Origin of the sequence: Belliella kenyensis (assembly GCF_022549675.1) — a bacterium.
GTDB classification, from domain to species: Bacteria; Bacteroidota; Bacteroidia; order Cytophagales; family Cyclobacteriaceae; genus Belliella; species Belliella kenyensis.
In genome coordinates this window covers 57,672-115,342 of the sequence record NZ_JAKZGR010000009.1, presented here as the reverse complement: position 1 = coordinate 115,342, position 57,671 = coordinate 57,672, and the positions used below count along the sequence as shown (strand labels likewise).

Annotated in this window: 60 protein-coding genes and 4 tRNA genes (2 of these 64 cut by a window edge); 35 read left to right on the top strand and 29 right to left on the bottom strand. The window is 37.7% G+C overall.

Annotated elements, in window-relative coordinates:
• The 13 genes from rpoB to MM214_RS10980 all read right to left on the bottom strand — a co-directional run.
• Window positions 1-678, bottom strand: partial view of a DNA-directed RNA polymerase subunit beta gene (gene rpoB / locus MM214_RS11040; protein WP_241295413.1) — the start only. Its footprint begins 3,198 nt before the window's first position; only the first 678 of its 3,876 coding nucleotides appear in the window; it begins with the start codon at window positions 676-678; the stop codon falls past the left edge of the window.
• Window positions 679-832: 154 nt separating this feature from the next.
• On the bottom strand, window positions 833-1,213 hold the full coding sequence (gene rplL / locus MM214_RS11035; protein ID WP_241295412.1) for a 50S ribosomal protein L7/L12: 381 nt from the start codon (window positions 1,211-1,213) through the stop codon (window positions 833-835).
• A 51-nt stretch (window positions 1,214-1,264) separates the two neighbouring features.
• A complete protein-coding gene (gene rplJ / locus MM214_RS11030; RefSeq protein ID WP_241295411.1) occupies window positions 1,265-1,801 on the bottom strand; it encodes a 50S ribosomal protein L10 in 537 nt (178 codons plus the stop codon).
• A 2-nt stretch (window positions 1,802-1,803) separates the two neighbouring features.
• Window positions 1,804-2,502, bottom strand: coding sequence for a 50S ribosomal protein L1 (gene rplA / locus MM214_RS11025; protein WP_241295410.1), 699 nt, complete (start codon window positions 2,500-2,502; stop codon window positions 1,804-1,806).
• 10 nt (window positions 2,503-2,512) lie between these two features.
• Window positions 2,513-2,956 carry a 50S ribosomal protein L11 gene (rplK, locus tag MM214_RS11020; protein ID WP_241295409.1) on the bottom strand — a complete coding sequence of 148 codons (444 nt, stop codon included), beginning with the start codon at window positions 2,954-2,956 and terminating at the stop codon, window positions 2,513-2,515.
• A 3-nt stretch (window positions 2,957-2,959) separates the two neighbouring features.
• Window positions 2,960-3,517, bottom strand: coding sequence for a transcription termination/antitermination protein NusG (gene nusG / locus MM214_RS11015; protein ID WP_241295407.1), 558 nt, complete (start codon window positions 3,515-3,517; stop codon window positions 2,960-2,962).
• A gap of 17 nt (window positions 3,518-3,534) precedes the next feature.
• The gene (gene secE / locus MM214_RS11010; RefSeq protein ID WP_241295405.1) at window positions 3,535-3,723 is read right to left on the bottom strand and encodes a preprotein translocase subunit SecE; all 189 of its coding nucleotides are present in this window, start codon (window positions 3,721-3,723) and stop codon (window positions 3,535-3,537) included.
• Between the two features lie 18 nt (window positions 3,724-3,741).
• Window positions 3,742-3,812, bottom strand: a tRNA-Trp gene (locus tag MM214_RS11005).
• Between the two features lie 113 nt (window positions 3,813-3,925).
• Window positions 3,926-5,113, bottom strand: coding sequence for an elongation factor Tu (tuf, locus tag MM214_RS11000; protein WP_241295403.1), 1,188 nt, complete (start codon window positions 5,111-5,113; stop codon window positions 3,926-3,928).
• Window positions 5,114-5,174: 61 nt separating this feature from the next.
• Window positions 5,175-5,246: transfer RNA gene (locus MM214_RS10995), tRNA-Thr, on the bottom strand.
• 36 nt (window positions 5,247-5,282) lie between these two features.
• A tRNA-Gly gene (locus MM214_RS10990) sits at window positions 5,283-5,355 on the bottom strand.
• A gap of 64 nt (window positions 5,356-5,419) precedes the next feature.
• Window positions 5,420-5,502: transfer RNA gene (locus tag MM214_RS10985), tRNA-Tyr, on the bottom strand.
• A 155-nt stretch (window positions 5,503-5,657) separates the two neighbouring features.
• Window positions 5,658-8,252, bottom strand: a complete 2,595-nt coding sequence (locus tag MM214_RS10980) for a M1 family metallopeptidase (protein ID WP_241295401.1) — start codon at window positions 8,250-8,252, stop codon at window positions 5,658-5,660.
• 48 nt (window positions 8,253-8,300) lie between these two features.
• On the opposite strand from MM214_RS10980, the gene MM214_RS10975 reads away from it, so the two are divergent.
• From MM214_RS10975 to MM214_RS10950, 6 genes are all read left to right on the top strand, one after another.
• Entirely contained in the window at window positions 8,301-8,795 is a 495-nt protein-coding gene (locus MM214_RS10975; protein WP_241295399.1) for an acetyl-CoA carboxylase biotin carboxyl carrier protein subunit, read from the top strand.
• A 100-nt stretch (window positions 8,796-8,895) separates the two neighbouring features.
• Window positions 8,896-9,609, top strand: a complete 714-nt coding sequence (pyrH, locus tag MM214_RS10970) for a UMP kinase (RefSeq protein ID WP_241295397.1) — start codon at window positions 8,896-8,898, stop codon at window positions 9,607-9,609.
• A 23-nt stretch (window positions 9,610-9,632) separates the two neighbouring features.
• Window positions 9,633-10,193, top strand: a complete 561-nt coding sequence (frr, locus tag MM214_RS10965; RefSeq protein WP_241295395.1) for a ribosome recycling factor — start codon at window positions 9,633-9,635, stop codon at window positions 10,191-10,193.
• A gap of 158 nt (window positions 10,194-10,351) precedes the next feature.
• The gene (locus MM214_RS10960; RefSeq protein ID WP_241295393.1) at window positions 10,352-11,932 is read left to right on the top strand and encodes a peptide chain release factor 3; all 1,581 of its coding nucleotides are present in this window, start codon (window positions 10,352-10,354) and stop codon (window positions 11,930-11,932) included.
• A 137-nt stretch (window positions 11,933-12,069) separates the two neighbouring features.
• Window positions 12,070-12,804: an RluA family pseudouridine synthase gene (locus MM214_RS10955; RefSeq protein ID WP_241295391.1), complete on the top strand. Its 735-nt coding sequence runs from the start codon at window positions 12,070-12,072 to the stop codon at window positions 12,802-12,804.
• Window positions 12,805-12,827: 23 nt separating this feature from the next.
• Window positions 12,828-13,328 (top strand): SixA phosphatase family protein, encoded by a 501-nt coding sequence (locus MM214_RS10950; RefSeq protein ID WP_241295389.1) that lies wholly within the window; start codon window positions 12,828-12,830, stop codon window positions 13,326-13,328.
• A gap of 43 nt (window positions 13,329-13,371) precedes the next feature.
• On the opposite strand, the gene MM214_RS10945 is transcribed toward MM214_RS10950, so the two are convergent.
• From MM214_RS10945 to ade, 4 genes are all read right to left on the bottom strand, one after another.
• The gene (locus tag MM214_RS10945) at window positions 13,372-13,725 is read right to left on the bottom strand and encodes a hypothetical protein (protein ID WP_241295387.1); all 354 of its coding nucleotides are present in this window, start codon (window positions 13,723-13,725) and stop codon (window positions 13,372-13,374) included.
• Between the two features lie 109 nt (window positions 13,726-13,834).
• Window positions 13,835-15,013: a DUF4221 family protein gene (locus tag MM214_RS10940; RefSeq protein ID WP_241295385.1), complete on the bottom strand. Its 1,179-nt coding sequence runs from the start codon at window positions 15,011-15,013 to the stop codon at window positions 13,835-13,837.
• Window positions 15,014-15,952: 939 nt separating this feature from the next.
• On the bottom strand, window positions 15,953-17,092 hold the full coding sequence (locus MM214_RS10935) for an acyl-CoA dehydrogenase family protein (RefSeq protein WP_241295556.1): 1,140 nt from the start codon (window positions 17,090-17,092) through the stop codon (window positions 15,953-15,955).
• Window positions 17,093-17,428: 336 nt separating this feature from the next.
• Window positions 17,429-19,060, bottom strand: a complete 1,632-nt coding sequence (gene ade, locus MM214_RS10930; protein WP_241295383.1) for an adenine deaminase — start codon at window positions 19,058-19,060, stop codon at window positions 17,429-17,431.
• A gap of 151 nt (window positions 19,061-19,211) precedes the next feature.
• Here ade and cmk point away from each other — a divergent pair, with 151 nt between their 5' ends.
• The 7 genes from cmk (at window position 19,212) to nqrE (ending at window position 25,642) form a co-directional block, all read left to right on the top strand.
• A complete protein-coding gene (cmk, locus tag MM214_RS10925) occupies window positions 19,212-19,898 on the top strand; it encodes a (d)CMP kinase (protein WP_241295381.1) in 687 nt (228 codons plus the stop codon).
• Window positions 19,899-19,902: 4 nt separating this feature from the next.
• A complete protein-coding gene (locus MM214_RS10920; protein ID WP_241295379.1) occupies window positions 19,903-20,805 on the top strand; it encodes a 4-hydroxy-3-methylbut-2-enyl diphosphate reductase in 903 nt (300 codons plus the stop codon).
• Between the two features lie 137 nt (window positions 20,806-20,942).
• Window positions 20,943-22,328, top strand: a complete 1,386-nt coding sequence (locus MM214_RS10915; protein ID WP_241295377.1) for a Na(+)-translocating NADH-quinone reductase subunit A — start codon at window positions 20,943-20,945, stop codon at window positions 22,326-22,328.
• Window positions 22,329-22,333: 5 nt separating this feature from the next.
• Window positions 22,334-23,548 carry an NADH:ubiquinone reductase (Na(+)-transporting) subunit B gene (locus MM214_RS10910; RefSeq protein WP_241295375.1) on the top strand — a complete coding sequence of 405 codons (1,215 nt, stop codon included), beginning with the start codon at window positions 22,334-22,336 and terminating at the stop codon, window positions 23,546-23,548.
• Window positions 23,535-24,284: an NADH:ubiquinone reductase (Na(+)-transporting) subunit C gene (nqrC, locus tag MM214_RS10905; RefSeq protein WP_241295373.1), complete on the top strand. Its 750-nt coding sequence runs from the start codon at window positions 23,535-23,537 to the stop codon at window positions 24,282-24,284. Before MM214_RS10910 ends, nqrC begins: the two co-directional genes overlap by 14 nt.
• Before the next feature lie 51 nt (window positions 24,285-24,335).
• The gene (locus tag MM214_RS10900; RefSeq protein ID WP_241295371.1) at window positions 24,336-25,016 is read left to right on the top strand and encodes an NADH:ubiquinone reductase (Na(+)-transporting) subunit D; all 681 of its coding nucleotides are present in this window, start codon (window positions 24,336-24,338) and stop codon (window positions 25,014-25,016) included.
• Window positions 25,017-25,030: 14 nt separating this feature from the next.
• Complete coding sequence (gene nqrE, locus MM214_RS10895; RefSeq protein WP_241295368.1) at window positions 25,031-25,642, top strand: NADH:ubiquinone reductase (Na(+)-transporting) subunit E; 612 nt, start codon at window positions 25,031-25,033, stop codon at window positions 25,640-25,642.
• A gap of 149 nt (window positions 25,643-25,791) precedes the next feature.
• On the opposite strand, the gene MM214_RS10890 is transcribed toward nqrE, so the two are convergent.
• Genes MM214_RS10890 through MM214_RS10880 form a run of 3 tightly spaced genes read right to left on the bottom strand, consistent with a single transcriptional unit; the run spans window position 25,792 to window position 29,873 of the window.
• Window positions 25,792-27,693 (bottom strand): ABC-F family ATP-binding cassette domain-containing protein, encoded by a 1,902-nt coding sequence (locus tag MM214_RS10890; protein WP_241295365.1) that lies wholly within the window; start codon window positions 27,691-27,693, stop codon window positions 25,792-25,794.
• A gap of 49 nt (window positions 27,694-27,742) precedes the next feature.
• Window positions 27,743-28,054 (bottom strand): hypothetical protein, encoded by a 312-nt coding sequence (locus MM214_RS10885; RefSeq protein ID WP_241295361.1) that lies wholly within the window; start codon window positions 28,052-28,054, stop codon window positions 27,743-27,745.
• A gap of 28 nt (window positions 28,055-28,082) precedes the next feature.
• Window positions 28,083-29,873, bottom strand: coding sequence for an ABC transporter ATP-binding protein (locus MM214_RS10880; protein WP_241295359.1), 1,791 nt, complete (start codon window positions 29,871-29,873; stop codon window positions 28,083-28,085).
• A 147-nt stretch (window positions 29,874-30,020) separates the two neighbouring features.
• Between MM214_RS10880 and MM214_RS10875 the strand changes: the two genes are divergently transcribed.
• The 7 genes from MM214_RS10875 to coaE all read left to right on the top strand — a co-directional run bounded on the left by MM214_RS10875 (window position 30,021) and on the right by coaE (window position 35,234).
• Window positions 30,021-31,121 carry a Glu/Leu/Phe/Val family dehydrogenase gene (locus tag MM214_RS10875; protein WP_241295357.1) on the top strand — a complete coding sequence of 367 codons (1,101 nt, stop codon included), beginning with the start codon at window positions 30,021-30,023 and terminating at the stop codon, window positions 31,119-31,121.
• A gap of 147 nt (window positions 31,122-31,268) precedes the next feature.
• Entirely contained in the window at window positions 31,269-32,453 is a 1,185-nt protein-coding gene (gene nusB, locus MM214_RS10870; protein ID WP_241295354.1) for a transcription antitermination factor NusB, read from the top strand.
• A 12-nt stretch (window positions 32,454-32,465) separates the two neighbouring features.
• A complete protein-coding gene (locus MM214_RS10865) occupies window positions 32,466-32,768 on the top strand; it encodes a YtxH domain-containing protein (protein WP_241295350.1) in 303 nt (100 codons plus the stop codon).
• 13 nt (window positions 32,769-32,781) lie between these two features.
• On the top strand, window positions 32,782-33,330 hold the full coding sequence (locus tag MM214_RS10860; RefSeq protein ID WP_241295347.1) for a DUF1573 domain-containing protein: 549 nt from the start codon (window positions 32,782-32,784) through the stop codon (window positions 33,328-33,330).
• A gap of 2 nt (window positions 33,331-33,332) precedes the next feature.
• On the top strand, window positions 33,333-33,650 hold the full coding sequence (gene yajC / locus MM214_RS10855; protein WP_241295344.1) for a preprotein translocase subunit YajC: 318 nt from the start codon (window positions 33,333-33,335) through the stop codon (window positions 33,648-33,650).
• Window positions 33,651-33,712: 62 nt separating this feature from the next.
• On the top strand, window positions 33,713-34,624 hold the full coding sequence (locus MM214_RS10850; protein WP_241295341.1) for a YbbR-like domain-containing protein: 912 nt from the start codon (window positions 33,713-33,715) through the stop codon (window positions 34,622-34,624).
• Window positions 34,617-35,234, top strand: a complete 618-nt coding sequence (coaE, locus tag MM214_RS10845) for a dephospho-CoA kinase (RefSeq protein ID WP_241295339.1) — start codon at window positions 34,617-34,619, stop codon at window positions 35,232-35,234. The genes MM214_RS10850 and coaE overlap by 8 nt, the downstream gene beginning before the upstream one ends.
• A 9-nt stretch (window positions 35,235-35,243) precedes the next feature.
• Here the strand turns inward: coaE and MM214_RS10840 are convergent, their stop codons facing one another.
• Window positions 35,244-35,486, bottom strand: coding sequence for a hypothetical protein (locus tag MM214_RS10840; protein WP_241295336.1), 243 nt, complete (start codon window positions 35,484-35,486; stop codon window positions 35,244-35,246).
• Window positions 35,487-35,803: 317 nt separating this feature from the next.
• Here MM214_RS10840 and MM214_RS10835 point away from each other — a divergent pair, with 317 nt between their 5' ends.
• From MM214_RS10835 to MM214_RS10780, 12 genes are all read left to right on the top strand, one after another.
• Window positions 35,804-36,298: a C40 family peptidase gene (locus MM214_RS10835; RefSeq protein WP_241295334.1), complete on the top strand. Its 495-nt coding sequence runs from the start codon at window positions 35,804-35,806 to the stop codon at window positions 36,296-36,298.
• 172 nt (window positions 36,299-36,470) lie between these two features.
• The gene (atpD, locus tag MM214_RS10830; protein ID WP_241295553.1) at window positions 36,471-37,973 is read left to right on the top strand and encodes a F0F1 ATP synthase subunit beta; all 1,503 of its coding nucleotides are present in this window, start codon (window positions 36,471-36,473) and stop codon (window positions 37,971-37,973) included.
• Window positions 37,974-38,054: 81 nt separating this feature from the next.
• Entirely contained in the window at window positions 38,055-38,297 is a 243-nt protein-coding gene (gene atpC / locus MM214_RS10825; RefSeq protein WP_241295332.1) for an ATP synthase F1 subunit epsilon, read from the top strand.
• Window positions 38,298-38,563: 266 nt separating this feature from the next.
• Complete coding sequence (locus MM214_RS10820) at window positions 38,564-39,634, top strand: BF3164 family lipoprotein (RefSeq protein ID WP_241295330.1); 1,071 nt, start codon at window positions 38,564-38,566, stop codon at window positions 39,632-39,634.
• 192 nt (window positions 39,635-39,826) lie between these two features.
• On the top strand, window positions 39,827-40,021 hold the full coding sequence (rpsU, locus tag MM214_RS10815; protein WP_241295327.1) for a 30S ribosomal protein S21: 195 nt from the start codon (window positions 39,827-39,829) through the stop codon (window positions 40,019-40,021).
• A gap of 156 nt (window positions 40,022-40,177) precedes the next feature.
• Window positions 40,178-40,819: a DUF6624 domain-containing protein gene (locus tag MM214_RS10810; protein ID WP_241295315.1), complete on the top strand. Its 642-nt coding sequence runs from the start codon at window positions 40,178-40,180 to the stop codon at window positions 40,817-40,819.
• Window positions 40,820-41,243: 424 nt separating this feature from the next.
• The gene (locus tag MM214_RS10805; protein ID WP_241295312.1) at window positions 41,244-42,128 is read left to right on the top strand and encodes a tyrosine-type recombinase/integrase; all 885 of its coding nucleotides are present in this window, start codon (window positions 41,244-41,246) and stop codon (window positions 42,126-42,128) included.
• A 28-nt stretch (window positions 42,129-42,156) separates the two neighbouring features.
• Complete coding sequence (gene hpf, locus MM214_RS10800) at window positions 42,157-42,462, top strand: ribosome hibernation-promoting factor, HPF/YfiA family (RefSeq protein ID WP_241295309.1); 306 nt, start codon at window positions 42,157-42,159, stop codon at window positions 42,460-42,462.
• A 129-nt stretch (window positions 42,463-42,591) separates the two neighbouring features.
• The gene (locus MM214_RS10795; RefSeq protein WP_241295306.1) at window positions 42,592-44,274 is read left to right on the top strand and encodes an ArnT family glycosyltransferase; all 1,683 of its coding nucleotides are present in this window, start codon (window positions 42,592-42,594) and stop codon (window positions 44,272-44,274) included.
• Window positions 44,275-44,370: 96 nt separating this feature from the next.
• On the top strand, window positions 44,371-45,312 hold the full coding sequence (locus MM214_RS10790) for a glycosyltransferase family 2 protein (RefSeq protein WP_241295303.1): 942 nt from the start codon (window positions 44,371-44,373) through the stop codon (window positions 45,310-45,312).
• A complete protein-coding gene (locus MM214_RS10785) occupies window positions 45,305-46,174 on the top strand; it encodes a lysylphosphatidylglycerol synthase transmembrane domain-containing protein (protein WP_241295300.1) in 870 nt (289 codons plus the stop codon). Before MM214_RS10790 ends, MM214_RS10785 begins: the two co-directional genes overlap by 8 nt.
• A 138-nt stretch (window positions 46,175-46,312) precedes the next feature.
• A complete protein-coding gene (locus tag MM214_RS10780; protein WP_241295297.1) occupies window positions 46,313-47,485 on the top strand; it encodes an ATP-binding protein in 1,173 nt (390 codons plus the stop codon).
• A 24-nt stretch (window positions 47,486-47,509) separates the two neighbouring features.
• Here MM214_RS10780 and chrA read toward each other — a convergent pair whose 3' ends face one another.
• On the bottom strand, window positions 47,510-48,706 hold the full coding sequence (gene chrA, locus MM214_RS10775; protein ID WP_241295294.1) for a chromate efflux transporter: 1,197 nt from the start codon (window positions 48,704-48,706) through the stop codon (window positions 47,510-47,512).
• Between the two features lies 1 nt (window position 48,707).
• Complete coding sequence (locus MM214_RS10770) at window positions 48,708-49,688, bottom strand: isopenicillin N synthase family dioxygenase (RefSeq protein ID WP_241295291.1); 981 nt, start codon at window positions 49,686-49,688, stop codon at window positions 48,708-48,710.
• A gap of 75 nt (window positions 49,689-49,763) precedes the next feature.
• Between MM214_RS10770 and MM214_RS10765 the strand changes: the two genes are divergently transcribed.
• From MM214_RS10765 to MM214_RS10755, 3 genes are all read left to right on the top strand, one after another.
• Window positions 49,764-50,531, top strand: a complete 768-nt coding sequence (locus MM214_RS10765) for a hypothetical protein (protein ID WP_241295288.1) — start codon at window positions 49,764-49,766, stop codon at window positions 50,529-50,531.
• A 96-nt stretch (window positions 50,532-50,627) separates the two neighbouring features.
• The gene (serS, locus tag MM214_RS10760; RefSeq protein WP_241295285.1) at window positions 50,628-51,899 is read left to right on the top strand and encodes a serine--tRNA ligase; all 1,272 of its coding nucleotides are present in this window, start codon (window positions 50,628-50,630) and stop codon (window positions 51,897-51,899) included.
• Window positions 51,900-52,423: 524 nt separating this feature from the next.
• Window positions 52,424-53,008 (top strand): hypothetical protein, encoded by a 585-nt coding sequence (locus MM214_RS10755; protein ID WP_241295282.1) that lies wholly within the window; start codon window positions 52,424-52,426, stop codon window positions 53,006-53,008.
• A 79-nt stretch (window positions 53,009-53,087) separates the two neighbouring features.
• Here MM214_RS10755 and MM214_RS10750 read toward each other — a convergent pair whose 3' ends face one another.
• The 6 genes from MM214_RS10750 to nqrF all read right to left on the bottom strand — a co-directional run.
• On the bottom strand, window positions 53,088-54,326 hold the full coding sequence (locus MM214_RS10750; protein WP_241295280.1) for a pseudouridine synthase: 1,239 nt from the start codon (window positions 54,324-54,326) through the stop codon (window positions 53,088-53,090).
• Between the two features lie 93 nt (window positions 54,327-54,419).
• On the bottom strand, window positions 54,420-55,226 hold the full coding sequence (murQ, locus tag MM214_RS10745; protein ID WP_241295277.1) for an N-acetylmuramic acid 6-phosphate etherase: 807 nt from the start codon (window positions 55,224-55,226) through the stop codon (window positions 54,420-54,422).
• Complete coding sequence (locus tag MM214_RS10740) at window positions 55,223-56,068, bottom strand: N-acetylglucosamine kinase (protein ID WP_241295274.1); 846 nt, start codon at window positions 56,066-56,068, stop codon at window positions 55,223-55,225. Before MM214_RS10740 ends, murQ begins: the two co-directional genes overlap by 4 nt.
• A 2-nt stretch (window positions 56,069-56,070) precedes the next feature.
• Window positions 56,071-56,301 (bottom strand): cytochrome b5 domain-containing protein, encoded by a 231-nt coding sequence (locus MM214_RS10735; RefSeq protein WP_241295551.1) that lies wholly within the window; start codon window positions 56,299-56,301, stop codon window positions 56,071-56,073.
• A 2-nt stretch (window positions 56,302-56,303) separates the two neighbouring features.
• Window positions 56,304-57,455, bottom strand: a complete 1,152-nt coding sequence (locus MM214_RS10730) for a formimidoylglutamase (protein WP_241295271.1) — start codon at window positions 57,453-57,455, stop codon at window positions 56,304-56,306.
• 185 nt (window positions 57,456-57,640) lie between these two features.
• Window positions 57,641-57,671, bottom strand: the end of a protein-coding gene (gene nqrF, locus MM214_RS10725) for an NADH:ubiquinone reductase (Na(+)-transporting) subunit F (RefSeq protein WP_241295268.1). 1,274 nt of this gene lie beyond the right edge of the window; 31 of the gene's 1,305 nt are visible here — the last part of the coding sequence; its start codon lies beyond the right edge, outside the window; the stop codon is at window positions 57,641-57,643.

Here is a 57,671-nt window from a genome sequence, read left to right as displayed (position 1 = left end):
TACTTCCTCAGAAAGTCCAAAAAGATCTAAGATTTCTTTATCAGAACCAAAGCCTATTGCTCTAAGAAGTGTAGTAACGGGAAACTTCTTTTTTCTATCAATATAAGCGTACATCACATTATTGATGTCAGTAGCAAATTCTATCCAGCTACCTTTGAAAGGAATAATTCTGGCAGAATACAATTTGGTACCATTAGTATGCTTACTTTGAGCAAAGAAAACACCAGGAGACCTGTGGAGTTGAGATACTATAACTCTCTCTGCTCCATTGATCACAAATGAGCCCTTTTCAGTCATATAAGGAAGATTTCCAAGGAATACTTCCTGCTCTATTGTTTCAAAATCTTCATTGTCTTCATCAGAGCACAAAAGTCTTAATTTGGCTTTGAGTGGGACAGAATAAGTAAGACCTCTATCAATACACTCTTCAATGTTGTATTTAGGAGGATCTACAGCATAGTCAATAAATTCAAGAGTGAAGTTTTCTCTTGAGTCACTTATCGGGAAGTTCTCAGAGAACACTTTGAAAAGACCATCCTGTCTCCTTCTTTCAGCTGGAGTATCAAGCTGGAAAAAGTCTTTGAAGGATTGTAATTGGATATCTAAGAAATCCGGATAGTCTTTGACTACCTTAATAGATGAGAAACTTTTCCTTTCGGGTTGATTCTGGATAGCCAAGGCAGTATATATTTATAGTGATAATTAATAACCGAATGCGACAATTTTCGCTTGAAATAGTGCAATTGTTTACCTGTGCACAAACAGGAAAAGACCTGACTATTAAGTCAGGTCTAAATCTGTTTTCTTCACCTATTTGGCAAAGAAAGTCAAATTACTTGATCTCAACTTCAGCTCCAGCCTCTTCAAGAGACTTTTTCAAAGCTTCAGCTTCGTCTTTAGCGATTCCTTCTTTTACAGCTTTAGGAGCACTATCAACTAGTTCCTTAGCTTCTTTCAAGCCAAGACCAGTCAATTCTTTTACAAGCTTAACTACAGCTAATTTTTGACCACCAGCGGCCTTAAGGATTACATCGAAAGAAGTTTTTTCTTCTTCAGCAGCTCCACCGTCTCCAGCAGCACCACCAGCTACCATTACAGCACCAGCAGCAGCAGGCTCGATACCATAATCCTCTTTCAAAATATCAGCCAATTCTTTTACTTCTTTTACAGTCAAGTTTACCAACTGATCAGCAAGTTGTTTAAGATCTGCCATTGTATTAATATTTAAATTGTTGTGTTTACTAATTGATTTGATAAATTAAGATTATTCTTTTTCAGAAAGGGTTTTAACCACACCAGCGATAGTATTCTGACCATACTGAAGGGCAGAAATAAGATTTTTTGCTGGAGATTGAAGAAGACCGATAACATCTCCCAAAAGTTCATTTTTAGACTTCAATGTGGACAACATCTCGAGATTTTTCTCACCGATGAAGACATCTGAATCTATATAAGCACCTTTGAAAACTGGTCTAGTTTCCTTCTTACCTAATTTTTTTCTGAAATCAAGGATTAATTTCGCAGGAAGGTTTCCAACTTCTTTGGAGAAAACAATACCTGAGAATCCTTTTAGAGCTTCTTCCGAAAACTTTGTATAATCACCCTCAAGATTCTCGAGAGCTTTAGCAATAAGAGTATTCTTATATACTTTATATTCAACACCTTTTTCGAAACATACTCTTCTGAAAGCATTTACTTGAGCTACATCGAAGCCACCTGCATCAGTAATGTAGAAATACGGGGTTTCTTTGAATTTCTCGGTAAGACCTTCGATTATTACTTTTTTCTCGTCTCTAGTCATGATTAAATTCCTTGAATACTACCTTTATCTACAATAATTCCAGGAGACATTGTGCTAGACAAATGTATACTTCTGAAATAAGTTCCTTTAGAAGAAGCTGGCTTCAATTTAGAGATAGTAGCAATAAGCTCTTTTGCATTCTCCTGAATTTGTTCTGGGGTAAAAGATGCTTTACCTATACCCGCATGAATGATTCCAAACTTATCTACTTTGAAATCAATTTTACCTGCTTTCACTTCTTTTACAGCTTTTCCTACTTCTAGGGTAACTGTACCAGATTTTGGGTTAGGCATCAAGCCTCTTGGTCCCAAAACCCTACCTAATCTACCTACTTTAGCCATAACGTTAGGCATGGTGATGATCACATCGACATCAGTCCATCCACCTTCAATTTTAGCTATATAGTCGTCTAATCCAACATAATCAGCACCTGCTTCTTTGGCTTCAGCTTCTTTGTCAGGAGTACATAGTACTAATACCTTAACATCTTTACCTGTGCCGTGAGGAAGTGCGACTACTCCTCTTACCATTTGATCTGCTTTTCTAGGATCTACGCCCAAACGAACGTCGATATCTACAGAAGCATCAAATTTGGTGTTGGTGATTTGCTTCACAATTGAAGAAGCCTCCTCCAGAGAGTACTGTTGGCTTGGGTCGTACTTAGAAAGAGCTTCTTTTTGCTTTTTTGTTAACTTAGCCATAGTTTTTATTTTATTCCTCCCAAGGGGCTTTTCCAGATACTGTGATACCCATACTTCTTGCTGTACCTGCAATCATTTTCATAGCAGATTCAACTTTAAAAGCATTTAAGTCAGGCATTTTAACCTCAGCGATTTCTTTTACTTGATCCCAAGTAACAGAACCTACTTTTTTCCTGTTTGGCTCTGAAGAACCGCCTTTGATTTTTGCTGCCTCGATAAGCATATTAGCCGCAGGAGGAGTTTTTACAACAAAGTCAAAAGACTTATCAGAATAAACAGTAATCAAAACAGGCAATACTGCACCCATTTTATCTTGGGTTCTAGCATTGAATTGCTTACAGAACTCCATAATGTTCAGACCCTTTGATCCAAGGGCTGGACCTACTGGAGGCGATGGATTTGCCTGGCCACCTTTCACCTGTAATTTCACATAACCAGTGATTTCCTTAGCCATTTCCTAGTCTTGTTTTTCTACTTGTATAAAGTTTAATTCAACAGGAGTATTTCGTCCGAAGATTTTGACCATAACATTCAATTTCTTCTTATCTTCAAATACTTCCTCTATTGTTCCCGAGAATCCACTGAAAGGACCATCCATTACCTTTATGGTCTCTCCCACTATAAATGGAGTATCAAGCTTCTCTGCAAACTCATCAATCTCCTCAACACGACCTAAGATCCTGTTAACTTCTGATTGTCGTAATGGCTCAGGGGTTTTGGAAGCCCCCCCTTGGTTTGATCCTAAGAAACCGATAACACCCGGAATGCTTGTGATTACGTGATTAGCTTCACCGTGGGTCAGATCTGCATGCACCAAAACGTAGCCAGGGAAGAAATTTCTTTCCCTTACTCTTTTCTTGCCATTACGCATCTCGTAAACTTTCTCAGAAGGTATCAAAACCTCAGGAATAAATTCCTCAAGCTTTTGACGGAGAATCTCATTATCCAAATATGATTTGGTTTTCTTCTCCTGTCCTGCTACCACTCTAAGCACATACCACTTATGTTCAGCCATCAGTAATTTCTATTCAATTAAAATAAATCGTAAAACCAGGTCATCAAATTTTCGAAACCTAAATCTATAGCTCCTATTAATAAAGCGAAGATTAATGAGGCTACAATGACCAAAACTGCACTGTTTTGCAAAAATGAATAAGCAGGCCAAGTGACCTTATTTTTCATTTCATCAATGGATTCAATGACAAAGCTTTTGATATTCATGGTTTTACTTTAATGTTGCACGGGCAGAGAGATTCGAACTCCCATCAACGGTTTTGGAGACCGCTATTCTGCCATTGAACTATGCCCGTATATTATTTGCCTTTAAAAGGGAACGCAAAAGTAGCAAATTGCGCATTAAGAAACAAATGCGACCCCGAAAAATTTCAAGATCGCATTTGAAAATATTTTAATTACGATGTAATTAGTCTAGAATTTCAGTTACCTGACCAGCTCCTACAGTCCTACCACCCTCACGGATAGCGAATCTTAGACCTTTTTCAAGAGCAACAGCATTCAATAAATTAACTTCAATCGTAACGTTATCACCTGGCATAACCATCTCAACATTTTCAGGAAGTTTGATCTCACCTGTCACGTCTGTAGTTCTTAAGTAGAACTGAGGACGGTATTTGTTAAAGAATGGAGTATGACGACCACCTTCTTCTTTAGAAAGAACGTAAACCTCAGCTTTGAAGTGAGCGTGTGGCTTCACTGAACCTGGCTTACAGATGATCATACCTCTCTTGATTTGAGATTTTTCAATACCTCTTAGCAATAGACCTACGTTATCACCAGCTTCACCTCTGTCAAGGATCTTACGGAACATCTCAACACCAGTCACAGTAGACTTGAGGCCTTGAGCACCCATACCAATGATATCAACTGGATCACCAGAGTTGATTACACCTCTTTCAATTCTACCAGTAGCTACAGTACCACGACCAGTGATCGAGAATACATCTTCTACAGGCATCAAGAAATCTTTGTCAATAAGACGCTCAGGAAGTGGGATATGGTTATCCACAGCATCCATCAATTCCATGATTTTATCTTCCCACTTAGCTTCACCGTTAAGTCCACCAAGTGCAGATCCTGAAATTACAGGAATATTGTCGCCATCGAATTCATAGAAAGAAAGCAATTCTCTTACTTCCATTTCTACTAGCTCAAGAAGTTCAGGGTCATCTACCATGTCCACTTTGTTCAAGAATACTACAAGAGCCGGAACACCTACCTGACGAGCAAGAAGGATGTGCTCTCTAGTTTGAGGCATTGGACCATCTGTTGCAGCTACTACAAGAATAGCTCCATCCATTTGAGCAGCACCAGTAACCATGTTTTTCACATAGTCAGCGTGACCTGGACAGTCAACGTGAGCATAGTGTCTAGCTTCTGTTTGATACTCAACGTGAGATGTGTTGATAGTGATACCTCTTTCTTTTTCTTCTGGAGCGTTGTCGATAGAAGAGAAATCTCTTAATTCAGAAAGACCTTTTTTGGCCAATACTGTAGTAATGGCAGCAGTCAAAGTTGTCTTTCCATGGTCTACGTGACCAATCGTACCGATGTTAACGTGCGGTTTGGAACGGTCAAAGGTTGCTTTTGCCATGCGTGAAAATCCTCTGTTTTAGTTAAAGATATAATTTTAATTAAATTCTTCAATGTTTCTGAGCCAACGACGGGATTTGAACCCGTGACCCCTTCCTTACCAAGGAAGTACTCTACCCCTGAGCTACGTCGGCTGTTGACATTAATTACGTTTGCCTATAAAAGCATAGAGCGGGAGACGAGGCTCGAACCCGCGACCTGCAGCTTGGAAGGCTGCCGCTCTACCAACTGAGCTACTCCCGCTTTTAATACTATTCTCAAATACGTGATTGCAAAAGTAATATTTTTTTTTGACAAAAACGCAATGTGGGGGAAACAGGATTCGAACCTGTGAAGACATAAGTCAACGGATTTACAGTCCGTCCCAGTTGGCCGCTTTGGTATTCCCCCAACTGATATATTCCAATAAGATCTAAGTCTTTTCGACTTTTTCGTTCTCTTAACGGATGGCAAAATTATACCCTTTTCTGAAACATTCAAAATTCTGTCAAAAAAAATATCTGCTTTTTTTGACAGAATTAAATAAACATAAAGAAATCAAGGATTTAATTTTCGTTCAGGTAAGGTTCGAGATAGTAATTCATGTACATTTTTAGCTTTTCGTCTTCTTCTTTTTGATATAATTCTTTGATTTTGTCCAATACTCCTTCATCGTCCACAAATCCAAACATGGATTGGAAAGCTACTGCTCTTATGTAATTGGCCTGCTGATTCAATCCTATTTTGTAAAGATTATCTACAGCTCGCTTACTTTCTGATTCCTGCTGTAGCTTTGAAAAATAGTCTCCATAATAGCCTAGAAAGTAATATAACGACTGACCTGACAGCTTTTCTAACTTGCCATGAAACCACTCTGAATTATCATAAGACTCTTCTGATATCAGAAAATCTGCAATTGCTACAATTATTCTAACATTGTCTTCATCCATGTAGCGTTTAGCTATTGCCATTCTATTGGAATTTTCTTCATGGCTAAGGTAAGCTGATAGTGCTGCCGAAGCCACCAAATATGATGGATGATTCATCCACCTCAAAAGTGAAGGTGAATATTTATCTGGATCTAAGATCGCCAGCAACTCAATGGCTCCAGTTTGAACAGCATGGCCTGAACCATTTTCAGCAAGATCATACAAAACTTCCTCCAAACCTTTGATTTGCATAATCCATTCTGGATTTCTAGCTATTGCAAACATTGCCATTTCTTGAATTGCTCCAAATGGATCCTTTAATGCAAGTCCTACGGTGGACATGGTAATTGGCTCATCAGAGTAATTAGAAATCAAACTATCTAGTGCCTCATACCTGGCTACTCCATACCTTGATTGATTGTATTGCTTTACAAAGTGATCTAGACCTCTAATTGATTTCTTGACAGCTAGTAGTTCCGATTGCTCATCGAAATACAACTGATTCACATGAGCTTTATTTTGAATCGCAAATTGCTGATATGCTTTGTCTAAAATAAATTCTTTTTCGAAACGCTCTCCATCTAGATACCAGCTTACCTTGAACGGAATTTTATATAAAGGTGTGGTGGTCAGGTCTTGATTTTGAGTGATTGTTAAAAGTAAATTCTCTTTTTGAGTATAATCTACCTGGTAAGACAGCACTGGATGTCCTGAGTCTAAAAACCATTGGTTGAAAAACCAATTCAAGTCTTGACCAGTAATGTGCTCAAAGGCTAACCTCAAATCATGGATTTCCACGCTTGACCAAGCGTGTTTTGTTAAATAATAACTAAGTGAAGTGAAAAACGCATCATCGCCAAGATGTCTTCTCAGCATATGTAAGATTCTACCACCTTTCGCATAAGAATGACTGTCAAACATATCTTCTGAGTCTTCATGATAAAACCTAATCAAATCCACTTGCTTTTCCCTAGACTCATCAAAGTACTGCTCCATCTCTGAAATATGATGCAAATCAGCCACATCTCTTCCTTCTTTGTAATCATACCAGAGGTATTCAGAGTAATTCGCAAATGCTTCATTTAAAGTCAAGTTGGCCCATGACTCAGTAGTAACATAGTTGCCAAACCATTGATGAAACAATTCATGCGCTATGATCCCGTCCCATTCACTATCCAGGGCTTCACGCTCATTGAGGTTCAATGCTTCCATAAAAACCGAAATTGTCGTATTCTCCATAGCTCCTGACACGAAATCTCTTACAACTACTTGATCATATTTTTGCCAAGGGTATCTTACTCCAAGCAACTCTGAAAAAAAGCCAATCATTTCAGGGGTATTCTTGAAAACGGTCTTTGCTCCCTCTGCAAACTTTTCCTCTACATAGTAATTCACCTGTATGTCTTCCCATGAATCTTTGATTTCTACAAATTCACCAATCACCACAGCCGCTAGGTATGGCGCATGTGGCAGATCCATCTCCCAATGATCTGTGCGCATATTATTTGGCTGATCTATGGTAGAAATAAGCTTCCCATTGCTGATAGTTCTATATTTGGAAGGAATGGTGATTTTAATATCTTGTGTAGTCCTTTCGTTCGGTGTATCGAATGTAGGAAACCATTTTGAATTATGTTCCGTTTCTCCTTGGGTCCAAATCTGGATAGGTTTATCATCATTTCCTTCAGGATTGATAAAGTAAAGTCCCTTGGTGTCAGTAATGGCCTTACTCCCCTTTTCAGGGTTTTCATTAGGCATAGCAGTGTATTTAATGTAAAGCTGGAGTGTATCATTTCGAGAATAAGTTTTTGGAAGAAATACAGTCAACTTCTTACCATCATACATATAATTCAACTCATCCCTCTGCTCCTGACCAAGTCTGAGGGCATAGATATCAAAGTCTTTAGCATCAAGGATTATTTGATTCTGATCAAAAAAGTATGGCTTCATAGTCAAATTTGCCTCACCAAGCACATGCTGATGATCAAAATCAAAACTAAGGCTCAAAGATGTATGTAGTAAATCAAACGCTCTAGTTTTGGATCCTTTATAACCTTCAATTTGTGCCTCCTTGATATTTACTAAAGACTCACTTTCAAATTGCTTGCCTGTAGAAGCTATTTCTTCATCAGTTTCTAGCTGTTCTCGATTTGCAATGTTTTTATTACTTTTACACGCTAGAGCCAAAAATGGCAACACTAACAAAAGAAGCTTAAATCTCTGGATCTTCATATTCAGACTTTTTATAATTAAATTGTATCTTGGCGCAAAATAATAGAAATGTATTCAGTAAACATCGATAAGTCTGGACTAAATGTGGAAAAATCAGGCAGTGACTTGATTGTAAACGAAAATTTACTGACTTGGGACTTCCAAAAAGTAAGTGAAAAGAAATACCACATCATTCACAAAAATCAATCACACAATTTAGAATTGGTCGAAATTAACCCTCAAGGCAAAACACTTAAACTGAAGTTGAATAACAAATTAGCAGAAGTAAAAATCCAAGATAAGTTTGACGTTTTGTTAGAAAAGCTTGGTATGAATACAGCTTTGGGTAATCAAGCAAAAGACATCAAAGCCCCTATGCCTGGGTTAATTTTTGATATTAAAGTAAAAGACGGGGATGAAGTAAAAAAAGGGGATCCAGTACTGATACTTGAAGCTATGAAAATGGAAAATATAATCAAATCTCCTGGAGATGGAATAGTGAAATCCATAAAAATCAAAAAAGGAGATAGTGTAGAAAAAAATCAAGTGCTCATCCAATTTTAAAGAATCATTTTAGATTTCTGGCTTGAAACTTTATATTTGTAAAATTTATCAATCACACGAACGCTAATATCTAGCATAATTTTCCAAATCAACACCAACAATGAAGTACAAAAGAATCTTACTCAAACTAAGCGGAGAGTCTCTAATGGGGAAAAACAGTTACGGAATAGACCCAAATAGGCTTCAGCAATACGCAGAAGAAATTAAGAAAGTAAAAGAAAAAGGTGTTGAGATAGCAATCGTAATCGGGGGAGGAAATATTTTTAGAGGAGTACAAGCAGAAAAAACAGGCATAGACAGGGTTCAGGGAGACTACATGGGCATGTTGGCTACTTTGATCAATGCTATGGCACTTCAAAGTGCACTTGAACAAAACGGCATGTTCACAAGACTTATGTCTGGTATAAAAGTAGAAAGTGTATGTGAACCGTTCATTAGAAGGAGAGCAATCAGACATTTAGAAAAGGGCAGAATCGTGATTTTTGGAGCAGGTATAGGCAATCCGTATTTCACCACTGATTCTACTGCAAGTCTTAGAGCCATAGAAATCGAAGCAGAAGTGGTACTTAAAGGTACTAGAGTAGATGGTGTGTATACAGCTGATCCAGAGAAAGATCCATCTGCAACAAAATACAACACCTTATCATTCCAAGAGGCTTATGAGAAAAACTTGAACATCATGGATATGACTGCGTTTACATTATGCCAAGAAAACAATTTACCTATTGTTGTATTTGACATGAACAAGTCAGAAAACCTTATCAAGCTTGCTCAAGGTGAAGACATCGGAACATTAATAACTACTATTCAATAAATATAAGCCAGAATACATTTACTATGGAAGAGATACAAATGCACCTGGATGAAGCAAAAGAAATGATGCAAAAAGCGGTAGATCATACTGCCCAAGAACTAGTTAAAATCAGGGCTGGAAAGGCTATGCCTAACCTACTTGATGGCATCATGGTGTCTTACTATGGAGCACCTACTCCACTTCAACAGGTAGCTTCTGTCACTACACCCGACGCAAGAACTCTAGCTATAAAGCCATGGGAAAGAAACCTAATCAGTGAAATCGAAAGATCTATTATCAACTCAGATCTTGGGCTAGCTCCTCAAAATAATGGTGAAATAATCATTCTTACAATCCCTCCTTTGACCGAAGAGAGGAGAAAAGGGCTAGTGAAAATGGCTAAAGCTGAAACTGAATCAGGAAAAGTAAGTATCAGAACCATCCGAAAGGATACAAATGATAACTTGAAAAAACTTCAAAAAGATGGAGCTTCCGAAGATGACATCAAAAGGGCTGAAGATGTTGTTCAAAAGCTAACCGACCAATATTCAACAAAGGTGGATGAACTTCTTGCAAAAAAAGAGGTAGAGATCATGACTATATAAGTCAACACTCACACACACAAAAAAAGTCTGTACAGTCCACTGTTCAGACTTTTTTGTTATACCACAATTTCACATCAATCTTCCAATCATTAATTGAGATACTATTTTTCCATAAGAAAAATGTAACTTTGCGCCTTGCAATTCCAGAAATCATAAGCATGAACCTGTCAAAAGAAATATCAAAAAGAAGAACCTTCGCCATTATAGCTCACCCAGATGCAGGAAAAACGACACTTACAGAAAAGCTTTTACTCTTTGGAGGTGCTATACAAACAGCAGGTGCTGTCAAGTCAAACAAAATAGATACTGCCACCAAGTCTGACTGGATGGAGATCGAAAAACAGAGAGGTATCTCTGTGGCTACTTCAGTGATGGGCTTCGAATATAAAGATATTAAAATCAATCTTCTCGATACTCCTGGTCACCAAGACTTCGCAGAGGACACCTATAGAACACTTACTGCGGTAGATTCTGTTATCATGGTCATAGACTGTGTAAAAGGTGTGGAGATACAGACAGAAAAATTGATGGAAGTCTGTAGAATGCGAAACACACCTGTGATCTGTTTTATCAATAAACTTGACCGTGAAGGAAGAGATCCTTACGAGCTTTTGGATGAGGTAGAAAACAAACTTAACATCAAGGTACGTCCTCTCTCCTGGCCGATTGGTATGGGGAAAGGATTCAAAGGTGTATATAATCTTTATGAGAAAAAACTTAATCTCTTCACACCTAGTCAGAGGAAGCTAAATGATGACAGGGTCATCATCGAAAACCTTGACGATAGCCAATTGGACGATCTCATCGGAACTAATAATGCTAATCAATTGAGAGAAGATGTGGAGCTAATAGAGGGTGTATATCCAGACTTTGATACTACTGATTACTTAGAAGGAAAGGTAGCGCCGGTGTTCTTCGGTTCTGCTGTCAATAATTTCGGGGTAAATGAAATGCTTGACACATTTATACGTATAGCTCCAACCCCCAAAAGCAGAAATACAGAGGAAAGAGAAGTAATCCCAACAGAATCAAACTTTTCTGGCTTCGTATTTAAAATCCATGCTAACATGGATCCAAATCACAGGAATAGAATAGCATTTTTGAGGATTTGCTCTGGCCAATTCGAAAGAAACAAACCATACAAACATGTGCGTGGAACAAAGCCGCTGAGGTTTTCCAACGTTACACAGTTCATGGCTCAAGACAGAGAAATGGTCGATGTAGCTTACCCTGGAGACATCGTGGGGCTTTATGATACTGGGAACTTGAAAATTGGCGACACCCTGACAGATGGTGAGGATATGACCTTCAAAGGTATTCCAAGCTTTTCTCCCGAAATCTTCAAAGAAGTCATCAACAAAGATGCCATGAAAACTAAGCAACTTGAAAAGGGACTGAAGCAATTGATGGAAGAAGGGGTGGCGCAATTGTTCACCTTCGACATGGGGTCTAGGAAAGTAATTGGGACAGTAGGGCAGTTACAGTTTGAAGTAATACAGTTTAGACTAAAACAAGAATATAATGCCTCTGTGGAATTTGCGCCTATGCAATTGTATAAAGCATGCTGGATCAATAGCAGCGATAAGAAAAAGCTGGACGAATTCGTCAAGTCTAAGAATCGACACATCGCACATGATAAGGATGGAAAACTTGTTTTCATGGCAGAATCAAGATCATGGCTTCAAATGGTTCAGGACAATTATCCAGAAATTGAATTCCACTTTACTTCAGAGTTTTAATTTTGGGTGAGTTTATTTATAAAAACATCTATAAATTAAACTTTATACACAAGAATTTATGTTATTGATTGGCAATCGATAGCTGATCATTTAAATTGAAAAATCTGTCGGACTTCGGCAAGGTATATATTAGGATTATGAAAAAAAAGCCATTTACAGTCGTCTATGAAGACAACCACCTTTTGGTAGTCAACAAGGCTGCAGGTATACTTGTCCAAGGAGACAAAACAAAAGATAAAACCTTAACTGATTACTGTAAGGAATACATTGCAGAAAAGTATGATAAACCTGGAGCTGTTTTTCTTCATCCCGTTCACCGACTTGATAGACCAGTCAGTGGTCTGGTTGTATTCGCAAGGACATCCAAAGGACTCGAACGCATGATGGAACTCTTTCGAAAAAGGGATATTCACAAAGTCTATTGGGCGGTAGTTAAGAAAAAACCAGCAGAGGAGATGGGTAAATTGACTCACTATCTTGTCAAAGACGAAAATCGCAACTATGTATCCGCCTTTGACAAAGAAGTGCCAGGATCACAAAAAGCTGAGCTGAGTTACAAGCGACTTGGAAAACTCAATGACCACTGGCTCGTCGAAGTGCGTCCCGTTTCTGGCAGACCACATCAGATCAGAGTACAACTCGCAAGTATGGGGTGTGTGATCAGAGGAGATGTCAAGTATGGCTTTGTGAAAGGCAACCCAGATAAAAGCATTAATCTTCATGCATTTCATTTGGTCTTTGTACATCCAATCAAAAAAGAAAAATTATACCTCCGAGCTGCCTTACCTGAAGAGCCATTTTGGGAACAGTATCTGGAATTGGAGCCTATCAAAGCTAAAGATCAACATATCGACAATACTTATAGCGGATAGAAATCAGCACCACCCACACCACTATGAAAAACCTATTCTATCTATTTCTCATTCTATTTGCTCTCGGTGCTTGTGGTACAAAACAAGAGCCGAAGACCATCTATGTGGTCAGACATGCAGAGAAAATGCTCGATGGCAAAGACCCAATGCTCAGTGTAGCAGGAACTGCTCGCGCTAAAAAATTGGATCAAATCCTAGCCGAAAAAGAAATAAAGCATGCATTCAGTACAAATACGGTAAGAACCTTAGCTACCATACAGCCTATTGCCAATAGATCTGGAATAGCCAAAGAAATCTATGATCCAGAATATCATGAGGACCTGGCGCAAGAACTTCGTAAGAGAAAAGGTAATATTATCGTGGTAGGTCACAGCAACACCATCCACCATTTGATCAATCACTTCGTAGGAACAGGTCAAAAATATGATGAACTGAAAGAAGAAGAATACGATTACATCTTCGAAATCACCCTCGCTGAAGACGGTAGCTCATCAGTAGAAAGGAAAGTTTACAAGGAATATTAAAACAATTGAGAAAGCTTGCCCAATTGTTTTCTATTGGTCAGAATTAATACTCATTTAAAAAATTTATGATTTTAGGCATCTGATCAGCGATATTTTGAAAGGTAATCCCTTCCGATCTCATGAGGCTATTTGATTTTATCAAGTAAAATCTAGGATTATTATCCACCAGACCCATTTTCCAAGATTCATATTTTAAATCCTTTTCAATTTGAAATGAATTTAAGTTTAAATCACTCAAAGTCTCTTGGATCAACTTTTCAGATCGAGCTGTAAAAACCAACAATACATCTTTTCTAAATTTTTCTTCCATGCCAACCAGTTCATTGAGCGTCATTTGAGAGCAGGAAGAACATGAGTTCTCTAATGGGATGATTATGACCACCTTCTTCTCACTCAAATATTAAATTCCAACAACGCTTCCAAATTGGTATATTCCTCTTCTAAAGCATTGTGGCTACATGCCAGACAACTAACTATAAGTAGTCCTATTGTTAATAAATTCTTTATCATCTCTTCATCGGCTTTAGACCAACAAAAATCAATTCATCCTCAGAGGGATTATTATCAGGATGATTGATGGATACATATAGTTTTCCTTGGTGAGTGAAGTACATCCTTGTGTAGAACCTGTTCTGGGGCAGTTCATATTCTCCTACCTTTTTCATGTTACTATCCAGAATGATTATGGATGGCTTTTTGTTATCCCATGTCCTTCTTCTGCCATCCAAATCTTTGTAATCCAAACCTTCATAGGCAAACCTATATAAGTAACCGGTCTCTTGATCATAAACGATTTCTCTGTATGAATCGCTCTCTACATATTCTTGCTCATCGTGATTCGGGCTTGGATTATCCAAGGGCAATATATCACCATGTCCACTATGCCCAGCGGCTGCATAAGTAAGCTCTTCTGAGTCTATATTATAGATCAGCAGATCATTTAAGAATGGTAAACTAACGATTAACTGATCATCCCCCTTAAGCAAGTGTGAGCTATGTGAAAAAAAAGCGCTATATACTAGCGGTGACAAATGAGAAGGTAAATTCAAAACATGCTCCATCTGTAACCGATCATCAAGTGTAAATTTCAAAAAATAAGTTCCAGACCATAGACCTGGTGAATTATAATCCTGATCTCCCGCTGCAAAAGTAAAAGTTGCATTTTTAGTTCGACTATAGATTAACGGTTGATTAGTGTAATATAGCTGTACAAAAGGTTTATTATCTTCTCTGTCAACTTCTATAGAATTTATTCTTTGGAAAACATTACCACTAAAATCTGTAATGTAAAGTTCACGACGCCAAGAAGTCCCAATCAATAGCGTACTATCAGACAAAACTTCGAATGCCTTGATTGTCCTTACACCGTTAGGTCCTTCTTGCTGAAACTTAATACTGAAACTTTCCGCATCATCTGACAATGCATAGAACTCCAGGTGGTTTGTTGCTTCATTCACAAGGCCTAAAAAATCTTTGCCCTTTATCCTTGTTTTTGATATATAACTAGAAAACACATTGGTTCTTTGTCCAATCGGTATAGACACCGTATCATTAGGCGCCAATGTGACTAAATTATCAAATTTTCTTGGTGAAGGATCAAGCGATTGATTCAATGAAGTCTTCTTCTCACAACTTAATAAGCTAAGAATGCTAAATAAGGAAAGAGCTATATATATTTTTCCCATATTTCTTGATTTTAAAAAAACATCCCTCTTGCCCATTGAGCATGAGGGATGCAAATTAATAAATAGATAAACTTTAACAATTACCTGCCTCTGTAACTAAACAATCTCCACTTCCTAAACAACAATGCTTCCCATAATCTTTTCTCCAACCTACCTCCCCCTACCTCTGAGCAGACAACTCCAGATAAATACCTCCTGAAAACAATACCAGCATGGCTCCAGCGACTAACAATCTTACTTTCTTTTTCATCGTATTCCGATTTAACAAATTTAAAATACCCCTTACAGAGCAGCTTCAACCTAAAAGCTTTCTCTATATTATTATTATTATGAGCAAGGGATTGTTAATATTTTTTTTTGAAAATTGTTTCAAAAACAAGATATCACATATGTAAATCAATATTTTGAGAATGAGTATAACCAGAATTGAACATTCTAGAGAACAAAACCTGTGCAACCATCGAAATGAATTAGAATCTAAACTTAGCTTATTTAGACTATTTAAGTATTTTTATTATCAAATATTTTATGCAAATCAGGAATTCAATTCCAAAATTGCATAAAATGATAAAAACAGATTAACAAGAAAAAACAGCAAACTGATCGCTTATGAAATCAAATCTTCCGAGACTTATCACTCTGATTTTCTGAAAGGGCTGAAAAATTTCAAAAAATTGGCTCCAGAAACTGAATTGAAACTGGTCTATGCAGGCGATCTCCACCAGGAAAGAGAAGGTGTTCAAATCAGAAACTGTAAAGCAATAGAATAAAAAAACTCTTCCAAAGTTTTAAACTTTGGAAGAGTTAGACTCTTGATACAACTACGTGATTATCTATCAAATCAACTAAATGAAAGCGACGGATAACCAACATAAGTTAGAAGGGCATTTGAACTCCGTTGTCTATTGACCGTCGACACTTGTGCCGTGGCGTAGTTGACTACCTCAATATCTCCCTTGAAATCACCAATTTTTGAATCTCAGATGTACCTTCACCAATAGTGCAAAGTTTTGAATCTCTATAATACTTTTCAACTGGATAATCCTTTGTAAAGCCATATCCACCAAAAATCTGCACTGCTTCATTTGAAACAGACACGCAGACTTCAGAAGCATAAAGTTTAGCTTTGGCACCAGCCAGAGTCACTTTCTCACCCCTATTCTTCAAGTCTGCCGCTTTGAATGTCAAAAGCTTCGCTGCCTCAATTTGGGTAGCCATATCTGCCAATTTGAATGAAATCCCCTGGAACTTACTGATTGACTGATTGAATTGCTGTCTCTCTTTGGAATATTGAATTGAGGCCTCTAGCGCTCCTTCAGCTATCCCAAGTGAAAGTGCCGCAATAGAAATTCTACCACCGTCCAGAATCTTCATAGACTGAATGAAGCCCTCTCCCACCTTTCCAAGAATCTGATCCTTGTGAACCTTGCAGTCCTCAAAAATCAACTCAGCAGTCTCCGAAGCACGCATTCCTAGCTTATCTTCCTTTCTGCCACCTTTGAAGCCTGGAGTACCCTTTTCCACGATAAAAGCCGTCATTCCATGAGAATCTCCGACTTCTCCTGTTCTAGCTATCACCACTGCCACATCCCCTGATACACCATGTGTGATAAAGTTTTTGGCTCCGTTGATGATATAGTGATCACCATCTTCAGTAGCTACTGTTCTCATATTTCCCGCATCAGAACCAGTATTTGGCTCTGTCAACCCCCAAGCACCTAGTAGTTCACATGTGGCAAGCTTAGGCAAGTACTTCTTTTTCTGCGCGTCATTTCCAAACATCATGATATGTCCAGTGCATAATGAATTGTGCGCAGCCATAGATAGGCCAATGGATGGATCTAACTTTGCCAGCTCGGCTATCGCTGTCACATATTCAAAGTAGCCAAAACCAGCCCCCCCAAATTCAGTAGGCACCAATACGCCCATCAAACCAAGTTCTCCTAACTTTTTAAAAACTTCAATTGGAAAATACTGCTGATCATCCCATTCTTTTCTAAATGGAGTGATTTCTTTAGCACCAAAATCTCTAATCATTTGAGCAATCATCACCTGATTCTCATTCATCTCAAAATTCATCATAATTGTTATACTTGGGTTTAATTTTCACTAAGATAATAACTTCTAGTCAGAAGAGAAGTTTCATATTAAATGCAAAACGTTTCATCTTTATTGAATAAAAAATAAAATAATTCAGACGAATCTCATTATTACTTTAAATATCGTATTCATCAAAACATCAAAACAATTCTCTGCTTTTACTTCGGAATAGAGAGCTCACATGATTTCAATAACTCCTCAGAACCGATCCAAAAAGTGAGAAATTGCTAGTATTGGCCAAGCATCAACTAATCCCCTATTCTTAAAAACACAGTCTAACTTCGAATATTGGCAGCTCGCTTTACCTACCAAATATCAAACAATCACATCAACGAATTCGAATTTCTGTCCATTAAAAAGCCCTTTGTCACTGAGCTTCAAATCTGGAATCACTAAAAGTGCCATAAAACTTAAAGTCATAAAAGGTGACTGTAGTGTTGAACCCATAGCTTTGGCCATAGCGTCTATTTTAGTGTAAGCCGCTGCTACTTGATAACCATCATTAGAAGACATGATGCCACCTACGGGAAGAGGAAGCACAATTTTTTCTGCTCCATTGACTGCCGAAACCCCACCTTTCACTTCAATAATCGAATTGACCGCCTCACATATTGACTCATCGTCCACTCCCACAGCAATGATATTGTGTGAATCATGACCTACAGAAGATGCTATAGCACCAGATTTCAGTCCAAAATTTTTGATAAACGCCAAGGCGGGAGATGCTTCATGGTAGCGATTGACCACCGTCATTTTTAGAATATCTTTGGATACATTAGACACTCCACAACCATCAGAAAGCTCAATGTCTCCAGTAATCTCTGGAGTGATTAGCTGACCATCTAGTGCTTCTATCACACGAACTTTTGACTTCTCAGCTTTAAAATGAAAATCTTCTGTTTTCTTGGATTGAATGTTAAAATTATTAATAACGGTACTTTCTACACTTTTGATTTTCGTAACACCATTTTCTGCTACCAGTTGCCCATTGATGTATGTAGCTCTGACCTTAAAAGACACTACATCATCCAAAATTATAAAATCCGCTGGATCCCCCACTCTCAATTTTCCAACATGTAATTTGTAATGATCTATAGGATTCAAACAAGCTACCCTTAAGACATCAAATAAATCCTTACCTTTTGCTATCGACCTAGCTGCCAATTCATTGATATGAGATACAGTAAGATTATCTGGATGTTTATCATCAGAGCAAAACATCACCTCATTCGGATATTCATCAATCAGGTCTACCAAGGCTTCAAAATTCTTTGCAGCACTCCCCTCTCTAATAGCAATTTTCATCCCCAATTTCAATTTATCCAAAGCCTCATCTATGGTGAAGCATTCATGGTCAGAGGTGATTCCAGCCGAAGCGTATTGTGCAGCCAAGTCTCCCCTCAAGCCAGGAGCATGACCATCTATAGGCTTACCATATCTTTTAGCAATATTAATTTTCTCCATAACTACAGGATCCCTATGAACTGTTCCCGGCCAATTCATCATCTCAGCAAGGTATACTATTTCTTTTCTTTCTAGGAGATCATGTATATCCTTAGCAGATATCTCTGCACCAGCAGTTTCAAAGGGAGTAGCAGGCACGCAAGAGGGCGCTCCAAAATAAAACTTAAAAGGGACTTGGTTTCCGTTTTCTATCATGAAATTCACTCCATCCATACCACACACATTTGCAATTTCATGCGGATCTGAAACTGTAGCGACTGTACCATGAACTACTGCAAGCCTAGCAAACTCCGATGGAATCAACATCGATGACTCCACGTGTACATGAGCATCAATAAACCCTGGGGATAAATAAGGTAGTTCAGCATTAAACTTGATCTTTCTAATGGCTACAATTTTCCCATTCCCTACCTTCAATTCGGCTGAAAAAATCTCACGATTTTCGATGTCTATAACTTGACCTTCAATACAAAAGCAATTCATAATGGATGATTTTTATTATATTTTTGACCAAAACATATCAGAAAGAAGTAGATACTGTACAGTAACTTGGAATACATCTATCCACCTACCAGAATTAGATTTAAATCTACTATATTTGTACTTGAAAAAAAAGAAGAGATATACTTAGTCAATGAATAGAATTGTAATTGCGATCGATGGATACTCGGGTTGTGGCAAAAGCTCTACAGCTAAAGCGGTGGCAAAAGCTCTGGAATACACCTACATAGATTCAGGTGCCATGTATAGAGCAGCTACTTTGCATTTTTTGAATAATCACACTGTCTTGACCAATCCCAAAGAGGTATCGAAAGCGATAGAGACTATGCACATATCATTTCAAATCAATCCAGACAATGAAAAGCAAGAAACATATTTAAATGGACTCAATGTAGAAAAGGAAATTCGGAAGATGAGGGTCTCAGAATATGTCAGCGAAGTAAGCAAAATCAAAGAAGTAAGAAAAAATCTCGTAGCGCAGCAACAAAAACTAGGGAAGAAGAAAGGCGTCGTGATGGATGGTAGAGACATAGGAACAGTTGTATTTCCAGATGCAGAGTTGAAAGTATTCATGACTGCTGATATTCGAATACGTGCAGAAAGAAGGCAAAAAGAGATTTTGGAAAAAGGTGATTTAATAGGGTTAGAAAAAATAATTCACAACCTTGGAGAAAGAGATCGAATCGATTCATCGAGAGAAGAGAGCCCTCTCAAAAAAGCAGAGGATGCCATCGAAATAGACACAAGCTATTTAGATTTTGAATCCCAAGTCAATCAGATTGTCTCGCTAGCTAAGGAAGTTTTAGCAGAAAAGGTGTAATCATATGAATGTCACAATAGATAAAAACTCAGGGTACTGCTTTGGAGTAGAGTTTGCCATAAAAATGGCAGAGGATGAAATGGAAGGTGCAGAAAAACTGTATTGCTTGGGAGACATCGTCCATAACGATATGGAAGTAAAAAGGCTGAGCGAAAAAGGACTCGTCGTCATCAACAGGGATGAGTTGAAAGAATTGCAAGATTGTAAAGTATTGATTAGGGCACATGGTGAGCCACCTGAAACCTATAAAATAGCTATAGAAAATAATATAGAACTGATTGATGCTTCTTGTCCAGTGGTGCTGAAACTTCAGCACAGAGTCAAAACTGCCTTTGACAAAATGGAGAAAGAAAGGGGTCAAATAGTCATATACGGCAAAAAAGGGCATGCTGAGGTCATAGGACTCACGGGACAAACACTTGAAAAAGCTATAGTGGTAATGGAAGATAGAGACTTAGAAAAAATTGATTTCAATAAGCCTGTGACACTTTTCAGCCAAACGACCAAAAGCACCAAAGGATTTTATGAGCTAAAAGAAAAAATTGAACAACGAATAAAAAACACTAAGGGAACACTCAGCGAAGTGGATTTCAATGCTAACGATTCCATCTGCAGACAAGTGTCAAATAGAGAGCCTCAGCTCAAACATTTTTCAAAAGCTAATGATGTAATCATCTTTGTATCAGGCAAAAAAAGCTCCAATGGCAAAGCCCTTTATCAAGTATGTAAATCAGAAAATAACCGCAGTTATTTTGTAGAAAACGAAACAGAAATAGACCCTAGCTGGTTCAATACAGAAGACAGTATAGGAATATGTGGAGCGACCTCTACACCAATGTGGCTAATGGAACAAGTCATGAATCACATCAACACTTTAGAGTCTGGAATAGCGATTAATAGTAATTAAATAAAAGAAAGGTAAATCAAACTAGATATGTCAAGTTAGCAAGATGCTGTCAAATAATAACAGAATTATCTTCTAATAACTGATCTATTTTATTAGATTTGAGGCGTTTTTCAAAAGACCATACAGTTCAAAATAATATGTCAAAACTAATTAAGCTTAAGAAGGGATTCGACATTAAGCTTGTTGGAAAAGCTGAAAAGCAGCTTGTAGACTTCCAACCAGCCAGTACCTTTGCCATAAAACCCACAGACTTCATTGGTCTTCAAAGACCAAAAGTGATTGTATCTGAGGGAGATACAGTAAAGGCAGGAACTCCGATTCTATTCGACAAAGCATTGGATAAAGTCCAATATGTCGCTCCAGTATCTGGTGAAATCGTAGAGATCAAAAGAGGTGAAAAAAGAAAGTTGTTGGAAATCAAAATCCTTGCTGACAAAGAGATCAGCTATGAAACTTTCGAAAAACACACCGAATCCAGTATAAAATCTATCAGCCGTGACGCTGCAATCTCGCAAATGCTGGCAGGTGGTGTTTGGCCTCAACTTGTCCAAAGACCATATGGTATAGTTGCAAACCCGGATGATAGTCCAAAAGCTATCTTTATATCCGGATTTGATACGCATCCACTTGCCCCTGACTACGCTGTATCTCTCAAGGGTGAAGAAAAGAACTTTCAGGCAGGAATTGACATTTTGAAAAAACTTACAGAGGGAATAGTACATCTAAATCTAAACGGAGATGCAGAAGTACCTTCAGTATTTGCGAATGTACAAAATGCACAAGTAAATAAGTTTTCAGGTCCTCATCCAGCAGGAAATGTTGGTGTTCAAATCCATCATTTGAATCCTATCAATAAAGGTGAGGTCGCTTGGACAATTAGTCCATTTGGAGTAACTCAAATAGGAAAACTTTTCTTAGAGGGCAAGTTTGATGCATCAAGAGTGATTGCAATCACAGGATCAAGAGCAAAAAAAGCAGTTTATACCAAAACTATTGTAGGTGCTTGTGTAGACACATTAGTTAATGGAAATCTAAAAGAAGACGAAAAGTCAGATGTAGCTCCAATTACCAGAGTCATCTCAGGCAACGTACTTACAGGAGAAAAAATCAATCAGGATGGCTATTTAGGCTACTACCACAGCCAAATCACTTTAATACCTGAAGGAGAATACCATGAATTTTTAGGCTGGATGAAGCCTACAGCAGATAAATTGAGCTATCATAGAGCGCTTGGTTTACTTTCTTTCTTGAAGCCAAACAAAGAATTTGTTTTAGATTCTAATGTCAGAGGTGAAGAAAGAGCCTTTGTTCAGACGGGGGTATTCGAAAGTGTTACACCAATGGACATTCTTCCAGTATATCTTTTAAAAGCCATCATGGCAGAAGACTTTGATGAAATGGAAGAGCTAGGAATTTACGAAGTCATAGAAGAAGATTTAGCACTTTGTGAATTTGTAGATGTATCAAAGCATCCTGTTCAAGAAATAGTAAGAAAAGGAATAGACTTAATTCAATACAGTTAAACAATATGAAGTTTCTAAGAGATCTGTTGGATAAGCAGAAACCCTTATTTCAAAAGGGAGGAAAATTGGAGAACTTTTATTACGCATTTGAGGCGGGTGAGACATTTTTGTTTACACCTAATCATACCAATGCGATAAAAGGTGCTCAAGTGAAAGATGCAGTCGACTTAAAAAGGATGATGATCACAGTAGTAGTGGCCATGATTCCTTGTTTATTGTTCGGTATATACAATACAGGACATCAGCACTTTTTAGCAACTGGTCAGACTGCCGGATTATGGGAGGACTTTGGTCCCAAAGCTTTATTGGGGTTACAGCTTGTATTGCCGATCGTAATTGTTGCTTATGCAGCAGGTGGTATGGTAGAAGCTGCTTTTGCAGTAATAAGAAAACACCCAATCAATGAAGGATTCTTGGTAACGGGTATGCTAATTCCATTGGTAGTACCTGCGACTTTACCTTTGTGGCAAGTGGCACTAGCGACGGTCTTTGCAGTAGTAATTGCCAAAGAGGTTTTTGGAGGTACAGGTATGAATATCCTGAATGTAGCAATGACAGCAAGAGCATTCTTGTACTTTGCTTATCCAGCACAAATTTCTGGAGATCAAGTTTGGACGTATTTGGGAGGCAAAGAAGCTGTCGATGGATTTTCTGGGGCCACTGCACTTGCAGTTGCATACAATGCAGGTGTAGAGGGAGAGACAGTTTCATCAGCTTTGGCATCTCACAATACTGAAATGGGAGCAGGCTTATTTGAATTTGCCAATCTATTCATAGGCTGGATTCCAGGGTCAATTGGAGAGACATCTACATTGATGGCCTTAGTAGGAGCTATCATCCTAGTGGCTACAGGTGTGGCTAGTTGGAAAATTATTGTATCTGGATTCGCTGGAGCTTATCTGATGGGCCTAGTGATGAACGCATTTGCCGTAAATGAATATATGGCAATGGGTCCAGAGTATCATTTAGTAATGGGAGGACTTGCATTCGGTGTTGTCTTTATGGCTACCGATCCAGTGTCAGCTTCTCAAACAGAAATTGGAAAATGGATTTATGGACTTTTGATTGGTGTACTTACAGTAATCATACGTGTAACAAACCCAGCATATCCAGAGGGAATCATGCTTGCTGTATTGTTTATGAACGTATTCGCTCCATTGATCGATTATTATGTAGTAAAAGCAAACAAGAAAAGGAGGTTACAACGTGCAACAGTCTAACGGATATATCATCACTTTCTCAGTAATCCTGACCGTAGTCTTAGGATTATTGTTATCAGGTACTTCACAGCTTTTGGGCCCTATCCAAAAGAAAGCTGTAGAATTAGATACTAAAAAGCAAATTTTAGGAGCAGTACTTGAATCCTCAAAGCTTAACGCAATGAAATCTGAGGAAATCCTTGAATTTTACGATAATAGAATTTCTTCAAAAGTGGTAGACTACGAAGGAAATGAAATCGAAAAAGACGACGATGGCAATGAAATCGTTGCTGAAAATGTAGATGTAGCTAAAAACTATAAGTTAGCACCAGAAAAAAGAAAATATCCAGTATTTATTTTTCACCAAGAAGGCAACGAGGATGATGCAGAAGCGATTATTGTGCAGCTATATGGAGCGGGTCTTTGGGATGAAATCTGGGGTTTCTTAGCATTAGATACGGACCTAAACACCATTGAAGGGGTTACATTTGGACATAAAGGAGAAACTCCAGGTCTAGGTGCTAGAATCACTGAAGGAAGTGTTCAAAACAGATATCAAGGAAAGAAAATCTTTGATGATTCTGGTGAGTTTCAATCAGTAGAGATGCAAAAAGGTGAAGGTAAGGATTACAGTGGTGATGATCATAAAGTAGATGGCCTTTCAGGTGCTACAATTACTGCTAATGGTGTAAATGCCATGCTTGAAAATTACTTAAAAGCATACAAGTCTTACTTCGAAAAAAGACAAAAGTCTTAATCTGGTATAGCAGCTATAATTTTAAATTTTAGACATTATAAATAATATATAATGAGCACAGAAACTGCAGAAGTGAAAGAGACCAAAGCATCAGAAGCTTTGTTCTCTAAAAGAAGAAAAAAACTGATCAGTGATCCTCTAATAGATGACAACCCAATTACTATACAAGTTTTAGGTATTTGTTCGGCATTAGCCGTTACTACACAGATGCAGCCTACTCTAGTAATGGCAATCTCTGTGATTTTCGTAATGGTAATGGCGAATCTGACCATTTCATTGTTGAGAAACACTATACCATCAAGGGTACGTATCATCGTTCAGTTAGCTGTAGTTGCCTCTTTGGTGACTTTAGTAAATGAAATATTGAAGGCCTTCGCTTATGATATGTACAAAGAACTTTCTGTATTCGTAGGCTTGATCATCACCAATTGTATCGTAATGGGTAGATTGGAGGCTTTTGCTTTAGGTAACAAGCCTTATGACTCAGTACTAGATGGTTTTGGTAGCGCATTAGGTTACTCTTGGATTATTTTGGCAGTTGCCTTCTTCAGAGAGTTATTAGGTTCAGGTTCCGTATTTGGGGTTGAAATCTATGATGGAATTAGTAGCTTATTCGGTGGAGAATTTAGCTTAGCTACCAACGGACTTATGGTTTCTCCAGTTGGAGCATTTATCATCCTGGGTTTGATCATTTGGGTACAGCGTACAAAAACTGGCTATGTTGAACATTAATAAAGAATAGAGAAATGGAATTATTTAGCTTAGCAATTAGGTCAATCTTTATTGACAACATGGTATTCGCTTATTTCTTAGGAATGTGTTCTTTTCTAGCCGTTTCTAAAAAGGTAAGTACAGCACTGGGACTTGGTGCAGCAGTTATTTTCGTATTGACCGTGACTGTACCTGTCAATTGGCTTTTGAATGAATTCGTATTGAAAGAAGGTGCTCTTACTTGGGCTAGTGCATCACTAGCAGGTGTAGACCTTACTTTCTTAAGATTCATCATGTTCATAGCAATCATTGCAGCAATGGTTCAGTTAGTTGAAATGGTAGTCGAAAAATTTGCTCCTGCGCTTTACGGTGCGTTGGGTATTTTCCTTCCATTGATTGCTGTAAACTGTGCAATTCTTGGTGGATCCCTTTTTATGGCTCAGAGAGATTATACTTTAGCTGAATCGGCGGTTTATGGATTTGGTTCTGGTACTGGATTCTTTTTAGCTATAGTTGCGCTTGCTGCCATCAGAGAAAAATTAAAATATTCTAATGTACCTAACGGTCTGAAAGGTCTTGGTATCACTATGCTTCTTACAGGCTTGATGGGTATTGCTTTCATGTCTTTCATGGGCATCGATCTATAATACGAATCATACTCTTTGTATCAATCAAAAAAGCCTTGAGGATCTGATCCTCAAGGCTTTTTTGATTGTAACTTTTGGTTAATTTGAAAAACAAGAAATTCTAATCAAAAAAAAAATCTTAATTCTTCTGAGATATAAAGGCTGAATTCCTATTCTATACCATCAAGTTCACTCAATTCAAGCCACCGGAGTTCCATTTCTTCTAGTTGACTATCAATGCTCTGAATTTCACTTGACCACTTGATCAGCTCCTCATGATCATCTGAACCGTGAGTGATTTTGCTGATCAACTCAGCCTTTGAACCTTGAAGTTTTTCCATTTTGATACCTAATTCTTCATATTCCTTTTTCTCCTTAAAACTTGCTTTTACCTTAGTTAAATCAGGTTTTGATACAGTAGAATCACTTATTGGTTTTGCAGATTGAGTATCTTTGGACTCCTTAGCTAAGCTAGCAGACTCCTTTTCCCATTCCCTGAAATCAGTATAGTTACCTGGGAAATCCATAATCTCACCTTCACCTTCAAAAACAAACAAGTGCTCCACAAGCCTATCCATAAAGTATCTGTCGTGAGAAACTATCACCAAACATCCCGGAAATGTGTCCAAAAACTCTTCTAAGGTATTGAGAGTCATGATATCTAAATCATTCGTAGGCTCATCAAGAATTAGGAAATTTGGACTCTTGATCAAAATCATCAAAAGCTGAAGTCTTCTTCTTTCACCCCCACTCAATTTAGCAATAGGAGTATGTTGCTGCTTTGGAGGAAACCCAAATTTAGTAAGAAACTGGGACACAGTGATCGTTGCACCACCGCTCACAGTGACTACTTCTGCTACTTCTTTGACGATATCAATAAGTCTCTTTTCTTCATCGAATGAGTCCTCCTCTTGCTTATAATAGCCTATGGCTGTAGTCTGACCGATACTGACTTTTCCTGCATCTGGCTCAAGCGCACCAGTGATCATGTTTAGAAAAGTGGTTTTTCCTGCACCATTTGGCCCTACTATACCAATTTTATCCCCTTTTTTGAAAATATAATCGAAATTGTTGACAATCTTCTTGTCGCCATAAGACTTATTCATCTTCTCGATTTCGATTATTTTATTCCCTAATCTTTGGGTAGTGACGCTGAGTTCTATTTCCCTCTCCTCTCTTTTGGAGAAGGCCTTTTCTTTAGTCTCTTCAAAAGCATCCACCCTATATTTAGCTTTGGTACCTCTTGCTTTGGGCTGTCTTCTAATCCAATCTAGCTCTTTCTTATATAAGCTTTTCGCTTTGTCTATTTCTGTGGCTTCGATTTCTCTTCTCTCAGCCTTTTTTTCTAAGAAATAACCATAATTCCCTAAATACCTATGTACTTTGCCATTGTCAAGTTCTAAGATCTGATTGGTAACTTTCTCAAGAAAATACCTATCGTGAGTCACCATGAAAAGTGCTAGATTAGCTTTAGACAGATAATCCTCCAGCCATTCTATCGTCTCCAAGTCTAAATGGTTGGTCGGTTCATCTAAGAGCAAAAGATCAGGTTTTTCAAGTATAGCTTTTGCAAGAGCTACTCGCTTCCTTTGACCACCACTCAGCTTCCCTACTGCCAGCCCTGTATCATGCAGCCCAAGCTTTCCCAAAATCTCATTGACTTGATATTCAAAATCCCAAGCTTGTAGCCTATCCATTTTTTCAAAAATCCCCTGAAGTAAATCAGCATTGTCTTTGCCACTTTCTGAATCAGTCATGGCTTTGTGATAAGCTTCGATGGTCTTCAAAGTCTCATTATTGCTATCATCAAATATCGTCTGATAGATGCTCAACTCTCCTGAGAAGACTGGGTTTTGATGGACATAAGCCACTTTCACTTGTTGATTGATGGCTACGTTTCCTTCGTCGGCTACTTCTAGTTCCATGATGATTTTCATCAAAGTGGACTTACCTGCCCCATTGACTCCTACCAAAGCAACTTTCTGACCTTGATCTAGTCCGAAAGAGATATTCTTAAAAAGTACGCGCTCACCAAAAGACTTACTAAGATTTTCTACTGATAAATAATTCATGGAGCAAAGATAGTAGAAAAACCGCCGATATTCTTGGAATCAGAGAAGTCTATTTCTTTTTAAAAATCGATTCTAAAGCCAAACCCAACTGTTCAAGAGCATTTTTCAAATGAATTTTTGATTCCTGAAACCTAGGCTCTAGCGCTTCTCTTTGCTCTTGATATATTTTCTCCGCTTTTTCTTTGCCTTTTGCTAATTCTTCCTCAAGGTTTGTCTGTTTACCTCTTAATTCAGAAATCTTTTTCTCTAACTCAATCTTGACCTCACCCCCTGCTTCCGCTGCCTTTTCCATAAGAAGCTCTATCTTCTTACCTACATCTTGCAACAATGATTCTACTTCATCAAATCCAGACTTTTTCATATTGAGATTGTGATATTGATTTTTCTATTTAGTCTTCAATTTTTTCGTTAACTTGAGTTTGCTTTTCATACAATTCAGCATATACACCTCTCAGGGATAGCAGGTTATCATGAGTCCCTTGCTCTACTACTTTGCCATCATTTAGTACTATGATCTTATCAGCAAGCTTAGCAGAAGAGACTCTATGAGAAATTATTATAGAAGTCCTACCCACCATGATTTTGCTCAAAGCATTGAGAATAGCATGCTCCGTTTTGGTATCAACAGCAGAAAGACAATCATCCAACAGTAAAATACTTGGTTCTTTTGCGATTGCCCTAGCAATCGAAACCCTTTGTTTTTGACCTCCAGACAATGTAATCCCTCGTTCTCCTAACCTTGTATCAAAGCCTTTGGGAAAGTCGATAATATTATCATAGACATCAGCATCCTTAGCTGCTTTGTGAATAAGCTCATCAGTATAATCATCCAGTCCAAAACCAATATTGTTGGCGATACTATCACTAAATAAAAACACATCCTGAGGCACAAAACCAATTTGACGTCTAAGTGTAGCAGTATCATAGGCAGAAATATGCCTTCCATCTATCAAAATCTCTCCCGAGGTCACATCATACATACGCATTAGTAAATTAGCAATCGTCGATTTTCCTGAACCAGTGGTCCCTATAATCGCCATTGATTGCCCTGCCTCTATTTCAAAACTAACTTGATCTAGAGCTCTAATGCCAGACTCTGGATAAACAAATGAGACGTTATTTACTTCAATCTTTCCATCTATAGCTAGGTCTAGATTTTCTGAGCTCAGAATATCATTTTTCTCATCCAAAAACTCATTAATCCTAGTCTGTGAGGCAGCGGCACGTTGAATGATACTTGTCACCCAACCTAAAGAAGTCACAGGCCAAGTCAGGATATTCACATATAAGATAAATTCAGCAATCACACCATACCCAATCGTCCCTTCTATCACTTGCACTCCTCCTATATAAACTGTAAGAATTGTGCTAATTCCAATAAGTGCCAAAATCAACGGATAGAATAATGCCTGCACCACAGTCAAGCTGATAGATTTTTCTTTGTAATCCTCACTAGCAACTTTAAAATCATGAGCACTATCATCCTCTCTTACGAAGGCTTTCAAAACCCTGATTCCCGAAAATGCTTCTTGCACATAGGTACTCAAACTTGAGAGACTTCGCTGTATTCTTTCTGATCTTTCGTTGATCATATTGTTGACAAAATAAATACTCAACGAAAGTATTGGGAGAGGAAGCAAAGAGTATATCGTCAACTCTACATTCTCACTTAGCATATACCCAATCACAAGTGGAAACAAGACAATCAAATTAAGGCCATACATTATAGCTGGCCCTAAGTACATTCGGACCCTACTCACGTCCTCTGTGATTCTAGCCATCAGGTCTCCAGTACTATTCTCTCTATAAAAACTTAAGGGAAGGTTTTGATAATGAGCAAAAATCTCATTTTTCATATCATATTCGATTAGCCTCGACATGATGATGATTGTCTGCCTAATAAGAAACAAGAAAAAACCTCTCAACAAGGCCATTGCTAGGATCAAGACTCCAAAAATAAAAATGAATTTCATGAAAGAATTTCTTGCAAAAACCCCCAAATCACCTTCATTGAAAAGGTTATAGTAAGAAAAACTCTCCACCACATAATCTATGGCAATTCTCACCAACTGGGCAGGAATAATTACAAATATGTTAGAAATTACAGTGAATAAGATCCCCAATAAGAGGTATCCCTTATACTTGAACAAATACTTATTTAATCTCCAGAGCGGCTTCACGAAATAAAAACTTTTAAATCACTTGATTAGTTTATTTTAACTCCACTAATTGCATTGGTAAAGCCCGATAAAAATATATAATTTTGCATCGGAGATTTCACCACACAGCAGTCCCAAATATAACACATTAAAAAATTCCAAGTTCAAATGCTAGAAATTAATACTGGGGAAAAAGTAAAAGAAGGATCAGTCTATGGACAGATCACATCTTTAGGACACGAGCAATTGGTCATCTGTTATGATGAGCCAACTGGACTCAAAGCAATCATAGGAATACACAATACGGTGCTTGGTCCCGCATTAGGAGGCACCAGGATGTGGCACTATAATTCCGAAGAAGAAGCAATCACGGATGTACTAAGGCTTTCCAGAGGAATGACTTTCAAGGCATCAATAGCTGGTCTGAATCTTGGAGGTGGCAAAGCCGTTATCATTGGTGATCCAAAACTTAAAAATGAAGCTTTCTTAAGAAGATTTGGGAGATTTGTTGATTCTTTGGGTGGTAGATACATCACAGCAGAAGATGTCAACATGAAGACTAGTGACATGGAGTACATCGCCATGGAAACTAAATATGTCACAGGACTACCAGAAGTCAGAGGTGGTGGTGGTGACCCTTCTCCTGTGACAGCTTACGGAACTTACCTTGGAATGAAAGCCGCTGCCAAAAAGGCTTACGGCAGTGATTCATTAGAAGGCAAGAGAATTGTCGTACAAGGTGTAGGGCAAGTCGGTAAATATTTAGTAGAAAGATTGGTAAAAGAAAAAGCTGATGTTTTCGTGACAGATATCTTTGAAGATAAACTTGCTGAAGTGGCTAGGCAGACAGGTGCTTCAGTAATCACTCCAGATATGGTCTATGATTTCGATATGGACATCTATTCTCCATGTGCGCTAGGAGCTACTATCAACGATGACACTATTGACAAGCTGAAATGCAAAGTAGTGGCTGGAGGTGCAAATAATCAACTGAAAGATGAAGAAAAGCATGGGAAGATTCTTTTAGAAAAAGGAATAATATATGCACCAGATTTCTTGATAAATTCGGGCGGATTAATGAATGTTTGTGCTGAATTTGTAGGTGGTTATAATAGAGAGGCTACATACAGACAAGCAGAGAAAATTTACGACATCACTACTTCAATTCTTGACAAGTCAGCTATTGAAAATATCCCATCTCAGCAAGCTGCTATTGAAATGGCTTGGAGCAGGATCGAAGCCATAGGAAAGGTTAAACTTCCATATTAATAAATAATCTCAACTTAAATTGACCACTAGAAACCTAATTCTCAAAATTTGGTTTCTAGTGGTCAATTGTTCAAAAATGACAGATTCACTTGGCTGTCTTCATTTACTCAAGTGAAAACACTATATTTACGTTCTTTAAAATCAGGTATGTTAAACAGAAGAATTCTTAGGGTAAAGGCATTTCAAAGCCTATATGCTTACGAGCAGTGCAAATCGTCAAATTTCAATATAGCCAAAGATTCCATAAGAGAGTCTTTTCTTCCAGACTTGAACAGCATGGAAGTTCAAGACAAGGCACAATTGAAAGCTGATGCCGCTACGACAATCCAGCTTTTTAGTGACAACCTGAACAACAAGTCGCTTATTTCTCAGCAAGATGTAAGCACGAAAATCAAATCAGAAGCGATCAAAGCGATCAATGCTTTCCATAAAGCTAACGAAAAAGATTATGATTTTCTACTCAAAAACATGATCATCTCCGCAGAGCGTATACCACAACTTTACCTGAATGCCATTCAGATGCTTATTGAGTTTGGCAACCATGTAGCCAAAGAAGCAGAAAGAAAAAGAAAGATCAATAATGATCAAATTTCTACTTCTGCTAGAGAACTAAACCTGAGTAGGAACGTTATTTTAAACAAGATTAAAAGCAGTCCTGCATTTGAAACTGCCCTAGTTAGGCACGATGCACACTTAGACGATATTGAGCTTGAGATCAAAGAATGGTTTAGAGATTACATAAAACCATCTGAAAGCTATCAGGAGTATATTAAAATCAACGACCCAAAAGAGGAAGATGATTTCAATATTTTAGAAACCATCTTGAAGAAAATAATCTTCAAAAATGAGGTCATTCTAAACTTCTTCTCAGAGAAGGACATGAATTGGTCTGAAAATAAACAAGTAGTAAGAAGCCTAGCATCCAAATTCATCAAAAATGTATTTGAACAAGGTTCTTTAGAGGATGAACTTCTACCAGACTTGGCGATGAACTGGGAAGACGATAAGGAATTCTTCCAAAATATCTTTAACTTCACAATCGAAAATGAAGAAATCAATAAGAGCCTAATCGCCAAAAAGACGCAAAACTGGGATATTGATAGGATAGCATTTACGGATAAGATCATCATATCAATGGCTTTGACTGAGATGAAATTCTTCCCAAGTATCCCCGTGAAGGTTTCTATTAATGAGTATATCGATATCTCCAAAAACTATAGTACTCCAAAGAGTAAACAATTTGTAAACGGACTACTTGATGTAATCTCAAAAGAACTCATAGACAAAGGAGAAATCAAGAAAAGTGGACGAGGACTATTAGATAACAAATAAAACATCTTTAAAATGAGCAAAAATAGCACTTCATGGATCACATTTTTAGCCGGTGCCGGAATTGGCGCAGCTTTGGGAGTTTTGTTTGCCCCAGATTCAGGAAAAAACACTAGAGATAAACTAACCTTCCAGCTTTCAAAGTACAGGGAAGAGCTTGAGGATATCATCAAGGATCTTCGCGAAGGTAAAAATTTACCTCTCAATGAAGCTAAATCAGAAGGAAATAAAGTAATCTCTGAAGCAAAGAATAAAGCCGAAAATTTATTAAATGATGTCAATAAACTTATTGACCAAATCAATCAAGAGGCTAATTAAAGTTAAATTAATCATGAAAAAGTTAAGCATGTCTGCTTTGCTACTCGCTGGAATTATCGCATTGAACTCCTGTAGCAACAATGACCAATCTGAAAAAATCTCTGAATTAGAGCAAAAAATAGCTCAAATGGAGGCTAGTTCTTCCAACGCAGCTGCTCCACAGCCTTCAAATGTGCAAACGGTAAACAGCATAGATGATAGTGCGATGGCAAAATTTAATTTCTCTTCAGAAGAGTTTGAATTTGGCACCATCGCTGAAGGTAAAATTGTAGAGCACGTTTTCAATTTTGTCAATGATGGTGAAGTACCATTAGTAATTTCTAATGTGACAGCTTCATGTGGATGCACAACGCCAGAGTACACCAAAACACCAGTAAAGCCAGGTGATTCGGGTTTTGTAAAAGTTGTTTTCAACTCTGCTGGTAAGCCAGGAACTCAAGCCCCTACGGTCTCCATACAGGCTAATACCAATCCAAACGTCAATAGGCTTAGACTTAAAGGAAATGTAACACCAAAAAATTCATCAAATAACCAAGGAGCTTTAGGGCCAGTTAAACAATAGACATGCTTAATTTCATATTACTTCAAGCAGAAGGTGCAGGAGGAGGAATCTTAGGTCAAGTATTCCTATTCGGATCCATTATTTTGATCATGTATTTTTTCATGATCAGACCACAGCAAAAAAAACAAAAAGAAACTAAAAATTTCCTTGAAGAGGTCAAAAAAGGAGACAATATCGTAACCATAGGTGGAATTCATGGCAAGATTTATGCCGTAGAAGGTGATACGATTACCTTAGAGCTTGATAAAGGCTTCAAAATCAAAATAGAGAAATCTGCTGTCTCACTAGAATTTACCAAAAGAGCCAGTGGAACAAAATAATCAACACTTTGACTAGGCTAAAAAAATTCTTTAAATCAGCAAGCCCCCGAACGGCTGCAAATATGAAAGTGGTTGCGCTATGTTTTTTAGCCGCTTCCACTTTCTGGTTTTTAAACGCTCTCAATAAAGACAATTACAATACTGTCGTAGATTACCCTATCGAAATAATTTTTGACAAAGAGGAATTTATGGCGGTAGAAAAACTACCGTCAAAAGTTAAAATTGAGATCAATGGAAATGGTTGGGACTTACTTAGAAAATACTTTAATGTTAATGAAAGTCCTTTCGTAATAGAAATCAACAACCCTGCAAATAAAAATCATATCTTGGCATCTGAAATCAGAAGAAGTTTGGCAGAAAATATAAGTCCAACTACTTTGGTTTCTATGGTTACTGATTCTATTAAATTTAACATTGACAAAATCGTCACCAGAAAAGTCAAAGTAGAAGCGGATACTACAGGTAATGTAATAGCCAAAAATCATAGGATACAAGGAGAAATAGAAATTCAGCCTGCCACAGTTACTGTAAAGGGGCCCACTTCTATTTTAGACAAGCTTGAAGGATCATTACATATAAAACTTGGTGAAGACAAAATCAACAAGAGCATCGATAAGTTTATTCCAATCACAATCCCTAGTGAATGGGAAGAATTCTTAAGCATGGAAGAAGAAAGCGTTCAAGTGAAATTCAATATCGTGCAGCTCTTAGAAGGAAATAAAAGGCTCAAAATCAACAAAATAAACTTCCCCGAAAACGTAACTTTGGTTCAAGAGCCCAATAATGTCATGATGTATTATCTGATCGAAGAACCGAAAATCGAACAGCTGAAGCAAATGGAGTTTGAAGCGATATTGAATTATAGCAATAGAGATAAAGAAGATAGTACGATATCAATCACACTCAGTCCAAGAACGTCAATATTAGAGAACATTAGGTTTGAACCATCCATTTTTAGACTTAAGTATGAGTAATACAGCGCCACTTCTAATTGGTATTACTGGAGGTATAGGTTCTGGAAAGTCCACTGTCGCAAAAATATTTGAGATATTGGGCATTCCTGTATACTATGCTGATGATAGAGCGAAGTGGCTTATGGCAAATGATCCCACACTTATAGAAGACATCAAAAATTCCTTTGGAAATCAAGCTTATTTGCCAGATGGAAGTTTAAATAGAGCATTTCTTGCAGATGAGATTTTTAGTAATGACACGAAGACCGAGTTGGTCAATAGCCTAGTACATCCAGCGGTGAAGTTGAATTTCGAAACCTGGGTAGCTTCACAAAACGCCCCTTATGTCCTAAAAGAAGCTGCCCTGCTCTTCGAGTCAGGTTCTAACAAGGATTTAGATAAAATCATAACTGTAAGCTCACCTTTGCTTGTGAGAGTAAATAGGGTATTGATGAGAGACCCTCATAGAAGCGAAGCACAACTACATGCTATCATTGACAAACAATTACCTGATGAAGAAAAAATTTCTAAGAGTGATTTTAGCATCAAAAATACAGACAACAAATTGCTCATTCCTCAAGTACTTGATATTCATCAAAAACTTCTAAAATATACTAAAGACCACAATTGATTGATTTAGCTATAAATCAAAACTGATCTGATCTAGGTAGAATTTCATTCGGGTATGCTGACGATTCAAATATTCTATTTTATCAATTCTGTCATGCTTGTGATTATAAAAAACTTCAACATAATCATCGCCTAAAAGATACAAATTTACCTTGTGCGAGTAGTACCTAATCGCCACAACAAAAGTTCCTTCCATATAGAGCTTTTGAATCTTTTTTGAAATGGGCAATTTTTTGAAATCCTCTCTACTCATAGGTGATTTATAAAGCAAATATGATGCAATATAGCTAAAAACAGGCCATTGTCAGATCATTGGTTGTTGATTTTTAAATCAAAGTAGAACAAAATTAATACAAAAATACCACGTTAATCAATAGATATAAACTATATCAACTAATTCTCAAAGTAACACACCACTCTCTGCAAACCAAAAACTGTAAAATAGCATAAATTAAAAAACACTTTGAATCCATATTGAAGCTATGTATAATTGAAAATCATTTACAACCCAGATGAGCAATAGGATAAAAAGAAGTAAATCTAAGCTAGTAAACCACTTTAAAAAGAAGTATGAGCATTAAGAAAAGAAAATTTGCCAACTCCAAAATAGTTTATACTTTTTTTCTCTTGGTTTCCGTCATTCAATTTAGCTCCTGCTCTTCCTCCAAAAAAGTCAGAAGAAAAAATATAAATCAAGTAGTCGAAACTGCAAAATCTTATCGTGGTACACCTTATCGCTATGGTGGAACAACAAGGTCAGGGATTGATTGCTCTGCGCTAATCTTTCATTCATTCGCAAGTGTAGGAGTTACTATGCCACGCACTTCAAGTGAACAAAGCAAAATAGGAAAGAAAGTTCCTGAGAGAAAATTGGAAAAAGGTGATGTGGTCTTTTTTGCAACTGGAAAAAATAAAAGACAGGTCTCCCATGCTGGAATAGTCACAGAAATCAGCAAAGGGCAAGTTTGGTTTATTCATTCTTCCACGTCGTTAGGGGTGACAGAGGACAAGCTAAGCCATAATTATTGGAACAAAGCATATCTATTTGGTAGAAGAGTTTTTTGACAGTTATCACCCAAAAGAACACATTGTATATTACGTGTAAGCAATAAGTTTATGAAAATTGACAATTATTCATGATTTAATTTCCGAACATCCTTTGGTATTAAGCTTTTATAATTAATTTTGCATGCAAATTGAAAAAAGCGTAATTCCCTTTTTACATCAATACATAAAAATGGCAAATCTTGGTAAAATAACACAGGTAATTGGTCCAGTAGTGGATATCTCTTTCGAAGGAGGCAAATTACCTAATATCCTTGACGCACTAGAAATAACCAAAGAAAACGGTCAAAAAGTAATCTTGGAAGTTCAGCAGCACTTGGGTGAGGACAGAGTAAGAACTATTGCAATGGATTCCTCAGAAGGAATGGTAAGAGGCATGGTAGCCACCGATCTGGGTGCACCGATCTCTGTTCCAACTGGAGAAGGCATCAAAGGTCGTCTATTCAACGTAGTTGGAGAGGCAATCGATGGTCTTCCACAGGTACCAGCAGGAAAGAGACTCCCTATTCACAGATCAGCTCCGAAATTCGAAGATCTTTCTACTGCGACAGAAGTACTTTTCACAGGGATCAAAGTTATTGACTTGATCGAGCCATACGCAAAAGGTGGTAAGATTGGTCTTTTTGGTGGTGCTGGTGTTGGTAAGACAGTATTGATTCAGGAATTGATCAACAACATCGCCAAGGCATATTCAGGTCTATCTGTATTTGCTGGTGTTGGTGAGAGAACTCGTGAAGGTAATGACCTTCTTAGAGAAATGATCGAATCAGGTATTGTAACTTATGGAGATGACTTCGTACATACTTTGGAAAATGAAGGTGGATGGGATCTTTCAAAAGTAGACTTGAAAAAACTAGAAGAATCTAAAGCAACCTTCGTGTTTGGTCAGATGAATGAGCCTCCTGGGGCGCGTGCAAGAGTGGCCTTGACTGGTTTGACTTTGGCAGAATATTACAGAGATGGTGAAGGTGATGGAGCAGGAAAAGACATCCTATTCTTTATTGACAACATCTTCAGATTTACTCAAGCAGGATCTGAGGTATCGGCACTTCTTGGTCGTATGCCATCTGCGGTAGGTTACCAACCTACTTTGGCAACTGAAATGGGTACCATGCAAGAGCGAATCACCTCTACTAAGAATGGCTCCATTACTTCTGTACAGGCAGTATATGTACCAGCGGATGATTTGACTGACCCTGCTCCAGCGACGACATTTGCTCACTTGGATGCTACTACAGTACTTTCAAGAAAAATCTCTGAGCTAGGTATCTACCCTGCTGTGGATCCATTGGATTCTACTTCAAGAATTCTATCTCCAGAGATCCTAGGTGATGACCACTACAACTGTGCGCAGAGAGTAAAAGAGATCCTACAGAGATACAAAGAACTACAAGATATCATTGCCATTTTGGGTATGGAGGAGCTTTCTGAAGAAGATAAGCTAGTCGTACACAGAGCTAGAAGGGTACAGAGATTCTTATCTCAGCCATTCCACGTAGCTGAGCAGTTCACTGGCCTCAAAGGCGTCCTAGTAGATATCAAAGAAACTATCAAAGGTTTCAACATGATCATGGATGGTGAATTAGATCATTTGCCAGAAGCAGCATTCAACTTGGTAGGTAGCATCGAAGATGCCATTGCCAAAGGAGAGAAAATGCTTGCAGAGGTAAAGTAAAATAGTTACTAGTTAGTGGTGATCAGTTTATCTATAATAAAGCTGGTCATCATTAACTCAATAACCTTATAATAAGAAAAAATGCAACTAGAGATCGTAACACCAGACAAAAAAGTGTTTCAAGGAGAAGTTTCAGAAGCAAGCTTTCCAGGAGCAAATGGTGCATTTCAGGTATTGAAAAATCACGCACCGCTAGTCTCTGCATTGGCGAAAGGGACTGTATCCTTTACGACCAATGAAGGCAAGCAGAGCCTAATTGTAGATGGTGGTGTTGTAGAAATAAAAGACAACAAAATCGTTTTGCTTGCAGAAAAAGTAGTTTAATATTACAAAAAATTTATTTCAATAACCAAAAAGCCCAACTATCGTTGGGCTTTTTGCATGCTTAATCCAAAGACTTTTAAATAACTTCCAAGTATTTAGTTGTTTTTTTAAGATCTGATTATCTTTCAAATACCAATAACCTAAGTATAACTTTTTATACCTGAAAAATAAATTATAAAAATCACTAGTCTTAACCCAAATACTAAGTGTTGGGGTTAACATATCAATCTTTAATAGAAAAAATTCAACATACTTTCAATAAAAACGTGATAAGATACTTATTCATTCTGATCTTAATACTCTTCCAATGCACCCAAAAATCAGACAATCAAAATAGACCTGGTGAGCATTGGGTAAGGATAACCGAAAGTGATCTCCCACAGAAAACCATATTGAAAGGAGAACCATTCGGAATCACAAATTTTCAAATGACGAGAAAACCATTTTTCGTAGATGGGTACATTGTCGTCTCTGATAAAGCTATGGATCCCCCACTCCACATCATAGGCACCAAAGAAAAGAAGTGGCTCTATGGTCTAGGCATAGAAGGTAGTGGGCCAGGCGAGGTAGCATATACATGGACGCTAGACTATAGTTTTACGCCAGGCAATTTTTGGGCATACAGCTTTGAAAAAGTATTCTCTGAATTCAGCCTAAGTGACAGTACACAAAAGCTCTCTCAAAACCAACTTAAGCAGCGTAATCCAGAGTTCTACGCAGCAACTGAAATCACTTGGCTAACCGATAGCACCCTTCTGGCACTTAGGGTATCAGGAGAAGAAAAATTTGTAGAATACAGCAAAAGTGGAAAAGTATTGGCAGGGTATGGAAGTTGGAAAGGAATGTTACCAGATGATAATCCCTTGAATGTAACTAGACAAGCTTTTGCAAATCATTTCACCTCCAATAGAAGCAAAACAAAATTCGGTTTCTTTTCTATGGATAGGGATCACTTTGAAATACTAGACTACTCCAGTAAAGAAATACTCGTCGTAGAAGGGCCATATTTCGAAAACCCAAGCTATGAAATCATACAACAATCTGAAGACTACTCATACTACCACATGAATGACCCTGAGGCAGTCAGAACCTATCAGGACTTTTTCCTTGGAGAACACCAAATCTTCATGCTATACAGTGGGGAGAAAGTCAAGAAAATCCAAACCACTGGAATGTCTCCATGCCATGTAATATTCCTATTTGATTATACAGGGAAAGTCACCAGGCATTTCGAACTTGATATCCCAATCAAATACTTTACTGTCGATGAAAAAAATAAAGTAATCTATGGATTATCATCAAGTGAGGATGAAGATATTATTGAGTTCAGGTATTGATGATCTAATCTAGCAAAGCAAGCTTTTACTATGATTTTAGTAAATAGAAAAATCATCTTCAACAATAAAAACTATGTAATTATCATCAACAAACACCAAAAAGAAAAAGCTATTTCTTGAAATAAACACGCAATTGTTTTAAAACCAAAATATTCTCCTTACCTTTGCAACCCTGAAAGGAGGTGTAAACATATGATCATAGTCAACGTAAAAGAAAACGAATCTATCGAGAAAGCGCTTAAGCGTTTCAAAAAGAAGTTTGATAGAACTGGAGCTGTAAGAGAACTTAGAGCGAGACAACACTTTGTAAAACCTTCTGTAAAAAACAGAGAGCAGAGAATCAAAGCTGCTTATAAGCAAAGACTCCAAACTGAAGAAGCAAAATAATATCATTTTATTGTTTGCTATCTTTTTGAGATACACTCAATTGGCGCATCTACCGAAAGTGGATGCGCTTTTTTTATGCCTTTAACATTTCTTAGGCTTTTTACTTAGTAGTCCAAGGCGTTATACCCTAAATTAGTAAAAGCTTAAAAATTAGATATGAAAATTTTCATCATTATTTCCATAACATTTGCTATTACTTCATGCTCCCAAAAATCAAATGAAAATTCAGAAAAGCCTGATTATAGTGCATATTCAGTTTCCCTAGACTCTATAATGGAACTTGACCAAGGCGTTAGAAAGCAAATAAATGAAGCGATGCAATCAAACAGTCCGCTTCCTAGTGACATTTTTACAGAGATGGACAAAATAGATTCATCAAATCAAGCTTGGGTAATAGCCAAACTTGATAAATATGGCTGGCCAAAAAAAAGTGAAATAGGTGAAAAAGGGTCTCGATCAATTTTTTTAGTAATACAACATGCTGATTTGAATGAAATAGAAAAATATTATCCTCAATTGCAAGCATTGGCCAATGAGAATGAAGCAAGTAAAATTCATGCTGCTATGATGCAGGACAGAATGTTGATGTATCAAGGAAAAAAGCAGATTTTTGGCACACAAGCAAGTAGCGAATTGCGTAATGATGGCTCTTGGGTAATATGGCCAGTTGAAAACGCCGAGTCAATCAACGTCAGGAGAAAAGAAGTAGGGTTTACGAATACAGTTGAAGAAAGTGCAGCATCCATGAATGCAATATACAATCCAGAAGAACCACTCATTAAAGAACAAAAATTTTAAATTTATATCCACTTCGACTAAGCGTAGATTGCTTTACCACTTCGTCTAAGCATAGATGCATCCCCACCTCGTCTAAGCGTAGATTGTATACCCACCTCGTCTAAGCATAGATTATATACATACCTCGTCTAAGCGTAGATTGAATCTACGCTTCAATATCCTTAGAATTTTCAATTCCTTTAAAAATATTAGAACCAATGTATTTAAGATACCCTAGGTGTAGTTGCAAACTACACCTAGACAGGTGGGGCTCTCCTCAATAATAGACTCAGCACCTAAGCGTAGATTGCGTCTACACTTAAGTATCCTAGGAATTTATAATTCCATTTAGAAACAATACAACTCACATATTTAAGATATCTCCATAATATTTCTATAATTTTCCATCAAAAATGATTAACTTCATAAACCAGATTCTTTGCAAATGATCGCTTCTTTTATCAATTATATAGCATTCGAAAAAAGAGCCAGTAAGCACACCATTTTGGCTTACGAAAAAGACTTGGAGCAATTTCAGGAGTTTTGCAATCTATCATTTGATAGGGAAGATATAAGCTTCTCCGAGCATCCTGAGATCCGAGCATGGATTATCGATCTCGTAGAACAAGGGCTAAACCCCAGCTCAATCAATCGAAAAATTGCTACGCTGAGATCTTTTTACAAGTTTTTGCTTAGATCAGGTGAAATCACCAAAGATCCAACCTACAAAGTCAAAGCACTCAAAACAGGCAAAAGACTCCCAGAATTTGTCCAAGAGGAGTCTATCGAAAAAATTCTCGAAGCCGAAGTATACACTACTGACTTTGAAGGACAGAGAGATAAAATGGTGATGGAGTTTCTCTACCTCACAGGTGTCAGACTTAGCGAACTACTAGCCATTCAATGGAAGGATCTTGACCTCTCAGAAGGAACAGTTAAGGTATTGGGTAAGCGCAAAAAACAAAGAATAATCCCCCTAACAAAGGTTATTATAAAAAATATTATTTCGTATAAAAAAGTATTTGAAGAAACATTTTCATTTGTAGACGAGAGTGACTACTTTATCGTTAGAAAAGATAGAAGCCCCGCCTACCCTATGAAGATATACCGAATCGTAAGACACTATTTGGATCTTTTTGCTCAGACTTCCAAACGAAGTCCACACTTGTTGAGACACACGTTTGCTACTCATCTACTCAACAAGGGTGCTGACTTGAATGCGGTCAAAGACTTACTAGGGCACGCTAGCCTAGCAGCTACACAAGTGTATACGCACAATTCCATGGAAAAACTCAAGGCTGTGTTTGAACAAGCACATCCTAAAGCTTAATATAAGTTTAACTAAAACAAATACCATTATGAAACTTCAAATGCATTCCATCCATTTCGATGCTGATCGTAAACTTACAGATTTCATCCAAAGAAAAGCTGACAAGTTAGACACCTTCTATGATCGAATTATCGACGGTGAAGTTTTTATGAGATTAGATAAAAACGAGAAGAATGAAAATAAAATCATAGAGATCAAATTGAATGTACCTGGAAAGCAACTTTTTGCAAAACACCAAAGCGACTCCTTCGAAGCTGCAGCTGATGAAGCTATAGAGGCACTCAGACGACAGATCAAAAAATTCAAAGAAAAGGTAGTATTAGCTCACCAATAACCTCAACCACAACAAATCAATCAGACCCTCTTGCTGGAGGGTCTTTTTTTTGCCCCATGCCTTGGAGAATGTGTTCATTGAAAGATTGCTGTCAGAATAATTGATAACTTTGCATCAAAATTAAAGTGAATGGAAACCTTTTTCAATAAAACAAAAAATCCAAAACAGGAAGAAAATCAAGCCATCAAGTATTTCACTGTATGTTTGATTATTTTGGCCTATATCTTCGGATCATTTGTCCCATTGTTCGAAACAGACCCTGCACATCATGCCAATATTGCCTTGAGAATGTATCTTACAGGTGATTTTTGGTCTCTGTATGATATAGGCAAACCATATATGGACAAGCCTCATTTACTTTTTTGGACAGCAGCCATTTCATTTAAATTATTCGGTGTAAACACCTTCGCATACAAGCTACCCACACTCCTCACTTCAATCCTGGGAACCTACGCTACTTACAAACTTGGATCACAGCTTTACAATAAAAAAGTAGGAGAAACAGCAGCGCTACTTCTAGCTTCATCATTTGCTTTCACTTTAGCCAATAGCGATGTAAGAATGGATGGCATGTTAGCATCATTTATGATCTTTGCGTTTTGGCAAATGGTAAAGTTTCAAGAATCAAAGTCGTGGAGATATCTGACCCTCACCGCACTAGGATTGGCATTGGCATTTATGACCAAAGGGATGATAGGCCCTGCAGTACCTACAATTATATTCTTTTTTTATATTTTGGAGAAAAAAGATTGGAAAATCCTCGCATCTTACAAGCTTTGGTTGATCATACCCGTATTTTTCATATTCATTTCGCCATCACTTTATGGTTACTATACACAGTTTGATTTACATCCAGAGCTAGAAATACGAGGCACTACTGGAAACTCAGGAGTATACTTCATCCTTTGGGGACAAAACTTTGAACGATTTGGAGGTGGCGAGTTTGGCTCAGACGGTGGTCAAGACCCATTATTTTTCTTACATACTTCACTGTGGAGCCTTATTCCATGGTCTATTTTATTCTTCACTGCATTTATATACGTGATGAAAAGAGTAGGTTCGAGAGAAAAAGGCCTCATCTGGTCAATATGGGCTGGGATCACTCTATTGATCACCATATACTCCATGTCAAACTTCAAGCTACCTCATTATATCATCACTTTGATTCCTTTCATGGCTTTGATGACTGCTGATTTTCTTGAAAGCATTAGGTTAAGTAATGTATGGAAGCGAGTAAATCTGGGACTGATTCTCTTGGTAGCTGTATTGGTTCTTATCCTTAACATATATTTCTTCCCAATGTCGATTCTATTTGGAATACTGGTGACATTAATTGGGGTACTTAGCATTTGGTTGATCAAAAATGTGAGTAATCAAGAAACCCGCTTTTTATTTAGCCTTGTTATACTGGGAGCATTTATCAACGTACTGATGCAGGGCAATTTCTATCCAAAAGTACTCCAATACCAAGCTGGAGACAACTTGGCAGAAACGGCTAATGAAGCACAGATTACAAATGAAGACATATACTTCTATGGCGTGCATAGTTTTGCATTTGATTTTTATTCAGCCTACTTGCACGAGCATATTAATGAGGGTGAATTAGAACAAAAACTTAGCGAAAACAAAGTACTTTATTTGTATACCATAGATTCCAAATTAGATGAACTAGTACAGCCAGATAAGTGGAACAATGAAATAGTGGCAAAATCCGAAAATTTCCACGTATCAAGACTCAAGGGAGAATTTATAAACCCTAAAACGAGAGAAAATGCTACTGATAATAGGTATATTGTAAAAATCTATAAATAAAATAACACCCTGATTACTTAAATAGCTAAGTCCGTAGCAGTTTTTTAGTTTGTCTCAAAAAAGATAAAACCGTAATTTTGACGAAACATAAAGTACATGACCAGACCATTGATCTCCGTAGTCATCACTGTCTACAACGAAGAGGAAAACATAAAACCATTGCTGGATGCAACTTATGAAGCACTTCAGCACATCAATTATGAGGTGATCCTCATCGAAGATGGTGCTACCGACGGCACAGTGACTGAAGTTAAAAAGTACGCAAACAACAGGACCAAGCTCATCATATTCAATAAAAACTACGGTCAGACCACTGCACTTGCCGCAGGAATTGATCTGGCTCAAGGAGAATACATAGCTACTATGGATGGAGATCTACAGAACGACCCATCAGACATCCCTGGAATGCTTCAAAAAGCAATAGATGAAGATTGGGATGTAGTAGCTGGTAGAAGAGCAAACCGAAAAGATGGCTTTGTTCTGAGAAAATTCCCTAGCAAAATAGCTAACTATATCATAAGACATAGTACTAAAGTATACTTGAATGATTACGGCTGTAGTCTCAGAGTCTACAAAGCACATATTGCACAGAATATGGGGCTGTATGGTGAGCTTCACAGGTTCATCCCTGTCCTTGCCAAACAAGAAGGTGCTACCATGACTGAGGTAGATGTCAAGCACCACCCTAGAATTCATGGCACATCCAAATATGGATTAAGCAGAACATTCAAAGTGATGGCTGATTTGATCTTAATGCTTTTTTTCCAGAAGTACTTCCAGAGACCCATACATATCTTCGGAACATTAGGATTGTTCTCATTCCTGATCGGTGTATTAATCAACTTCTATTTATTGATAGAAAAACTCATGGGAGGAGATATCTGGGGCAGACCTATCCTACTTCTTGGTTTTATTTTCCTTCTTGGGGGTATTCAGTTGATCACTACAGGAATCATTGCAGAGATCATTATCAGAACATATTTCGAGTCTCAAGACAAGAAGACTTACAAAATCAAATCCGTGTATCAGGGTGAATAAAAAAACGCTCAAGCTTATTTTAAAGCTAACCCTAACCGGGTTAGCTGTTTTTTTGGTCTTTAGAAAAATTGACACTAATCAATTGATATCACTGTTCAAGTCCATGAACATAGCTTGGATATTGATTGCAGTCATATTTTTTGTACTGAGTAAAATTCTAACTGCCTTGAGGCTAAACTTATTTTTTAGAAACATAGACATCCATATCAATGAGCTTGAAAACTTCAAACTATACGCTATAGGCATGTTTTATAACCTATTTTTACCAGGAGGTATTGGTGGAGATGGTTACAAAGTATACTTACTGAACAAACATTTCCAAACTCCAATTAAACACTTGATACAAGCCTCCTTACTAGACCGGTTAGGTGGATTAGTAGGTATACTCTTTTTATTGATTGGCTTATACTTTTTCATTGAAATAGATCTCAGCATACTATCTCCATTTCCCCCAGACTGGGTAGCGACAGCTTCTATTCTTGGATTGTATCCAATTTTCTACCTATCTAACAAACTTTTATTTGCCAAATTCATCAAGTCCTTCGTACCAGCAAACACCTACTCCATATTAGGACAAGTAGCTCAAATGATATCTGCTTACTTTATTTTACTTGCTTTAGGGGTAAATGAAAAAATCCTGGCCTATCAATTCGTCTTTTTACTCTCTTCCATCGTAGCAGTACTTCCCCTAACCATTGGAGGCGTAGGGGCTCGTGAACTCGTCTTCATCTATAGTCACGAGTACATTGGAATAGATAAAAATACAGCCGTTGCATTCAGTTTAATGTTCTTTTTGATCTCTGCAATCACTTCTCTTTCTGGATCATTTATAAAAACAAATATTGAAACAGAAGAAAATTAAAAAATCTTTATTTAGAAGCAATAGAAAGGCTTTTTAAAACATTTTAACATTGAAAATTTAAAATTGTGTTTTAAATATTCAATGTTAATTAACTTACTAATCATTGATTTTTTAAAAATAATATTTAATTTTGAAAGGATGAAATTTAGAAGAATAGCTAGCGAATTAGAAGAATTACTTCAAGACTTCCCTGCCGTATCCATCTTAGGACCAAGACAGGTAGGAAAAACTACGCTCGCTCAAGAGATTGCCATCAAGCTAGACAAAGAAGCCATCTATTTAGACCTGGAAAGCCCAAGTGACCGAACCAAGCTTGTGGAACCAGAGCAATATTTCGACCTTCATCTGGGAAAACTGATCATCCTAGACCAAATCCAGCAAGTCCCTGAACTCTACCCTATCCTCCGCGGAGTCATTGACAAAAGAAGAAAAGCTGGATATAGACATGGACAGTTCCTTATATTGGGCTCTGCTTCACTGGAACTAATCAAACAATCCTCTGAGTCACTAGCAGGTCGAATTGCATACGAAGAACTCTTTGGATTCAATCTTACCGAAGTGAGTGGAGAAGAAAACGCCTTAGAAAAGCTATGGCTACGAGGAGGGTTTCCGGACAGCTTTCTAGCAAGATCTAACCCTGCCAGCTTAAGATGGAGAAACAACTTCATTAGCACATATTTAGAGAGGGACATTCCGCAAATCGCACAATTTATTCCTGCCAATAGACTAAGACGCTTGTGGACTATGCTAGCCCATCAGCAAGGGTGTCAAATCAACATGAGTCAACTTGGCGCTAGCATGGACTTAAGTTCCCCCACTATCAAAAGCTACATTGAGTTATTGGAGGATTTACTATTGATCAGAAGCATCAGGCCATGGCACAGAAATGTAGGCAAGCGACTCGTAAAAAGTCCCAAAATCTACATTAGAGATTCAGGACTTGTTCACGCCCTTCTCCATATCGGTGACATGGACGATCTCCTTAGCCATCCAATATTGGGAATGAGTTGGGAAGGATTTATCATCGAAAACATACTCTCCGAGCTACCCAAAGGTGCCGAATACTGGTATTATAGGACATTTTCGGGAGCAGAAATAGACTTGGTAATTACATACAAGACCAAAGTAATCGCAATAGAAATCAAGAAAACCCTCAGTCCAAAGATTTCTAAGGGATTCTCGATCTCCTGTGAAGACATCATGGCAACAGACAAGTATTTTGTATATGGAGGATCAGAAACATATCCCATAGGAGGAGAGACATTGGCCGTATCTTTACAAGGCATACTCAATATCATCAATGAGCTTTAAACTAAACAAAGCTCATTGATTTCCTTAGAAAATCAAGTTATACCCTATCCCTGCAAGAACTCCGATAATGATAATGACAGGAGAAGAAAGCTTGGTATAATTCAGCATCAAGTAGGTCCCAAAAATCGCCAAAACATTAAATAAATTAGCATCTAGTGGCTCAAACAACAAATAAGCCGCTGCTATCAACATACCACAACTTACTGCATTGACTCCTTCTAGTGCTGCCCTCACAGGACGGTATTTTTTCAGCTGATCCCAAAACTTGATCACAAAGAATATCAAAAATGTCCCCGGAAGAAAAATTCCAGCAGCCGCTATAAATCCACCTGTAAGCAAGCCTACTACACCATATTCACGCATAGAAAGTGCACCTACATAAGAACTAATACTAAACGTGGGCCCAGGCATTCCTTGAGATATTGCATATCCTGTCAAAAACTCCTGAGAACTCAAAAAACGCTTAAACTCCACAAATTCAGTATACAAATAAGGTACAAGAACTTGCCCACCACCAAAAATCAAACTTCCATTCCTATAAAAATTCTCAAACAACAGAACCGATTGATTCTTAGTCAAAGCACCCAATAAAGCTGCAAAAACCAAAATACCTGCCCATAAATAAAAATTGGACCAGGAAATTCTAAGCTTCTTATCCCCTTTCTCTCTTGGATGATTCTTATAATTCAACGAAGTCACTAACCCACCCACAAATAACAGAATCGGAAAAACGTAAGGAGAGTGATAGAAAAATGAAATAAAAGCAGCCAACATCATCAGGACTGTAGCTTCGGCCGTTTTGACCATCTTAAAGATCGTCTTTTGGGCAGCATAGATAATAAATCCTATTGCCATGGGCTGGATGAATTTCGCAAAACTAAGTGCACCAGGCGTACTTTCTTGTAAAAAATCAATCAAAAAAGCTGCTCCAATCATCAAAATGGTCGCAGGTAATATCCAAACTATAAGCGATAAATAAGCTAAAGCTGGCCCTCCAATGCGATAGCCTATTGCCGAAATAGTTTGTGTAGAGGTAGGGCCAGGAAGAACTTGACAAAGTGCATTCAGCTCCCACAATTCCGATTCAGTGATGTAGGCCCGCTTTCTCACCATGAGTTCTAATACCATGGCGAGAAATGCTTGCGGACCTCCAAATGCCGTCACAGAAAGTAAAATTACATCCTTGAGATAAAGATAATATCTTACTTTTCTGACTGCCACCTTATTTTTTCAAACCTAACTCTCTCAAACGCTCATCCAAAAACTCACCTGCGGTCGCATCTTTGAATTGCTTTGGATTTTCTTCATCTACACAGCTATCCAAGCAAGTCAAGTCCATCTCTGATCTAGGATGCATAAAGAATGGTATAGAAAACCTACTGGTATTCATCAGCTCACGAGGAGGATTGACTACCCTATGGATAGTAGATTTTAATCTCTTATTGGTCAATCGCTCAAGCATATCACCTACATTGACCACCAATTGATCAGGAAGTGCGGTAATAGGAATCCATTTCCCATCTCTTCTAAGCACTTGCAAGCCATCTGCACTAGCGCCCATAAGTAATGTAATCAAGTTGATATCGCCATGCTCAGCAGCACGAACGGCATCAGCAGGTACCTGATCTGGATTTTCGATTGGAAAATAATGTATCTGACGAAGTATAGAGTTACCATATGCAACTTTATCCTCAAAATAATCCTCATTCAGCCCCAAATAAATAGCTATCGCTCTAAGCATATTCTTCCCAGCTGCCTCCAACGTCCTATAAGTCTCAAGTGCAATCTCTTCAAATTCAGGCAATTCCTGAGGCCAAACATTGGCAGGGTATTCTGCTTTGATAGGGTCCGAGTCTGGTATAGAAGACAATTCCTGCCCCACATGGTAAAACTCTTTCAAGTCTCCGGTATTCCTGCCTTTGGCATGCTCTTTACCTTTTCCAGTATACCCTCTTTGGTATCCAATCTCTGGTTTTTCATATTTTACCTTCACTTCATCCGAAAGTGCAAAAAACTTCCTGATGATATCATAAAGTTTTTCTTGTAATTCCTGGCTCAATCCGTGGTTCTTGATAGCTACAAAACCAATGTTGTTATAAGCCTGGCCTAACTTCTCTACAAACGCCGCTTTCTTCTCTGCATCGCCGGAAGTAAAATCCGCTAAATCCAACGATGGAATTTCATCATATAAAATCTCAGTCATAAGGGTATAATTTACCCTGAAAGGTACAGCTTTTTAAGCTAAAATTAAATACCTTTAAACTACAAGCATAAACCTATGAGATACACGACCATCATAACACTCCTTTTCAGCATCATTTTCACCTTTTCTTGCGAGACCAAAAGAGAAAAGAAAGAAGAAGTAAAAATTCCAAAATCACAAACCGATTCAGTAGAAACGGACTCTCCAGAGATCAGTTTTTATTTCTATGAAGAAAAAAATGATTACCCAGATGCAATTTTGGAAATGTTCAGCCCTCTAGGCAATCAAGTCTTCAAACCTGGAAAAGTCCCTTTCGAGTTCAACATAAAAAATTATCCCTTCGGAGATGGACTTAATAACTTTCAACTAAAATTAATACTGAACTCTAGCGATCCAGTAGGCTATAACATGCCCATATTCCAAAGAGAACTTAATGAAGGCACATATCGTGCTATTGCATATCTTGTTGATGAAGAAGGACTTGCTTTGAAGGAGTTTGGCAATTATGTAGACAGGGATTTTAGAGTAGGCGACACAAGACCCTTTCCATTTTCTTCAGAACCTTATATCGCCATCAACCTCCCAAATGATGGTCAAACCTACAATTTAGGAGATGAGGTTACTATTGATTTCTTGCTTTTAGGTGGGGATTTGAAACAAGACAAGCTCAAAGTAATCATTTCTATAGACGGCTTTCAATATGATGTGAATGAAGTCACGCCTGTTCGCATTTCAGATCTACCAAAAGGTGAACATGCTATCAGTGTGAAATTGGTAAAAAAAGATGGTCAAGAATTGGACGGACCTTTTTCTTCCGTTAGAAAACGAGTGATGATACAATAATCAATAGATTTTCTATACCCTATATACTATAAGGTATTTCAATAACATCCTTATCTTTGCGCACTATATATAATCAGGAATTTTAGAAGCATTCATATGTTACTGGTAAATACTATTAGAGAGAAGTTTGAAGACGCAATGACTGGCCTTCAAAAGAGAAATTTCCCTCAAGCTGAAGAAACATTAAAGCAAGTATTAGCACTTGACAATAAAAGAAAAGAAGCCCAAACTGAAAGAGATAACCTCCAAGCAGAGTCAAATAGCATTTCTAAAGAAATAGGAATGCTAATGAAATCAGGTAAAAAAGAAGAGGCTGAAAAAGCTAAAGCAAGAACTGGTGAAATCAAAGCACAAGTAAAGGTTCTTGAAGAAGCTTATAATCAGATAGAAGAGGAACTCAAGGATTTGCTCTACACTATTCCAAACATTCCGCATGAATCTGTACCTGCAGGAAAATCAGCTGATGACAATATCGTGATGCTTGAGCATGGCAATATTCCAAACTTAGGCGATGACAAACTTCCTCATTGGGAATTAATCAAAAAATATGACATCATTGATTTTGATCTTGGAGTAAAAATAGCGGGAGCTGGCTTCCCAGTCTACAAAGGAAAAGGTGCGAGACTTCAACGTGCCTTGATAAACTTCTTCTTAGATGAAGCCGTCAAAAATGGATATTCGGAGGTACAGCCACCAATCCTAGTCAATGAAGATTCAGGGTACGGGACGGGGCAGTTACCAGACAAAGAGGGTCAAATGTATGAAGCCACGGCAGACAAGTTGTTTTTGATCCCGACAGCAGAGGTACCCATCACCAATCTTTATAGAGATGTCATTTTGCAGGAGGAAGATTTTCCAATCAAAAACGCTGGTCACACACCATGCTTTAGAAGAGAAGCTGGTAGCTGGGGTGCACATGTGAGAGGACTGAATAGACTTCATCAATTTGATAAAGTAGAAATCGTACAAATTTCCCATCCAGACAAGTCTTATGAGGCATTAGAGGACATGAGCATTTATGTTCAGAAACTTTTGCAAAAGCTAGAGCTCCCATATAGGGTATTAAAACTCTGTGGTGGAGACATGGGATTCACATCTGCACTCACCTATGACATGGAAGTATACTCTGCGGCTCAGGAAAGATGGCTTGAAGTGAGCTCTGTAAGTAACTTTGAAACATATCAAGCAAATCGCCTTAAGCTACGCTATAAAGGAGAGGATAAGAAAACAAGTCTAGCTCACACTTTAAATGGATCAGCTTTAGCTTTACCAAGAATAGTTGCCGCCATTTTGGAAAACAATCAGACTTCTGAGGGTATCAATATGCCAAAGGCTCTAGTCCCTTATTTAGGATTCGATAAAATCTAAGTTTCAAATGAAACAGGCTTGTCCTTTATTAACCTAAATTACCCTCAATTTTGTAATGAATGAATTATTTAGATGCCTAGAAGATTAAATTCTTCTAGGCATTTTTATTTATAACTTAGACTACTTCCTGCCCCATCCTGATAGATTAGGATAATGATTCCAAATTCAAACGAAAATTTGCAAAAAATCTCATTTCAAAGATTCATTTAGCACTGAAAATCATTTTCAGGAATTTTGCCAAATTTAATTTCACATTTACCTGAATTAAAAAAATGTAGCAATCTATGAAAACGTTTCCGAGCAAATTTTAGATAATTATGGATTTGGCAACTATTAACGATTAAACTGATTGATTTCGTAATTTTTAAATATTTTTATTGAATTATTTGTAATTATTAAATCAACCCATTAAGTTTGTATTGTTATCCCAAAATAGCTGGCCTCATCGTAAGACATTCAGCTCCCGCTGAATCATGAGGTTAATCAAAATAGTAAATCTTAAAACATTATTAAACAACACTACTATGAGATTATTCACAGCGCTCACTCTTGCATTATGTTTGACATTTGCAGCACATGCAGAGAAAAAAGGAACAGAAGCTACTGTCAAGTTAAAGCAACTAGAAGACAGTAAGGTACAATTGATCTATGGATCTACTCCAGAAGGACCATTATTGGTGAAAATTTACGACAGCAAGCGTTCGCTTGTACACATGGACAGAATCAAAGCAAAGAAAGCATTTTCAAAAGCTTATGACTTCTCAAAACTTGCTCCAGGAAAATACCAAGTTGGAATCTACAACACCAATGGAGAAATTGATCATTTGGATTTAGAACTTGAAGAAAAAAATGCTGAACCAGTTGTCTATTCTAAACTAGATGTGGAAGAAGGAAATAAGTACAAGCTACTTGTAAACTCATTGCTTCCTACGGACATGTCGGTTATGATTTATGAAAACAATGTTTTGGTTCACTCTGAAAAACTTCACAATACAAAAGGTTTCAAGAAAACTTATGTATTCAGCAATGATCATTTCCGAAACAAGTCAAATGTAGAATTCTATATCCAATCAGAAAATGGTTTTTCCAAACTGATTGCAGCAAAATAATAATATCAAAATATCACCAAAAGGTGAAAATTCAAACAACTCAAAAAAGAGGCTTCCTATTTCTAGGAAGCCTTTTCTATTATTTGAAATATTTGAGGTTGATTACTTCTTTTTCTGTGAGAAATCTGTAATGACCTCTTGTGAGATCTTTTTTATCCAATCCCGCATACATCACCCTATCAAGTGCAATCACTTCATAGCCAAAATGTGCAAAGATTCTTCGTACAATTCTGTTTCTACCAATGTGGATTTCCAACCCTAATATCGTTCTGTCTTTTGACAGCACTTGCATATCGTTCACTTTGACAGGACCATCCTCTAAATCAAAGCCTTCCATAATAACCTCTTCATCTCCTTTTGTAAGCGGCTTATCCAAAGTTACTTGATAGATCTTTTTGATTTGATTTGATGGATGAGAGAGCTTGGCGGCTAGATCGCCATCATTAGTAAATAAAAGCAAACCTGTCGTATTTCTATCCAACCTTCCTACTGGAAATATCCTTTCCTTGCAGGCATTAGAGACCAATTGCATTACTGTTTTCCGCTCCATGGGATCATCTGTAGTAGTGATGAAATCCTTAGGCTTATTCAACAAGACATATACTGGTTTTTCAGGATTGATTCTTTTGCTTTTGTAGGTAACTGAATCTCCTATAGCTACTTTATAGCCTAGCTCAGTTACTATCTCACCATTAACTCTAATTTCCCCGTTTTGAATCAAATTATCCGCTTCTCTTCGTGAGCAAATACCTGCATTGGAGATATATTTGTTCAATCTGATAGATTCATCCTTTTTGGATTTGTTCAGCTTCTTCTCTAATGTATCAAAGTTATACTCTGGCCTTGGTTCTTTGGGAAGCTCAGCAGGTAAGACCTTGATAAACTTCTTTTTGGATCCTTGAGATGATTTGTCTGTTTTTTTTATGGTCTCAAAAACAGGTCTTTCATCCTTGCCTCTACCTTTATACACCGTCTTGAACTCGCCATCCTTGGGTTGATCTTCGCGTCTCCCTCTTGAGGATGTGTCTTGCTTTCCTTTTGGATTGAATTTACCAGAATCTGTTTTTGGGGTATACTTTTTCTTTGGATGCCCCTCCAGGCTAAATCCTCTTTTTTCAGAAGAGCTTTCTGATTTCTTGCTATTCTCTTTACGTGTAGACCACCTGTTCTCTTGGTCAGTTCCTCTTTCCGGAGAGGTTGATTTATTTATCCTCCCTCCTCTTTCATTTCTAGGATTTGGCGAATATTCACCTTTCCCTGCTTGTCGCTTTTGAGATCCACGCTGTGAATCCTGCTTTCTATTGTTATCTTTTTTCATGTCATTCAGCATCTCTGCTGTATTTTATTAATGGAAGCAATAAAAAAGGCAACTATTGAACCACCTTTTTTATGCGGGATGCAAAGGTAAGTATTATTTTTGATAAAAAGCTTCTACAGCCGATCTTACGGAACCGAGTTTCAGTAAGTATTCTTTAGCTTCAGCCTCTTGAAGATCAGTGGCTTCCATGATCATTCTCACACCTCTCTTTATTAACTTCTCGTTTGAAAGTTGCATATCCACCATTTTATTACCTTTTATCCTACCTAACTTGATCATCACTGTAGTAGAAATCATGTTTAGTACTAGCTTTTGAGCTGTCCCTGCTTTCATCCGTGTACTTCCTGTGATAAATTCAGGCCCTACTACTACTTCGATAGCGATCTTTACTTCTGAAGCCAATGGAGAATTTGCATTACAGGTAATACAACCTGTCAAAAGTCCTTCTTCTCGGGCAGCTTTTACTCCTCCTAAAACATATGGAGTAGTACCAGATGCTGCGATACCGATTACAGTATCTTGTTCATTGAATCCAAATGATTGAATATCTATCCAAGCTTGATTTGCATCATCTTCAGCATTTTCTACAGCTTTACGAATGGCCTTGTCTCCGCCAGCAATGATTCCCACTACTAGATCATGCGACACACCAAAAGTAGGTGGACACTCGGAGGCGTCCAGAATACCTAGTCTACCACTTGTACCTGCACCGATGTAAAACAATCTCCCTCCGTTTTGCATTCTTGGGACAATTTCTTCTACCAAATACTCAATTTGAGGCAATACCTTCTCTACAGCAAGAGCAACCTTGGCGTCCTCTTGATTGATATTTCTTAAAATTGTGCGGGTATCTGCTAATTCCAAGTGGTCATAGAGCGAATTACTTTCGGTAGTACTCATAGTTTGCTTTTATGGTATAAAGTAAGACCAGCTATAGGGCCTTCGAGTATCATGTTCACATTAAGACCAAGATCAGCCGCTGCTTGTCGGAGTATATCACTATTATAGAACGCAATAGACCCCACAAAAAATATCTTCTTTGATTCATAGTCCGGAAATTTCATAACATAGGTTTTGAAAAAATCTTGAAAAGCATCATAATAAAGCTTATAACAATATGGATCGGAATGATACTTGGTTATAAATCTACAAAAACTGGCCATGTACCTTCCTGGAAATGCATGCTTGTAAACTCTATCAATGATTTCGTCATAATCTAGGTTTAACTCTTCTATGGCTAATTTCATTATATGAGGAGGAATTTCATCATGGATGAAATCTTTCAAAAATTGCTTGCCTACATAAGACCCTCCTCCTTCATCGCCCAAAATAAAGCCAGGGGCATACATGGAAACAGCTATATCATATCCATCATAATAGCAACTATTTGAACCTGTACCTAGTATAGAAACTATCCCTGGCTCGTCACCCGCCGTGGCTCGAGCAGCTGCCAAAAGGTCATGATCAACTTCAATTTCAGCATTTGGAAATACACCAGAAAGCGACAATTGTACTTGATGCTTCATCTTATCACTTGAACAACCCGCTCCGTAATAATATATCATTTTGACATCGGCAGTCATCGCAGACAACACTTCATCACTTTCCAAAATAGATAGCATTTCATGTTCAGTCTGATAAGTAGGATTAAATCCCACCGTTCTGTGCTGTGAAATATTTCCTTCAATATCTATAATTCTCCAATCAGTTTTGCTGGAACCACTGTCTGCTATTAATATCATGTTTAATTTATTAAAATTCCAATCGTAGAAAATTTACCAAAAACGGCTTCAGTGTGTGGCGCATCAACAAGCTCATCTGTAAGATCTTGTCCAGCCCAATGTTCATAATGTTTGCCATTTTTCCAAAGTCTCGATTCGCTTAAGTCATAGATTTTCCCCTTATATGCAACCCAGATTTCGGGTTTATCCTGCCCGTTTCTCAATGCAAGCTGCTGTTTAGTGTAAGACTTCATCATCAAAACAACTTCAACTGAGCATTGATCCAGCGCTCAGGAATTTCACCAGATTGAGCCATTTGATAATCTTGATAGCTGCAAGGTATGATAGTAGTACGTTCAAATCTATCGTTATCATTTTGAGGTATTTCCATCCACCATTTTTCACTTCTTTTACTTTTATAAAAAATAATCAAGGACGGATTTGCATCTAGTGAGACGGTATATTTAATGTAATCATTGCTTTTGAAGCTCAGACTATCTTTTCTATCATAAAACCCCTCTATGAAGTACCAGATCATCGTTGCTATCACAGAAGCTGTCTTGTGCCTTGGATCATCATAATATGGCTGATAACCATAGATCCCAAATGAACTCAACTTCTCATTCATCCCTGCAAATCTACATATTTGGCAAGCTTCATCGCCTGTCAGACCGAATGGCTGACCATCTGCAGCTCCTGGAGCATCAGCTGTGTGAATCGCTGATACATCAAAACTCAATAAGTCAGCATTTCGAATAAGTGGTTCTATTTCCTTAAAGTTACTTCTTAATGCCCCTAATCGAATATGATCAAAATAGAGCTTTTCCATCACATTGATCAAATCTTTATCTACTAAAAAGCTTTGATAAGCCAAATGAGTATAATTAAAAAGAAAATTGGGCTGATGTAGTATAATATTCTGTATGTGGTTTTCACAAGGCAACCCGTCTTCATCCATATCGATTTTAGCATCTACAGTCACCATACTTACTAGTTTTTTCATATTTTGATAAGCGAGGTATTGACCATAGTCTAAATCATGAGTTCCGCCTATAAAAATCGGGAGGACTTGACGTTTAATCAAAAACTCTCCAACTGCACTAATAATACTTATAGACTCATCGATTGTTTCTCCAGATTTCAAATCACCCAAATCGACCACTTTATACAAGCCTTCGCCTTTTTTGAGGTGGTACAACTTTTCCCTGATTTCAGCACTTCCTTGCTCAAGGGTATTGGCATTTTTCATACCACGCTTTTCTTTCAATCCAATGATAGCAAGCTGTACACCTTTGATATCAGGAAAGACTTCACCATGATAGTGTATAAAATTAAAGAAAGAATTGTGAGCAAATTTTTGATTGGTGATTTCTTCGGGAACTGGATCAAAGAATGACTTGATATTCATAGGTATATTATACTCAAAGGTCTAATGGAATCAATTATTTATCTGGTAATGTTCTCAGAATAGCTATTTGACTTGTACGCACAAGTGCCACCTGATTCCATAATTAATAGATAGCTCAACCCAAAAATAGTCAAAAAAATGAGAGGGAAATAAAAAAGTCCCGCAAAAGCGGGACTCAATTTATATTATCCTCCGAAGTCATCGAATCTGATATTC

Excerpts from the sequence above, each read along its gene's own strand:
- murQ (WP_241295277.1), bottom strand. The coding sequence starts at position 55,226 with ATGAGTACTACCGAAAGTAATTCGCTCTATGACCACTTGGAATTAGCA.
- secE (WP_241295405.1), bottom strand. The coding sequence starts at position 3,723 with ATGAATATCAAAAGCTTTGTCATTGAATCCATTGATGAAATGAAAAAT.
- hpf (WP_241295309.1), top strand. The coding sequence starts at position 42,157 with ATGAAACTTCAAATGCATTCCATCCATTTCGATGCTGATCGTAAACTT.
- rplJ (WP_241295411.1), bottom strand. The coding sequence starts at position 1,801 with ATGACTAGAGACGAGAAAAAAGTAATAATCGAAGGTCTTACCGAGAAA.
- nqrE (WP_241295368.1), top strand. The coding sequence starts at position 25,031 with ATGGAATTATTTAGCTTAGCAATTAGGTCAATCTTTATTGACAACATG.
- nusG (WP_241295407.1), bottom strand. The coding sequence starts at position 3,517 with ATGGCTGAACATAAGTGGTATGTGCTTAGAGTGGTAGCAGGACAGGAG.
- MM214_RS10975 (WP_241295399.1), top strand. The coding sequence starts at position 8,301 with ATGTATTCAGTAAACATCGATAAGTCTGGACTAAATGTGGAAAAATCA.
- MM214_RS10840 (WP_241295336.1), bottom strand. The coding sequence starts at position 35,486 with ATGAGTAGAGAGGATTTCAAAAAATTGCCCATTTCAAAAAAGATTCAA.
- MM214_RS10850 (WP_241295341.1), top strand. The coding sequence starts at position 33,713 with ATGAAAGTGGTTGCGCTATGTTTTTTAGCCGCTTCCACTTTCTGGTTT.
- MM214_RS10865 (WP_241295350.1), top strand. The coding sequence starts at position 32,466 with ATGAGCAAAAATAGCACTTCATGGATCACATTTTTAGCCGGTGCCGGA.
- MM214_RS10835 (WP_241295334.1), top strand. The coding sequence starts at position 35,804 with ATGAGCATTAAGAAAAGAAAATTTGCCAACTCCAAAATAGTTTATACT.
- atpC (WP_241295332.1), top strand. The coding sequence starts at position 38,055 with ATGCAACTAGAGATCGTAACACCAGACAAAAAAGTGTTTCAAGGAGAA.
- rpsU (WP_241295327.1), top strand. The coding sequence starts at position 39,827 with ATGATCATAGTCAACGTAAAAGAAAACGAATCTATCGAGAAAGCGCTT.
- ade (WP_241295383.1), bottom strand. The coding sequence starts at position 19,060 with ATGAATTGCTTTTGTATTGAAGGTCAAGTTATAGACATCGAAAATCGT.
- pyrH (WP_241295397.1), top strand. The coding sequence starts at position 8,896 with ATGAAGTACAAAAGAATCTTACTCAAACTAAGCGGAGAGTCTCTAATG.
- MM214_RS10765 (WP_241295288.1), top strand. The coding sequence starts at position 49,764 with ATGAGATACACGACCATCATAACACTCCTTTTCAGCATCATTTTCACC.
- MM214_RS10795 (WP_241295306.1), top strand. The coding sequence starts at position 42,592 with ATGGAAACCTTTTTCAATAAAACAAAAAATCCAAAACAGGAAGAAAAT.
- MM214_RS10875 (WP_241295357.1), top strand. The coding sequence starts at position 30,021 with ATGCTAGAAATTAATACTGGGGAAAAAGTAAAAGAAGGATCAGTCTAT.
- MM214_RS10950 (WP_241295389.1), top strand. The coding sequence starts at position 12,828 with ATGAAAAACCTATTCTATCTATTTCTCATTCTATTTGCTCTCGGTGCT.
- rplK (WP_241295409.1), bottom strand. The coding sequence starts at position 2,956 with ATGGCTAAGGAAATCACTGGTTATGTGAAATTACAGGTGAAAGGTGGC.
- MM214_RS10770 (WP_241295291.1), bottom strand. The coding sequence starts at position 49,688 with ATGACTGAGATTTTATATGATGAAATTCCATCGTTGGATTTAGCGGAT.
- MM214_RS10890 (WP_241295365.1), bottom strand. The coding sequence starts at position 27,693 with ATGAATTATTTATCAGTAGAAAATCTTAGTAAGTCTTTTGGTGAGCGC.
- MM214_RS10900 (WP_241295371.1), top strand. The coding sequence starts at position 24,336 with ATGAGCACAGAAACTGCAGAAGTGAAAGAGACCAAAGCATCAGAAGCT.
- MM214_RS10920 (WP_241295379.1), top strand. The coding sequence starts at position 19,903 with ATGAATGTCACAATAGATAAAAACTCAGGGTACTGCTTTGGAGTAGAG.
- MM214_RS10735 (WP_241295551.1), bottom strand. The coding sequence starts at position 56,301 with ATGAAGTCTTACACTAAACAGCAGCTTGCATTGAGAAACGGGCAGGAT.
- MM214_RS10885 (WP_241295361.1), bottom strand. The coding sequence starts at position 28,054 with ATGAAAAAGTCTGGATTTGATGAAGTAGAATCATTGTTGCAAGATGTA.
- MM214_RS10810 (WP_241295315.1), top strand. The coding sequence starts at position 40,178 with ATGAAAATTTTCATCATTATTTCCATAACATTTGCTATTACTTCATGC.
- tuf (WP_241295403.1), bottom strand. The coding sequence starts at position 5,113 with ATGGCAAAAGCAACCTTTGACCGTTCCAAACCGCACGTTAACATCGGT.
- nusB (WP_241295354.1), top strand. The coding sequence starts at position 31,269 with ATGTTAAACAGAAGAATTCTTAGGGTAAAGGCATTTCAAAGCCTATAT.
- MM214_RS10915 (WP_241295377.1), top strand. The coding sequence starts at position 20,943 with ATGTCAAAACTAATTAAGCTTAAGAAGGGATTCGACATTAAGCTTGTT.
- MM214_RS10755 (WP_241295282.1), top strand. The coding sequence starts at position 52,424 with ATGAGATTATTCACAGCGCTCACTCTTGCATTATGTTTGACATTTGCA.
- serS (WP_241295285.1), top strand. The coding sequence starts at position 50,628 with ATGTTACTGGTAAATACTATTAGAGAGAAGTTTGAAGACGCAATGACT.
- MM214_RS10960 (WP_241295393.1), top strand. The coding sequence starts at position 10,352 with ATGAACCTGTCAAAAGAAATATCAAAAAGAAGAACCTTCGCCATTATA.
- MM214_RS10790 (WP_241295303.1), top strand. The coding sequence starts at position 44,371 with ATGACCAGACCATTGATCTCCGTAGTCATCACTGTCTACAACGAAGAG.
- MM214_RS10935 (WP_241295556.1), bottom strand. The coding sequence starts at position 17,092 with ATGAATTTTGAGATGAATGAGAATCAGGTGATGATTGCTCAAATGATT.
- MM214_RS10740 (WP_241295274.1), bottom strand. The coding sequence starts at position 56,068 with ATGATATTAATAGCAGACAGTGGTTCCAGCAAAACTGATTGGAGAATT.
- MM214_RS10940 (WP_241295385.1), bottom strand. The coding sequence starts at position 15,013 with ATGGGAAAAATATATATAGCTCTTTCCTTATTTAGCATTCTTAGCTTA.
- cmk (WP_241295381.1), top strand. The coding sequence starts at position 19,212 with ATGAATAGAATTGTAATTGCGATCGATGGATACTCGGGTTGTGGCAAA.
- MM214_RS10805 (WP_241295312.1), top strand. The coding sequence starts at position 41,244 with ATGATCGCTTCTTTTATCAATTATATAGCATTCGAAAAAAGAGCCAGT.
- MM214_RS10980 (WP_241295401.1), bottom strand. The coding sequence starts at position 8,252 with ATGAAGATCCAGAGATTTAAGCTTCTTTTGTTAGTGTTGCCATTTTTG.
- rplL (WP_241295412.1), bottom strand. The coding sequence starts at position 1,213 with ATGGCAGATCTTAAACAACTTGCTGATCAGTTGGTAAACTTGACTGTA.
- atpD (WP_241295553.1), top strand. The coding sequence starts at position 36,471 with ATGGCAAATCTTGGTAAAATAACACAGGTAATTGGTCCAGTAGTGGAT.
- MM214_RS10955 (WP_241295391.1), top strand. The coding sequence starts at position 12,070 with ATGAAAAAAAAGCCATTTACAGTCGTCTATGAAGACAACCACCTTTTG.
- MM214_RS10780 (WP_241295297.1), top strand. The coding sequence starts at position 46,313 with ATGAAATTTAGAAGAATAGCTAGCGAATTAGAAGAATTACTTCAAGAC.
- MM214_RS10860 (WP_241295347.1), top strand. The coding sequence starts at position 32,782 with ATGAAAAAGTTAAGCATGTCTGCTTTGCTACTCGCTGGAATTATCGCA.
- MM214_RS10910 (WP_241295375.1), top strand. The coding sequence starts at position 22,334 with ATGAAGTTTCTAAGAGATCTGTTGGATAAGCAGAAACCCTTATTTCAA.
- coaE (WP_241295339.1), top strand. The coding sequence starts at position 34,617 with ATGAGTAATACAGCGCCACTTCTAATTGGTATTACTGGAGGTATAGGT.
- frr (WP_241295395.1), top strand. The coding sequence starts at position 9,633 with ATGGAAGAGATACAAATGCACCTGGATGAAGCAAAAGAAATGATGCAA.
- MM214_RS10730 (WP_241295271.1), bottom strand. The coding sequence starts at position 57,455 with ATGAATATCAAGTCATTCTTTGATCCAGTTCCCGAAGAAATCACCAAT.
- MM214_RS10750 (WP_241295280.1), bottom strand. The coding sequence starts at position 54,326 with ATGAAAAAAGATAACAATAGAAAGCAGGATTCACAGCGTGGATCTCAA.
- yajC (WP_241295344.1), top strand. The coding sequence starts at position 33,333 with ATGCTTAATTTCATATTACTTCAAGCAGAAGGTGCAGGAGGAGGAATC.
- rplA (WP_241295410.1), bottom strand. The coding sequence starts at position 2,502 with ATGGCTAAGTTAACAAAAAAGCAAAAAGAAGCTCTTTCTAAGTACGAC.